The 57,671-nt window shown below is 41.9% G+C and carries 56 protein-coding genes, 2 tRNA genes, 2 pseudogenes and 1 riboswitch (2 of these 61 running past the window's edge); of the genes and pseudogenes, 19 read left to right on the top strand and 41 right to left on the bottom strand.

Features of this window, described 5'->3' with window-relative positions:
• A protein-coding gene (locus tag PSI14_RS06150; protein ID WP_273575022.1) for a Gfo/Idh/MocA family protein crosses the window boundary here: on the top strand, positions 1-502 show its 3' portion. Its footprint begins 497 nt before the window's first position; the window shows 502 of its 999 coding nt (coding positions 498-999); the start codon falls outside the window, past its left edge; its stop codon occupies positions 500-502.
• A 498-nt stretch (positions 503-1,000) separates the two neighbouring features.
• Here PSI14_RS06150 and PSI14_RS06145 read toward each other — a convergent pair whose 3' ends face one another.
• Complete coding sequence (locus PSI14_RS06145) at positions 1,001-1,465, bottom strand: GNAT family N-acetyltransferase (protein ID WP_273575020.1); 465 nt, start codon at positions 1,463-1,465, stop codon at positions 1,001-1,003.
• Positions 1,466-1,532: 67 nt separating this feature from the next.
• A pseudogene (locus PSI14_RS06140) lies at positions 1,533-1,738 on the bottom strand (LOG family protein); the annotation flags it as partial.
• Between the two features lie 196 nt (positions 1,739-1,934).
• On the opposite strand from PSI14_RS06140, the gene rhtA reads away from it, so the two are divergent.
• The 3 genes and pseudogenes from rhtA (at position 1,935) to PSI14_RS06130 (ending at position 3,416) form a co-directional block, all read left to right on the top strand.
• The gene (rhtA, locus tag PSI14_RS06135; RefSeq protein WP_273575018.1) at positions 1,935-2,825 is read left to right on the top strand and encodes a threonine/homoserine exporter RhtA; all 891 of its coding nucleotides are present in this window, start codon (positions 1,935-1,937) and stop codon (positions 2,823-2,825) included.
• A gap of 8 nt (positions 2,826-2,833) precedes the next feature.
• Positions 2,834-3,003, top strand: a pseudogene (locus PSI14_RS20140) (DNA starvation/stationary phase protection protein Dps); the annotation flags it as partial.
• A 191-nt stretch (positions 3,004-3,194) separates the two neighbouring features.
• Positions 3,195-3,416: an alkylphosphonate utilization protein gene (locus tag PSI14_RS06130; RefSeq protein WP_045969765.1), complete on the top strand. Its 222-nt coding sequence runs from the start codon at positions 3,195-3,197 to the stop codon at positions 3,414-3,416.
• Positions 3,417-3,470: 54 nt separating this feature from the next.
• Here PSI14_RS06130 and dinG read toward each other — a convergent pair whose 3' ends face one another.
• On the bottom strand, positions 3,471-5,606 hold the full coding sequence (dinG, locus tag PSI14_RS06125) for an ATP-dependent DNA helicase DinG (RefSeq protein WP_273575016.1): 2,136 nt from the start codon (positions 5,604-5,606) through the stop codon (positions 3,471-3,473).
• 288 nt (positions 5,607-5,894) lie between these two features.
• Between dinG and PSI14_RS06120 the strand changes: the two genes are divergently transcribed.
• Both PSI14_RS06120 and sseA read left to right on the top strand, forming a co-directional pair.
• Positions 5,895-6,050 (top strand): hypothetical protein, encoded by a 156-nt coding sequence (locus PSI14_RS06120; protein WP_273575014.1) that lies wholly within the window; start codon positions 5,895-5,897, stop codon positions 6,048-6,050.
• Positions 6,051-6,089: 39 nt separating this feature from the next.
• The gene (gene sseA, locus PSI14_RS06115; RefSeq protein ID WP_273575012.1) at positions 6,090-6,929 is read left to right on the top strand and encodes a 3-mercaptopyruvate sulfurtransferase; all 840 of its coding nucleotides are present in this window, start codon (positions 6,090-6,092) and stop codon (positions 6,927-6,929) included.
• Between the two features lie 127 nt (positions 6,930-7,056).
• Here the strand turns inward: sseA and PSI14_RS06110 are convergent, their stop codons facing one another.
• The 3 genes from PSI14_RS06110 to rhlE all read right to left on the bottom strand — a co-directional run bounded on the left by PSI14_RS06110 (position 7,057) and on the right by rhlE (position 10,037).
• Complete coding sequence (locus PSI14_RS06110; protein ID WP_273575010.1) at positions 7,057-7,311, bottom strand: GlsB/YeaQ/YmgE family stress response membrane protein; 255 nt, start codon at positions 7,309-7,311, stop codon at positions 7,057-7,059.
• Positions 7,312-7,586: 275 nt separating this feature from the next.
• Positions 7,587-8,570 carry a tRNA dihydrouridine(16) synthase DusC gene (gene dusC / locus PSI14_RS06105; RefSeq protein WP_273575008.1) on the bottom strand — a complete coding sequence of 328 codons (984 nt, stop codon included), beginning with the start codon at positions 8,568-8,570 and terminating at the stop codon, positions 7,587-7,589.
• A 3-nt stretch (positions 8,571-8,573) separates the two neighbouring features.
• Positions 8,574-10,037, bottom strand: coding sequence for an ATP-dependent RNA helicase RhlE (gene rhlE, locus PSI14_RS06100; RefSeq protein WP_273575007.1), 1,464 nt, complete (start codon positions 10,035-10,037; stop codon positions 8,574-8,576).
• Between the two features lie 383 nt (positions 10,038-10,420).
• Here rhlE and PSI14_RS06095 point away from each other — a divergent pair, with 383 nt between their 5' ends.
• The 5 genes from PSI14_RS06095 (at position 10,421) to PSI14_RS06075 (ending at position 16,339) form a co-directional block, all read left to right on the top strand.
• On the top strand, positions 10,421-11,113 hold the full coding sequence (locus tag PSI14_RS06095) for a transcriptional regulator (protein WP_273575006.1): 693 nt from the start codon (positions 10,421-10,423) through the stop codon (positions 11,111-11,113).
• Positions 11,114-11,261: 148 nt separating this feature from the next.
• Positions 11,262-12,302, top strand: a complete 1,041-nt coding sequence (gene hlyD, locus PSI14_RS06090) for a secretion protein HlyD (protein WP_273575004.1) — start codon at positions 11,262-11,264, stop codon at positions 12,300-12,302.
• A gap of 9 nt (positions 12,303-12,311) precedes the next feature.
• Complete coding sequence (locus PSI14_RS06085; RefSeq protein WP_273575002.1) at positions 12,312-14,048, top strand: ATP-binding cassette domain-containing protein; 1,737 nt, start codon at positions 12,312-12,314, stop codon at positions 14,046-14,048.
• Entirely contained in the window at positions 14,045-15,220 is a 1,176-nt protein-coding gene (locus PSI14_RS06080; RefSeq protein ID WP_273575000.1) for an ABC transporter permease, read from the top strand. Before PSI14_RS06085 ends, PSI14_RS06080 begins: the two co-directional genes overlap by 4 nt.
• Before the next feature lie 12 nt (positions 15,221-15,232).
• Positions 15,233-16,339 (top strand): ABC transporter permease, encoded by a 1,107-nt coding sequence (locus PSI14_RS06075; protein ID WP_273574998.1) that lies wholly within the window; start codon positions 15,233-15,235, stop codon positions 16,337-16,339.
• Between the two features lie 673 nt (positions 16,340-17,012).
• Here PSI14_RS06075 and PSI14_RS06070 read toward each other — a convergent pair.
• The 5 genes from PSI14_RS06070 to moaA all read right to left on the bottom strand — a co-directional run bounded on the left by PSI14_RS06070 (position 17,013) and on the right by moaA (position 20,149).
• On the bottom strand, positions 17,013-17,723 hold the full coding sequence (locus tag PSI14_RS06070; RefSeq protein ID WP_273574996.1) for a Bax inhibitor-1/YccA family protein: 711 nt from the start codon (positions 17,721-17,723) through the stop codon (positions 17,013-17,015).
• A gap of 222 nt (positions 17,724-17,945) precedes the next feature.
• Complete coding sequence (gene moaE, locus PSI14_RS06065) at positions 17,946-18,398, bottom strand: molybdopterin synthase catalytic subunit MoaE (RefSeq protein ID WP_273574995.1); 453 nt, start codon at positions 18,396-18,398, stop codon at positions 17,946-17,948.
• A 1-nt stretch (position 18,399) separates the two neighbouring features.
• Positions 18,400-18,645, bottom strand: coding sequence for a molybdopterin synthase sulfur carrier subunit (gene moaD / locus PSI14_RS06060; RefSeq protein ID WP_273574993.1), 246 nt, complete (start codon positions 18,643-18,645; stop codon positions 18,400-18,402).
• Positions 18,642-19,121 (bottom strand): cyclic pyranopterin monophosphate synthase MoaC, encoded by a 480-nt coding sequence (moaC, locus tag PSI14_RS06055; RefSeq protein WP_273574992.1) that lies wholly within the window; start codon positions 19,119-19,121, stop codon positions 18,642-18,644. The genes moaD and moaC overlap by 4 nt, the downstream gene beginning before the upstream one ends.
• A 47-nt stretch (positions 19,122-19,168) precedes the next feature.
• Entirely contained in the window at positions 19,169-20,149 is a 981-nt protein-coding gene (gene moaA, locus PSI14_RS06050) for a GTP 3',8-cyclase MoaA (protein ID WP_273574990.1), read from the bottom strand.
• Positions 20,139-20,295, bottom strand: a riboswitch (molybdenum cofactor riboswitch). Its footprint overlaps the gene before it by 11 nt.
• 279 nt (positions 20,296-20,574) lie before the next feature.
• Here moaA and yvcK point away from each other — a divergent pair.
• Positions 20,575-21,483, top strand: a complete 909-nt coding sequence (gene yvcK, locus PSI14_RS06045; protein ID WP_273574988.1) for a uridine diphosphate-N-acetylglucosamine-binding protein YvcK — start codon at positions 20,575-20,577, stop codon at positions 21,481-21,483.
• 11 nt (positions 21,484-21,494) lie between these two features.
• Here yvcK and uvrB read toward each other — a convergent pair whose 3' ends face one another.
• The 5 genes from uvrB to bioB all read right to left on the bottom strand — a co-directional run bounded on the left by uvrB (position 21,495) and on the right by bioB (position 27,819).
• Positions 21,495-23,522, bottom strand: coding sequence for an excinuclease ABC subunit UvrB (uvrB, locus tag PSI14_RS06040; protein ID WP_273574986.1), 2,028 nt, complete (start codon positions 23,520-23,522; stop codon positions 21,495-21,497).
• Between the two features lie 663 nt (positions 23,523-24,185).
• Positions 24,186-24,869 (bottom strand): dethiobiotin synthase, encoded by a 684-nt coding sequence (bioD, locus tag PSI14_RS06035; protein ID WP_273574985.1) that lies wholly within the window; start codon positions 24,867-24,869, stop codon positions 24,186-24,188.
• The gene (gene bioC, locus PSI14_RS06030; RefSeq protein ID WP_273574983.1) at positions 24,859-25,632 is read right to left on the bottom strand and encodes a malonyl-ACP O-methyltransferase BioC; all 774 of its coding nucleotides are present in this window, start codon (positions 25,630-25,632) and stop codon (positions 24,859-24,861) included. Before bioC ends, bioD begins: the two co-directional genes overlap by 11 nt.
• Complete coding sequence (bioF, locus tag PSI14_RS06025; protein ID WP_273575056.1) at positions 25,616-26,779, bottom strand: 8-amino-7-oxononanoate synthase; 1,164 nt, start codon at positions 26,777-26,779, stop codon at positions 25,616-25,618. Before bioF ends, bioC begins: the two co-directional genes overlap by 17 nt.
• Positions 26,779-27,819 (bottom strand): biotin synthase BioB, encoded by a 1,041-nt coding sequence (bioB, locus tag PSI14_RS06020; protein WP_273574982.1) that lies wholly within the window; start codon positions 27,817-27,819, stop codon positions 26,779-26,781. The genes bioF and bioB overlap by 1 nt, the downstream gene beginning before the upstream one ends.
• A gap of 95 nt (positions 27,820-27,914) precedes the next feature.
• Here bioB and bioA point away from each other — a divergent pair, with 95 nt between their 5' ends.
• Positions 27,915-29,183 carry an adenosylmethionine--8-amino-7-oxononanoate transaminase gene (gene bioA, locus PSI14_RS06015; RefSeq protein WP_273574980.1) on the top strand — a complete coding sequence of 423 codons (1,269 nt, stop codon included), beginning with the start codon at positions 27,915-27,917 and terminating at the stop codon, positions 29,181-29,183.
• 353 nt (positions 29,184-29,536) lie between these two features.
• Positions 29,537-30,118: a hypothetical protein gene (locus PSI14_RS06010; RefSeq protein ID WP_273574979.1), complete on the top strand. Its 582-nt coding sequence runs from the start codon at positions 29,537-29,539 to the stop codon at positions 30,116-30,118.
• Between the two features lie 140 nt (positions 30,119-30,258).
• Here PSI14_RS06010 and PSI14_RS06005 read toward each other — a convergent pair whose 3' ends face one another.
• A complete protein-coding gene (locus PSI14_RS06005; RefSeq protein WP_273574977.1) occupies positions 30,259-30,573 on the bottom strand; it encodes a hypothetical protein in 315 nt (104 codons plus the stop codon).
• A gap of 1,090 nt (positions 30,574-31,663) precedes the next feature.
• Positions 31,664-32,650 carry a 6-phosphogluconolactonase gene (pgl, locus tag PSI14_RS05995; protein ID WP_273574975.1) on the bottom strand — a complete coding sequence of 329 codons (987 nt, stop codon included), beginning with the start codon at positions 32,648-32,650 and terminating at the stop codon, positions 31,664-31,666.
• A gap of 149 nt (positions 32,651-32,799) precedes the next feature.
• Here pgl and PSI14_RS05990 point away from each other — a divergent pair, with 149 nt between their 5' ends.
• A complete protein-coding gene (locus tag PSI14_RS05990; RefSeq protein ID WP_273574974.1) occupies positions 32,800-33,615 on the top strand; it encodes a pyridoxal phosphatase in 816 nt (271 codons plus the stop codon).
• Positions 33,616-33,791: 176 nt separating this feature from the next.
• Here the strand turns inward: PSI14_RS05990 and modC are convergent, their stop codons facing one another.
• The 4 genes from modC to PSI14_RS05970 form a co-directional block, all read right to left on the bottom strand.
• Entirely contained in the window at positions 33,792-34,856 is a 1,065-nt protein-coding gene (modC, locus tag PSI14_RS05985; protein ID WP_273575055.1) for a molybdenum ABC transporter ATP-binding protein ModC, read from the bottom strand.
• On the bottom strand, positions 34,850-35,542 hold the full coding sequence (gene modB / locus PSI14_RS05980; protein ID WP_273575054.1) for a molybdate ABC transporter permease subunit: 693 nt from the start codon (positions 35,540-35,542) through the stop codon (positions 34,850-34,852). Before modB ends, modC begins: the two co-directional genes overlap by 7 nt.
• 17 nt (positions 35,543-35,559) lie before the next feature.
• The gene (modA, locus tag PSI14_RS05975; RefSeq protein ID WP_273574972.1) at positions 35,560-36,330 is read right to left on the bottom strand and encodes a molybdate ABC transporter substrate-binding protein; all 771 of its coding nucleotides are present in this window, start codon (positions 36,328-36,330) and stop codon (positions 35,560-35,562) included.
• Between the two features lie 428 nt (positions 36,331-36,758).
• Positions 36,759-36,914, bottom strand: a complete 156-nt coding sequence (locus PSI14_RS05970) for an AcrZ family multidrug efflux pump-associated protein (protein WP_273574971.1) — start codon at positions 36,912-36,914, stop codon at positions 36,759-36,761.
• Between the two features lie 175 nt (positions 36,915-37,089).
• On the opposite strand from PSI14_RS05970, the gene modE reads away from it, so the two are divergent.
• The 4 genes from modE (at position 37,090) to gpmA (ending at position 41,693) form a co-directional block, all read left to right on the top strand.
• Entirely contained in the window at positions 37,090-37,881 is a 792-nt protein-coding gene (gene modE, locus PSI14_RS05965; protein WP_273574969.1) for a molybdenum-dependent transcriptional regulator, read from the top strand.
• A 270-nt stretch (positions 37,882-38,151) separates the two neighbouring features.
• Positions 38,152-39,636, top strand: coding sequence for a molybdate ABC transporter ATP-binding protein ModF (modF, locus tag PSI14_RS05960; RefSeq protein ID WP_273574967.1), 1,485 nt, complete (start codon positions 38,152-38,154; stop codon positions 39,634-39,636).
• A gap of 211 nt (positions 39,637-39,847) precedes the next feature.
• Positions 39,848-40,705, top strand: a complete 858-nt coding sequence (locus PSI14_RS05955; RefSeq protein ID WP_273574965.1) for a CPBP family intramembrane glutamic endopeptidase — start codon at positions 39,848-39,850, stop codon at positions 40,703-40,705.
• 235 nt (positions 40,706-40,940) lie between these two features.
• Positions 40,941-41,693 carry a 2,3-diphosphoglycerate-dependent phosphoglycerate mutase gene (gene gpmA / locus PSI14_RS05950; protein ID WP_273574963.1) on the top strand — a complete coding sequence of 251 codons (753 nt, stop codon included), beginning with the start codon at positions 40,941-40,943 and terminating at the stop codon, positions 41,691-41,693.
• A gap of 75 nt (positions 41,694-41,768) precedes the next feature.
• Here the strand turns inward: gpmA and aroG are convergent, their stop codons facing one another.
• The 19 genes from aroG to sucA all read right to left on the bottom strand — a co-directional run.
• The gene (gene aroG, locus PSI14_RS05945) at positions 41,769-42,821 is read right to left on the bottom strand and encodes a 3-deoxy-7-phosphoheptulonate synthase AroG (RefSeq protein ID WP_273574961.1); all 1,053 of its coding nucleotides are present in this window, start codon (positions 42,819-42,821) and stop codon (positions 41,769-41,771) included.
• Between the two features lie 246 nt (positions 42,822-43,067).
• Complete coding sequence (gene pnuC / locus PSI14_RS05940) at positions 43,068-43,793, bottom strand: nicotinamide riboside transporter PnuC (RefSeq protein ID WP_273574959.1); 726 nt, start codon at positions 43,791-43,793, stop codon at positions 43,068-43,070.
• Positions 43,794-44,073: 280 nt separating this feature from the next.
• Positions 44,074-44,149: transfer RNA gene (locus PSI14_RS05935), tRNA-Lys, on the bottom strand.
• A gap of 31 nt (positions 44,150-44,180) precedes the next feature.
• Positions 44,181-44,256, bottom strand: a tRNA-Lys gene (locus PSI14_RS05930).
• Positions 44,257-44,411: 155 nt separating this feature from the next.
• Complete coding sequence (gene cpoB / locus PSI14_RS05925; RefSeq protein WP_273574958.1) at positions 44,412-45,188, bottom strand: cell division protein CpoB; 777 nt, start codon at positions 45,186-45,188, stop codon at positions 44,412-44,414.
• 9 nt (positions 45,189-45,197) lie between these two features.
• The gene (pal, locus tag PSI14_RS05920; protein ID WP_273556338.1) at positions 45,198-45,704 is read right to left on the bottom strand and encodes a peptidoglycan-associated lipoprotein Pal; all 507 of its coding nucleotides are present in this window, start codon (positions 45,702-45,704) and stop codon (positions 45,198-45,200) included.
• Positions 45,705-45,746: 42 nt separating this feature from the next.
• Positions 45,747-47,045 (bottom strand): Tol-Pal system beta propeller repeat protein TolB, encoded by a 1,299-nt coding sequence (gene tolB, locus PSI14_RS05915; RefSeq protein ID WP_273575053.1) that lies wholly within the window; start codon positions 47,043-47,045, stop codon positions 45,747-45,749.
• A 190-nt stretch (positions 47,046-47,235) separates the two neighbouring features.
• Positions 47,236-48,321, bottom strand: coding sequence for a cell envelope integrity protein TolA (tolA, locus tag PSI14_RS05910; protein ID WP_273574957.1), 1,086 nt, complete (start codon positions 48,319-48,321; stop codon positions 47,236-47,238).
• A gap of 35 nt (positions 48,322-48,356) precedes the next feature.
• A complete protein-coding gene (tolR, locus tag PSI14_RS05905; RefSeq protein WP_273574956.1) occupies positions 48,357-48,788 on the bottom strand; it encodes a colicin uptake protein TolR in 432 nt (143 codons plus the stop codon).
• A 24-nt stretch (positions 48,789-48,812) separates the two neighbouring features.
• Positions 48,813-49,502, bottom strand: coding sequence for a Tol-Pal system protein TolQ (tolQ, locus tag PSI14_RS05900; protein WP_273556341.1), 690 nt, complete (start codon positions 49,500-49,502; stop codon positions 48,813-48,815).
• Positions 49,499-49,903, bottom strand: coding sequence for a tol-pal system-associated acyl-CoA thioesterase (ybgC, locus tag PSI14_RS05895; protein ID WP_273574954.1), 405 nt, complete (start codon positions 49,901-49,903; stop codon positions 49,499-49,501). Before ybgC ends, tolQ begins: the two co-directional genes overlap by 4 nt.
• A gap of 113 nt (positions 49,904-50,016) precedes the next feature.
• On the bottom strand, positions 50,017-50,304 hold the full coding sequence (gene ybgE / locus PSI14_RS05890) for a cyd operon protein YbgE (RefSeq protein ID WP_273574953.1): 288 nt from the start codon (positions 50,302-50,304) through the stop codon (positions 50,017-50,019).
• The gene (gene cydX / locus PSI14_RS05885) at positions 50,304-50,420 is read right to left on the bottom strand and encodes a cytochrome bd-I oxidase subunit CydX (protein ID WP_273574951.1); all 117 of its coding nucleotides are present in this window, start codon (positions 50,418-50,420) and stop codon (positions 50,304-50,306) included. The genes ybgE and cydX overlap by 1 nt, the downstream gene beginning before the upstream one ends.
• An 11-nt stretch (positions 50,421-50,431) precedes the next feature.
• Entirely contained in the window at positions 50,432-51,571 is a 1,140-nt protein-coding gene (gene cydB, locus PSI14_RS05880) for a cytochrome d ubiquinol oxidase subunit II (protein WP_273574950.1), read from the bottom strand.
• A gap of 14 nt (positions 51,572-51,585) precedes the next feature.
• Positions 51,586-53,160, bottom strand: a complete 1,575-nt coding sequence (cydA, locus tag PSI14_RS05875; RefSeq protein ID WP_273574949.1) for a cytochrome ubiquinol oxidase subunit I — start codon at positions 53,158-53,160, stop codon at positions 51,586-51,588.
• Positions 53,161-53,806: 646 nt separating this feature from the next.
• Positions 53,807-54,676, bottom strand: coding sequence for a succinate--CoA ligase subunit alpha (gene sucD, locus PSI14_RS05870; protein WP_273555284.1), 870 nt, complete (start codon positions 54,674-54,676; stop codon positions 53,807-53,809).
• Positions 54,676-55,842 carry an ADP-forming succinate--CoA ligase subunit beta gene (gene sucC / locus PSI14_RS05865; protein ID WP_273555285.1) on the bottom strand — a complete coding sequence of 389 codons (1,167 nt, stop codon included), beginning with the start codon at positions 55,840-55,842 and terminating at the stop codon, positions 54,676-54,678. The genes sucD and sucC overlap by 1 nt, the downstream gene beginning before the upstream one ends.
• Positions 55,843-56,126: 284 nt before the next feature.
• Positions 56,127-57,350, bottom strand: a complete 1,224-nt coding sequence (odhB, locus tag PSI14_RS05860; RefSeq protein WP_273574948.1) for a 2-oxoglutarate dehydrogenase complex dihydrolipoyllysine-residue succinyltransferase — start codon at positions 57,348-57,350, stop codon at positions 56,127-56,129.
• A 13-nt stretch (positions 57,351-57,363) separates the two neighbouring features.
• Positions 57,364-57,671: the end of a 2-oxoglutarate dehydrogenase E1 component gene (gene sucA, locus PSI14_RS05855; protein ID WP_273574947.1), read on the bottom strand. 2,500 nt of this gene lie beyond the right edge of the window; the window shows 308 of its 2,808 coding nt (coding positions 2,501-2,808); its start codon lies off the right edge, out of view; the stop codon is at positions 57,364-57,366.

Here is a 57,671-nt window from a genome sequence, read left to right as displayed (position 1 = left end):
TAATTTACCGTGGCTTGTAAAACCAGAAATATCTGGTGGTGGCTTATTTGTTGATTTAGCTTGCCATACACTGGATATATTAGATTTTCTGCTTGGTAAAATTATTTCAGTTAAAGGCCATGCCAACTCACAAGCAAAAGCCTATCCTGCCGAAGATTGTGTTTCCATGTCATTTATGTTCGAGAACCATATCCAAGGTGTTGGAATTTGGAATTTTGTCGCCAGTTCTCGTGAAGACAAAGTCGAAATTATCGGGACAAAAGGAAAAATAATTTTTGCAACATTTGGCGATTCTCCTATTTCATACTATGACGAGAATAACCAACTACATCAATATCATTTCGAAAACCCGAAACATATTCAAATGCCGTTAATTCAGACAGTTATTAATGAAATACAAGGTAATGACAGTTGCCCATCCAATGGAGAATCAGCCGCTCGCACTAGCTGGGTTATTGATGAGGTACTAAAAGAATATCGTTCTGCTTCAAGTACTATTTAAGTTCTGTTGAAGGTAATTGACTGTATGATGCATTCACCTCAGATAAAGGCAATTAATTTTGTAATCCTTGATAACGATATTACTTATATTAGTTAATTAATAAATATGGAATGGGTACGTTGACGATTTAGTATATTTTTAATTAATGGAAATGAAAGATTCAAAATTCAGATATAATGCAATTAGTTAGATCAACATGATTTTGAAATCGAACCATCCCTAGTGATATCGATATTAAAGATATACCTGGTGCGACTATTCAAAAGTATTTTCTGAAAAATCGCGATGATTATGATAAATTTCAGGATGCGGTTGTTAAACATAGATACAAAAAATTTTAAATAGATATTATTTAAATGTTTAGCATGTTGGCTGGCCATTTTTTCATTTTTATAAATTATTGGTGAAATATAAGAGATTGGTATATACAATTCTAAGCCAGTTATTGCGATATTAACCATCAAGGGCTAACTTGATGGTTAATATATTCTTTTCAGGTCACAAAGCAATCGCCATGGTTCTACTTATTTCTTGATACCCTTCCCTTGTATAAAAGCGAATTGCATCAATATTCTTAGATAATACATTCAGTTCAAGATGTGAATAATGGTTTTCCTGTGCCCATCTTTTTATTCCAGCCAGTAACTTCTGACCGATTCCGAAATTTCTGGCATCTGGACTGACAACTAAATCGATAACATAGCCATAAGTTCTGGGGACAATACAGTTAAAAGGAGGTGTCTTTTGCTCCTGTGCAATGGAAAAACCTTTAATAGCACCATTCTCATCTTCCGCAACAAGCAAATGAAACTTATCATTATTGACACCGGAAACAATGAAATCTCTGTCTTGTTCAGTGGATTTCAATCTATCTGGCTGCAACACAGCCATTTCATCGAACAATATATTATAGAGAGATAAAATAGTCTCAATGTCCTGCATAGAAGCTGTTCTTATTACCATAATATTTTCCCGAGTTTTCCAATCAATTAATTACCGAAGGAACTGTGTAATCATTAAAGCGATCAAGTAAAGCCACAAAACCTTCTGCCAGTTCAATCATTTTGCTTTTGCGCTGATGCATGGTTTCTACAACATGAAGTTCAGATAGGTTCTTATGGGAACAGTCCCCATGCCCTTTACACTGGAGCCTTTAACCAGCTATTTCGAAAAATATATCGCACTTTCTTTATAAATTTCAGATATATCTAAGCTTGAACCACAATAAACTGCGATATTCTTTACATAATCATTTAGTTATAAAGAATTTTTCACCATAATCTCTTTCATTGCCAAACTCCATTATTGTTGTTTTAGTTTCTGATTATAAGATAACCTAACAAGCATACAGCTAATAATACAGTTGAGTTATATCTGTTTCACTGCGAAGATGACACCCTTTAAATAATATGTTGTAACTGAGGTTTTCTAAATGTCTCTTTCCAAACATCGGGCCGCTTCTTTTCCGTTGCTTCCTGTGATTTTATTATTACTGTCAATGACATCAATTCAAGCCGGAGCCTCACTGGCTAAAACAATATTCCCTGTCATTGGAGCGCCGGGTGTCACAGCCCTGAGACTTGCATTAGGAACGATTATTCTATTTCTGATTTTTAAACCGTGGCGTCTGAAATTTCAGCGATCTTCATTGATTCCTCTTTTTGCCTACGGCATTTCACTCGGGGCAATGAATTACCTGTTTTATATGTCATTATCTCGAATTCCTCTCGGTATTGCCGTTGCACTTGAGTTCACCGGGCCTTTGGCGGTCGCAATGTTTTCTTCTCGTCGCCCTTTGGATTTTCTCTGGATTGCTTTGGTCATTACCGGATTAGGCTTCCTGTTACCAATTGGAGATAGCGTCAATACCCTCGATCCCATCGGTATTTTATACGCACTGGGAGCCGGTGTTTTTTGGGCGCTTTATATTATCTTCGGGCAACGTGCTGGAGCGGGCTATGGTGCTGCGACTGTCTCTATTGGTTCACTGATAGCGGCCTTTATCTTCTTCCCAATCGGGTTAATACAGACTGGCCCTGAAGTACTGTTTAATGTTTCATTACTGCCTATTGCCCTGGGGATCGCCATTTTATCCACCGCATTTCCCTACACGCTGGAAATGATTGCCCTGACTCGCCTTCCAGCCAAAACATTCGGGACATTAATGAGCCTTGAACCTGCATTGGGAGCATTATCAGGTATTATTTTCCTTAATGAGCATTTGGCAATGATTCAATGGATTGCTCTTTTCTGCATTATTTGTGCTTCTATAGGTTCTACCCTGACCATTAAACAAAAAACCAAAATAGAAAGAGTAGAATAATTAATTTAAATGTACAGGATCATCTAAAGGCTCTGGCAGATCGCTATTTTGTCGTTGCCAATGATATCCGTCAGGCGATTATTGATGCGAAAAACGAAGATACTGCGGATATGTTCACTGCTGCAGCCCGTGATTTAGACAAATTTTATAGTTTATAGAAGCAAATATTGAGCAATAAAATAAAAATATTATTTTTCATTAAGTTAAGGCCACATCTGTGGCCTTTTTTACATCAATTATCATGATTAATGGAAAAAAACATTAAAAAACAGAAGCTATAACCTTAAAAACTACACTAACCTTTAAAAAAATCATTTTTCTCTCTATAATCTCTGTCTGATTTAAAAATAAATATGAGGACTCTATAAGATGGATATCGAAGTCAAAGATTCTAACGGCGCATTGTTGAATGATGGTGACTCAGTTCAGGTTATCAAAGATCTGAAAGTCAAAGGCACATCCAAGACGCTGAAACGTGGCACATTAATCAAAAACATCCGCCTGACCCATCGCGAAGATGAAATTGAGTGTAATGCTGACAAAATCAAAGGGTTAGTTCTAAAAACCTGTTTCCTGAAAAAAATAGGATAAATAACGGTTACAAACCCATTTTTGAATAAAAGATAAATAATATTAAATTTTATATTATTTATCTTTTTTCATTATCTCCAACTCTTTTCCCGATGGCACATTTGGTCGTTCAATTGGAAATATAGGCAAAGAATTCAATAAACGCGGCCCGTAACGTTTGGTCAATAATCGATTATCATAAATCACCACATCACCATAGCACTCATGGCTGCGAATTAGCCTTCCCACTTGTTGAATCAAATTAAAAGAAGCACTGGGTAAACTCTGCACTTCAAATGGGTAGCGTTTCAACGATTTCAGCCATTCGCTTTCAGTAATAATCACGGGATTGGTTACAGGGGGAAATGCGATTTTATGAATATGGACTTGTGAAAGATATTCACCTTTTAGATCCAATCCTTCTGCAAACGACTGCAATCCAATCAGCACACTGGCTTGTCCTTCATCAATACGCTTGCAATGTGTTTCTACCAATCGATAGCGGGGCTGATCACCTTGTACCAATAACATTAACCGCAAATCTGTGACAAAAGTAAGGAATCCTTCCATTGCTCGTTGGCTGCTAAAAAGCACCAACATTCCCCGATGCTTCTCTTCCATCACCTGAGAACGAAAATAACGCGACATCTCCTCAAGGTGCTGCATTTCATTTTGAATGGTCGGTTCCTGTGTCATTTGGGGAATAATCAAACGCCCTTGCCGGACATGTTCAAAAGGCGATGACAAAGTAACAAAACGATCGTCATGATTTTCGTGTAATCCAGTGAGTTCCTGAATGCGAGAGAAACTATTCAATGAACGCAACGTAGCCGATGTCACTACAACATGGGGAATGCTGCGCCATAATAGCTGGGTTAATTGCTCGCTGACCCGAATTCCCGAACAGTGAAAATAAAGATGTGATTGGTTTTTCTCATAGCGGCGCGTTAACCATTTTGATATCGGCGCATGGGAAGATTCTTCTTGTGAAGCCAAACGCCACAATTTTGCCATATTCTCAAAATAGCCCAGTGTTCGGCTGGTTTGCAAAATAGCACGATGCAATCGGACAATATCCTGTTTGGCAGTTTGATCGCTCAAATCATTTAAAATCGCTTCTGCTAAACCACGTAATCCATCAGTGAGTTTAAATAATTGCTGACAGCACAACAGTAAACTATCCGGTAATTTTCCCAGCTCAAATAGATACTCATCCGCTTCACCACGCTCAGGCAAGAGTGCCTGAGTCATCTCCGCCAACTCCTTAAAGTATTCACGAATTGTTTCACAATGAGTCTGTAATCGGGGGATATTTGCCAAAGCAGGCGGTTTCGTCGGCCGAAATTGAATCAGGTATTGCTCCACATGACGGATAAATAAATCTAACTGTCCATTAAGCTGAAATAACGTAATTTCTCCTCCAACTTCCAGTGAATCCCTTGCCACCTCAGGAATATGATGTCCCTCATCCAAAACCAGCAGCAGATTTTTTGCCTCCGGTAAAACAGATTCACTTTCTAACGCAGCCATAACCAAGGAGTGATTGGCAACGACAACATCGGCATCTTCAATTTCCCGACGAGCAAGAAAAAATGGACAACGATGGTAAAACTGACAATTTCGTGCCAAACAGTTCATTTTATCTGTACTGATTTTTGTCCACAGTGAATCCGATAATGCCAATGTATGGTGGTCACGTAAGCCATCCCATATAAATGTCGTATAATCGTTGCGTAATCGACGGCATAGTTCCCGTTCTTCACTATTAGCAATTTCTGTTTGGTCTTCGACCAAAAACATCAAGTCAATCTGCTCCCCCTCTGTAGCACAAATTGCCTCCAAATTACGTGGACAGACATAACGTGCACGACCAAAAGCGCCTGTGAATTTAAGATCAGGGATAATTTTACGCAGCAACGGCAAATCCTTGCTGTAAATTTGATCTTGCAGAGCTACATTAGCTGTACTCACTACCAACGGTTTCTGTTCTGCCCGACTGACGGCAATTCCCGGAATCAGGTATGACAACGTTTTTCCTACTCCCGTTGGGGCTTCTATTACTAAATGCCGCCCTTCTTCATTCGCCAACGTTTTTGCAACCTCTGCAATCATCTGACGTTGGGGTGCGCGTGGAATGAAACCATCAATATGGATAGATAATGACTTATACCACTGACTAATTTGATTTTTTGTTGAACTGGAAAGTGCCATGAGCTTTGTTACTTTAAAATGGGAGGGCTATTCTCCCATAGAGTTGCTCTCAAATCAGCCTTATATGGTCATTACTGGGAAGACGTTTCCAGCTTTTTGCTATTAGTGCAAAAATTTAGTGCGAAAATTAAGGCAAGAAAACCAGTGCGAGACAGTCAGTGCAAGAAAAGTGGTTATCGCTTGTCTGGCGTGTAGAAGCCGATATACTTTTGGCTTTCTATCTTTTAGCTTCTTATAGCTGTTACATCTTTCTTAAGACCTTTTATTAAAACTTTATTGGATACAAAAATGAAAAAAATCCTGCTCATTATCATCATATTATTTTCTATTGGCTCAATTGGTGGAGTCTTTCTGGCGGGGTTAAATATGTATACTCGGTCAACAACGCCCGCAGAAGAGCCACAACAGACTCAGCAGGAACATATTCCGACAGGTCAACATTAAATATATTGGCTTTTATCGTAACACCAGATGAGGAAGCGTATGAAGAATGAATATTTTGTCAGTCCACAATGGTTAAACGAGCATCTCCATGATGAGAATGTCGTTGTCGTTGATGCCAGTGCACCAATGCCCAATCAATCCATTGACTATCACCAACTCTGGTTAGAGAAGCATATTCCGGGTGCACAATTTTTTGATCTTGATAAAGTCGCCAATCTACAGACCAACCTGCCGCACATGCTGCCAGAACCGGAAACTTTCCGCCGAACTGTTAACAAAATGGGTATCAGCGAAAATCATTTGGTGGTGATTTACGATCAGGGAAATATGTTCTCTGCTCCACGGGCATGGTGGACATTCAAAATCTTTGGTGCACTCCATGTCCGTATTCTTGAAGGAGGATTACAAGGCTGGCAGCAAGCAGGTTATCGAACTGAGTCGGGAAAAGTTACCCGTTCATCCGAGGTTTTCAATATCCAGTTTACCCCTGAAAAAATCTGCTCTCAGACACAAATCCTTAATGTCATCCATAACAATGTGCCGGTACAATTTGTTGATGCCAGAGCGGAAGATCGTTTTCAGGCAAAAGTGCCAGAACCTCGTCCGGGTTTGAGAATGGGGCATCTCCCCAGTGCTAAAAATGTTCCATGGACGACCTTGATTAATAATGGAAGCTATAAATCAGTAGAAGAAATCGCGGCGATATTCCGTAAACAAGGCATTGATTTAAACCGACCTATTATTACCAGCTGTGGTTCTGGAATGACGGCTGCTGTTTTAGTCTTGGGGCTTGATATGATTGGCCACAAAGAAGCAGAATTATACGATGGTTCTTGGGCCGAATGGGGAGCCAATGATTCACTGCCATTAGAAAAATAAATATTGAAAAATAAATACTGAAAAATAGCTTATTGGAAATCATGAATAATAGCAAAGGGCATAAAAGTAATATGCCCTTTCTTGTTATTAATCATATGGATTTTGAATGTTAAGAAAAACTGCAAAGCTATCGGTTAGAAATTTTGTTATATACAAATAGGACAGCCATCGCGCCAATAACCGCAATAATTAAACTCCCCAAATTAAAACTGCTTATTTTTGCCACGCCAAATAATTTACTACTGATATACCCGCCGCCGATAGCCCCCACAATACCTAGAATCATCGTCGTAATGCCACTACTGTTGTTGTCCCCCGGCATAATCCACTTAGCAAGAAACCCAGCAAGTAGGCCGAAAATAATCCACGACAGGATACCCATATATACTCCTCCAAAAATTGTTTAGCCTCTTAGGGTACATGTTTAATTGTATTTCTATGTCTTAATTTAAGACACTAATGAAAAGAATTGCAAATTATAAGAAAAGGTATATAACAATAATTAGCAGTATTAATATAAATGGTTAACATGAAAAATAACATTCATCAATTCAATTTACATTTTCCCAATACACTAACTTGATAAGATTTATTTACAGTTTTTCCATCAATAAATATGCACAATAACCCAATAGATTGGCTATGACTATTTTCAATTTAACAAACCTGAAGTTCTGGCTCGATTTCATATAGCGGTAAAGATCTATTCACTGCGTAGGAAATAATATTGGCAATTTCAGCAGACTTTTTTAATGCCCTGATTTGCATAAATAATTCATCCGCTTCATCATACTCTTTACGTAAATATCCTAACCATTGCTTGATACGGGCAACATGATACAATCCCGTGTCTCCCTGCTTTTCCAGATAAGTATATTTTTGCAGTAGCTTAAGCACACCACCCCAAGGCATTCTTGGTTCGTTATATTTAATCATTCGGCTCAAATTTGGTATATGCAATGCACCACGACCTATCATTACAGCATCACATCCTGTAATTTTGATACATTCCTGAGCACTTTGCCGATCCCAGATTTCACCGTTGGCAATCACTGGAATGGAAAGACGACGCCGAATTTCGCCTATCGCCTCCCAATTAATACGTTCTGCTTTATAACCATCTTCTTTGGTTCGTCCATGTACAACCAGTTCAGTTGCCCCTGCTTGCTGGACTGCATCCGCAATCTCAAACTGGCGTGAATCAGAATTCCATCCCAGACGTACTTTTACCGTCACTGGCAAATGTGCAGGAACGGCTTCACGCATAGCTTTGGCTCCCTGATAGATGAGTTCGGGATCTTTCAGTAATGTAGCACCTCCACCACTGCCATTTACGGCCTTGGACGGACAGCCACAATTTAAATCAACACCCCATGAGCCCAACTCAACTGCCCTAACTGCGTTTGCGGCCAACCATTCGGGATACTGCCCCAGGAGCTGAATTCTAACCGGTGTTCCCGATGGGGTACGACTCTGATGATGTAATTCAGGACACAGCCGGTAAAAAGATTTTACCGGCTGTAAGCTGTCAACCACACGCAAGAATTCTGTGATACAAAGGTCGTAATCATTGACTTCACTCAACAATTCTCTAACCAGAGAATCCAAAACACCTTCCATCGGAGCCAGCAAAACGCGCATGGATTACTCTCCTGCTACCGAAGCACGTGGAGCTTTGGTTGCTGTGCGCTGATGGCGTTGACGCGATGGCGCACCTTGATTGTGACTGCGCGGACGATCGCCTCCTTGATTAGCATTAGCCTGATTTTGTTTGGAATGGCCTTGTTTGCCATTTTTACGTTGACCATTAGGCTGTTCGCTATATGGGTGATGATCGCGGAAGCCATTACCCTGAGAATTATTTTTACGAGAAGCATTCCCATGAGAAGCATTACTACGAGGAGAACTACCATGAGGAGAACTACCACGGCTACTGCGTCCATTTTGGATTGGCTCAGCTTTGATAGAAGGGTCAGGTTCATAACCCGAAATGGCAATACGTGGAATTTCTCGCTTCAATAAACGCTCAATATCTTTCAAGAGCTTATGTTCATCGACACACACCAACGATATTGCCTGCCCTGTAGCATCTGCACGACCAGTCCGGCCAATTCGATGAACATAATCTTCGGCAACGTTTGGCAATTCATAGTTGACGACATATGGCAACTGGTCAATATCAAGTCCACGGGCAGCGATATCTGTTGCGACCAACGCACGAATTTGCCCGGTCTTGAAGTCAGCCAATGCACGGGTTCTCGCCCCCTGACTCTTGTTACCGTGGATCGCGGCAGCCGTCACGCCATCCTTATTCAATTGTTCTGCCAACCGGTTTGCACCATGTTTGGTACGCGTAAATACCAACACCTGTTGCCAGTTCTGGCTGCCTATCATGTAAGAAAGCAACTCACCCTTGCGCTTTTTGTCTACAAAATGGATTGATTGATCAATCTGTTCAGAAGCCGAGTTACGCCGTGCAACTTCCACGCTTACTGGCTCTTTCAGCAATTTGCTGGCAAGGCTCTTGATTTCATCAGAGAACGTCGCAGAAAAGAGTAAGTTTTGGCGTTTCGCTGGCAGCTTATTTAACACACGACGAATGTCATGAATAAATCCCATGTCCAACATGCGATCCGCTTCATCCAGGATCAAAATTTCAATCTGAGAAAGATCCACGGCATTTTGATGCTCCAAATCCAACAAACGCCCCGGTGTTGCGACCAAAATATCCACGCCACCCCGTAACTTCATCATCTGTGGATTAATGCTGACGCCACCGAACACAACAAACGAACGTAATTTAAGATATTTGCTGTAATTACGTACATTTTCACCCACCTGAGCCGCTAGTTCTCGAGTCGGAGTTAAAATCAATGCCCTGACCGGACGGCGACCTTTTGCCTGAACCGGGGATTCACTTAAGAGTTGCAGGATAGGTAAAGTAAACCCTGCTGTTTTTCCCGTGCCTGTCTGGGCACTGGCCAGTAGATCTTTACCGGATAACACAACAGGGATGGCCTGCTGCTGAATAGGGGTAGGTTCCGCGTAACCTTGTTCTTCAACGGCACGCAAAATATCAGCCTTCAAGCCGAGTGACTCAAAATTCATAAATAAGAAATGCTCCAGACTTCACCATTCCTGATATCAATTCAGGGGCAGTTTTATGGGAAGAAAACAGACGCGATAAAACGCAAAGAAATTACACAAACTGCAATGCACCATAAGTAGCGCGGCATTATAACAGATATGTTTTTCTACGCAGACCTAAAGAAGCCAATAATTGAAGATAAAGTTGAATAATTGAGGATAAAGTTGATTGAAGCTCCTCAGTGACAGGTTAGTAACAGGAATTTAGCTTTTTTATTGGTGTCTATTAAAAAGACAATTTGTGTCAACTTTACATCGACCTACTTTAGTTTTAAAGTTAATCATACGATTGATATATTTTTTCGACATTCTTGAAAATTCTTTGCAACAGGAAATATCTTAACATGGCAGCGAAGACGGCTCAGACATTACGAGGCGAACAAGCCAGGCAGCAACTTCTAGAATCAGCAATAGAAATCTTTGGCAAATCAGGTCTGGATGGTGCTACTACCCGCAACATTGCCCAACACGCACAACAAAATATCGCAGCCATCGCATACTATTTTGGTTCCAAAGAAGGATTATACCTTGCAGTTGTACAACATATTGCCGATAAGCTAAAATCAGAGTTTTCCCCCCTCATTGAAACAATAGATCGTTTTTTTGCTGAAACACCGAAACCCTATCCTCAAGACCAAATATTGGAATTTATTCATCAGGGAATGGTTAGCTATAACCGACTGATTTTCGAGAAAAGTAGTATCAATATCAGCCGGATCATGTCCCATGAACAATTAACGCCAACAGAGGCCTACAGTGTCATACATGATCAGGGACTGGCTCCAATTTATTCCCGGCTGAATAAACTCATCGCCAATTATATCGGCGCTGATGAACGCCAGATTTCCACCCAAATCCACACCCATGCCTTATTGGGTGAGATTCTTTCTTTCCGTCTGGCTCGGGAAGCTTTATTACGCCAAACAGGATGGGATAATATTGGTGCCAAAGAATACGAATTAATCAATCAGGTTTTATCCCAACACATCAATTTATTACTTGATGGATTAAGAAAGCAGTCATTCAGTCAGCAATAAACTCAGTATTTAAGCATTAAAAACATAATCATTAAAAACATAAGCATTAAAACGTATATACCCAATAGCTTCTCAATTGGCGGTATAACCAACGAAACCATCGCTTGAAAGATAGAGGGTATAAATTGAACAAGGCATAAGGGATAGTATGAACAGTAAAAAGTTTGCTCTTGCCCTATTGGCGCTCATTGTTGTTATCGGTGCTATTGTTGGTATTTATTATTATCAGGAACAAAATGGCAGGGAGCTGACCTTGTATGGCAACGTTGATGTCAGGACGGTCAACCTTAGTTTTCGGGTTGTAGGCAAGCTGTCTGCTCTGCAAGTGGATGAAGGTGATGCCATTACTGTGGGCCAGACGCTGGGCCGCCTCGACGAGGCACCCTTTATCAATGCATTGAATCAAGCCAAAGCCGCTCGTGATGTCGCCAAGGCAAATCTTGCCAAAACCGAAGCAGGTTATCGTAGCGAAGAAATAGCCCAAGTACGTGCTGAAGTTGCTCAAAAAGAGTCAGCATTCCGTTTTGCGAATAACTTCCTGAAACGTCAGCAAGGATTGTGGCAAAGTAAAACCATCTCAGCCAATGATCTGGAAAATGCCAGAACCGGACGTAATCAAGCACTGGCCGCTTACCAAGCGGCAAAAGATAAATTGCATCAGTTCGAAACTGGTTATCGCATAGAAGAAATTGCGGCAGCAAAAGCTCAGCTTGCTCAAGCAGACGCGACCGTCGCACAGGCTGAACTCGATTTAAAAGATACCCAACTCACCTCACCATCAGCAGGTGTGATCCTGACCAGAGCCATTGAACCGGGCACAATGCTGGCAGCTGGCAATACTGTTTTCACCCTGTCACTCACCAATCCCGTTTGGATCAGGACATACATTGATGAACCCAACCTCAATCAGGCCATCGCTGGGCGGGAAATCCTGATTTATACCGATGGCCGGAAAAATCAGCCTTATCATGGCAAAATCGGTTTTGTTTCTCCAACCGCCGAATTTACCCCTAAAAATGTCGAGACACCTGATCTAAGAACAGACTTAGTTTATCGTATGCGGATCATTGTCCTTGATCCCGATAGCGGCCTGAAACAAGGAATGCCTGTCACCTTGCGTTTTGCCGATTCAAATTTTACTAAAGCTAATTTGCCTGAAGCAAAAAACTTTACTGAAACAAACAAGTAAGGCGATAACATGACCAGTTCAGCTTATACGATAAAACTGAACGGCGTGGAGAAAAATTTTCCAGGTTTGGAGATCCCAGCTGTATCTCATCTCCAGGCAGAAATTCAGGGCGGATCAGTGACGGGTCTTGTCGGTCCTGATGGCGCTGGAAAAACCACGCTGATAAGAATGTTAGCCGGATTATTGAAACCTGATAGCGGCAATATTGAAATCATGGGGCTTGATCCCATCAAGGACAGCGTTCAAGTACGTGCTGAACTTGGCTATATGCCACAGAAATTTGGCTTGTATGAAGATTTAACCGTAATGGAAAATCTGACTTTATATGCCGATCTCCGTGGTGTACTTGGCGAGAAACGCAACACAACATTTCAAAAATTACTGAACTTCACGGACTTAACCCACTTTACCGAACGATTGGCAGGAAAACTATCCGGTGGCATGAAACAAAAACTGGGGCTTGCTTGTACATTATTGGGCAGCCCGAAAATTTTGCTGCTGGATGAACCGGGCGTAGGCGTTGACCCCATCGCCCGTCGTGAGTTATGGCAAATGGTACATGAACTCGCTTCCGACGGAATGTTGATCCTGTGGAGTACTTCTTATTTAGATGAAGCCGAGTTATGTCGTGATGTTTTGCTCATGAATCGGGGAAAACTGCTCTATCGCGGTCAACCACAAGATTTAACGCAAGGTATTGCGGGCCGATCTTTTTTGCTTGATGTTAAACAAAGTGCCCGGCGCAAGATGCTGCAACATGCCCTCACCTTGCCACAAGTTACTGATGGTGTAATTCAGGGGAGATATGTTCGTCTGATCTTAAAAGAAGAGGCGGATAAAAGCGAATTACTCCAACAAATAAGGCTGCCTGAAGCCAGTATCTTTGATGCCGAACCACGTTTTGAAGATGCATTTATCGATTTATTGGGTGGCGGCCCCTCTCATCGTTCTGAATTGGCTGAAATCATGCCGCAAATCCCGCCAAATCCGACAGAAACCGTGATAGAAGCTTGTAGCCTGACTAAAAAATTTGGCGATTTTGCTGCCACTGATCATGTGGATTTTCAGGTGAAGCGGGGAGAAATTTTCGGCTTATTGGGACCGAATGGTGCAGGGAAATCAACTACCTTCAAAATGATGTGTGGTTTGATGATCCCCACGTCAGGCAAAGCACTGGTTCTGGATATGGATTTAAAAATCGGTTCAGGCAAGGCTCGCCAACGTCTTGGTTATATGGCTCAGAAGTTTTCACTTTATGGCAACTTAACTGTTGAGCAGAATCTTAAGTTTTTTTCTGGTGTTTACGGCCTGAAAGGTCACCATCAAAAAGAAAAGATGTCTGGCATGATCCGTGCTTTCAATCTCGAGCCAATTTTATATCAAAAGACTGATAGCCTTCCGCTCGGATTTAAGCAACGACTAGCCCTTTCCTGCGCATTAATGCATGAGCCTGACATTCTGTTTTTGGATGAACCCACTTCAGGCGTTGACCCACTTACTCGCCGGGAATTCTGGCTGCATATCAATGGCATGGTGGATAAAGGGGTAACAGTGATGGTAACAACCCATTTTATGGATGAGGCAGAATATTGTGACCGTATCGGGCTGGTATTCCGAGGCAAGTTGATTGCAGCAGGGACACCTGATGAGCTGAAACAGCTAGTCGCCACGGATGAACTCCCTAATCCCTCCATGGAGGATGCTTTTATCGATCTCGTGGTGAATTACGATAAGGAGCCACAATGAGTCATCATGAACATGTCACATCTGAACTTGCAACCTCCCCAAAAGCAGTGGGTTTCTCATGGCGCCGGTTGAAAGCACTCTGTATCAAGGAGACTAAACAGATTATCCGTGATCCCAGCAGTGCTTTGATTGCAGTGGTTATTCCTTTGATGTTGCTGTTTATTTTTGGTTATGGCATTAACCTTGATTCCAGCAAACTTCGTCTCGGCATTTTAATGGAACAACAGAGCGAAGATGCCCGTGAATTAGTGAATGTATTTACAGGTTCGCCCTATATTGATGCCACTATCAGCGACAACCGCCAGCTCCTCATCAAAAAAATGCAGGAAAACCAAATCCGCGGCATTATCGTCATCCCAGTCAATTTTGATGCCCAGCTTGCCCGCGCAGACAGCCACGCCCCTATTCAGGTTATTACCGATGGCAGTGAACCCAACACAGCCAATTTTGTTCAGGGTTATACCAAAGGCATCTGGCAAATCTGGCTACAACAACGAGGACAAAATCGTGGTGTATCGACCACTCCTTTGATTGATACAGACATTCGCTATTGGTTTAACCCTGCTGCCATTAGCCGGCATTTTCTTATTCCCGGTGCCATTTCAATTATCATGACGGTGGTAGGCGCAATTCTAACCTCACTCGTGGTCGCCCGTGAATGGGAGCGCGGAACGATGGAAGCACTACTTTCAACCCAAGTCACCCGAACTGAATTATTGCTTGCCAAATTATTGCCCTACCAAATTCTGGGTTCTTTTGTCATGGTACTTTGCATGATATTCACAGTTTTTGTGCTGGATGTTCCCTATCGTGGTTCGCTTTGGATATTGGCGCTGGTCTCCAGCCTTTATCTCGCCACTGCCTTGGGTATGGGTTTACTGATTTCGACCCTGACTCGCAATCAGTTCAATGCGGCGATGATTTCTCTGAATGCGGCTTTTTTACCTGCCATTATGTTGTCTGGTTTTGTTTTCGAAATAGACAGTATGCCTGTGCTTATTCAGGCTTCGACTTATGTTATACCTGCTCGTTACTTTGTCAGCAGCCTACAGACACTCTTTCTGGCTGGAAATATTGGCACTGTGTTGATTACAAATCTGCTTTTGCTGATTGCCAGCTCCATCGTCTTCATTGGTCTGACCGCGTGGAAAACCCGTCGGCATCTGGATTAAAAAGGAAAGAGCATGTTTTACCGTCTGTATACACTTATCATGAAAGAGTTGCAGTCTCTTCTGAGAGAGCCGCAAACACGGAATATTCTGATTCTGACAGTGATTATACAAATGATCCTGTTTCCGTGGGCAGCAACATTGGAGGTCAAAAACGCCGCCATTGCCATTTATAATGAAGACAAAGGACAGGCATCAATTGAATTGACTCAACGGCTGGCAAAATCGAAAGCATTTCCTGATGTTATCTTGCTAACCAGCTCGCAAGAAATTCGTCCTACACTGGATAACCGTAAGGCACTACTGCTGGTGCGTTTTCCTCAAAATTTCAGCGCGAATATTGCCCACCAGAAGCCAACTTCAATTCAAGTTTTGCTGGATGGACGTAATTCAAACAGTGCTCAAATTGCTGCCAATTATATTCAACAAATTGTGATGGATTACCAGAAACAGCTATTGGGAAATCCCCCCAACTTTAATAACAGTGAGTTAATCATCCGTAACTGGTACAACGCCAATTTGGATTATAAGTGGTTTGTCGTGCCATCGCTGGTTGCCATGATTACCACTATTGGTGTTCTGATCGTAACGGCATTGTCAGTCGCACGTGAACGTGAACAAGGAACGCTGGATCAATTATTGGTTTCTCCGCTGGCAACATGGCAAATTTTCCTTGGCAAAGCTATTCCGGCGCTGGTTGTCGCAACTATACAAGCCAGCCTTGTTTTGCTGATTGGAACGCTGTTCTATCAAATTCCTTTCGCTGGCTCATTATTGTTATTTTATGGCTGCATGTTGATCTATGGATTATCTCTGGTTGGCTTCGGCTTGCTAATTTCTGCGGTTTGTTCCACTCAACAACAGGCATTTATCGGTGTATTTGTGTTTATGATGCCCGCTATTTTACTTTCTGGGTATATCTCTCCGGTTGAAAATATGCCCGTCTGGTTACAGAACATAACGTGGATTAACCCAATCCAGCATTTTACTGATATCACCAAGCAGATTTATTTGAAAGGGGCGGATCTATCCGTTATTTGGCCGAATTTATGGCCTTTATTAGTGATTACTGCAACAACTGGTGGGATTGCTTATCGGCTATTCCGCAGTAAGATTGCATGATAATAGCTCAAAATATAAGACCTCAATAATAGGAGAGAGCGAATATTGGTAGATACTGGCTCTCTTCCTCAATTTTTTCTTTTTTCAGAAGATATTTGATTCAGGAAATATCTGAGACCGATAATTGTGTAATATCATGTTGCATCAATCGATAACCACAGGTTGCCGCCAAGAATACGACGATGCCAGCGCTCAGAGTGACAAAAAAACCTGACTGAACCCCCATTTCATCTACTACCCATCCAGCAACAACGTGTATATTGCATTGTGATTGATGGCGATACAGTTGTGGTAAGTTTTATGTCAGCGATTCTTGCATAGCAATCACATGAATACTCACGTGACAACCGCAACGGATAAGATTAAATTCATATAATATATATATATTTAAAACTCAACATTTCATTGAATTTATTCATTTATAATAGAAGTGAAAATGTGAAAATGGAATTCAAGAGATAAAGTATTATTAAGCTCGGATGATTTCGTTGTTTTTATAATAACTTCTGAAAGTTATCAATTAGTGGACAAATATACTAATAATATAAAGATACTTTATAATGAACATATAGACTTTACTTACCACTCACCACAATGAGTTATTTATTATTTCCAACTAAAAACCCTGCCAAGCAGGGTTTTTATATGAACAGATAATTTGCTATATCAGCGATTAACGACGATCACCCAGAATACGCAGCAACATCAAGAACAAGTTAATGAAGTCAAGATACAGAGTCAACGCGCCAATAATAGAATATTTACGCAAATTCTCTTTATCATTCACATCCAGTTCTTCACCCATTTCTTTCAGTTTTTGGGTATCGTATGCAGTCAAGCCCGCAAAAATTACAACACCAATATAGGTGATTACCCACATCAATGCTGGGCTTTTCAACCAGATGTTTATCAGGGAAGCCAGAAGGATACCGATTAGCCCCATAAACAGGAAGCTACCCAGACCGCTCAAGCTACGTTTAGTGGTATAACCATAAATGCTCAGTGCACAAAACATTCCCGCTGAAATGAAGAACGTGCTGGCAATAGAACTCTCCGTATACTTAATCAAAACACAGGAAAGTGTCAATCCCGTTAGTATGGAATACAGCATAAACAACCCTGTTGCCAATGCTCCACTCATTTTATGAACCAAACCAGACAGAACAAACACCAGTGCAACCTGTGCGATAACCAAGCCAAAAAAAACAACTTTGTTTGATAAAATGGTGAGTAAAATTTCAGGAGTATTTACCACATACCACGCAACAAATGCTGTTAACAACAGGCCACAAGTCATCCAACCGTAGACTTGCGCCATGTAAGTTTGTACACCAGAACCAGCTTTCTGGACAATCGAATCATTAGAACGTTGATATCGATCCATGATGATTACCTTTTCATGATAATGATTAAAGATTAAGACTGTTTAAAAAAACAACCCACTCAAAAACTATACATTAGCATAGAATATTAGCAAAACCATCCGCCAATGAATGACCATTGATACTTTATTTATCTGTCCAATTTTCGAGATAACTCACAATATGAGCCACCAGACTGATTTCAGCATCTTATTATTATCAGTAATTATTGCCAATAATTTATTTTACCAGCGATTTGCCGCATCCTGATCACGCTGCCTCGTCTCGACCCAGCGCTCTCTTTCTGCAAGAAATTCTTTCTTCCAGAATGGTGCCTTGGTTTTCAGATAATCCATAATGAATTCAGCCGCCATAAACGCTATATTGCGATGAGAACTGGTAACACCAACAAATACAATCTCATCCCCTGGATAAAGTTCACCAATGCGGTGGATAATACTGACTCGTTGCAAAGGCCAGCGTTGGCGCGCTTCATCAACAATTTTCTGCAACATCTTTTCTGTCATGCCCGAATAATGTTCCAGTGTTAGCGCCTTAACATTATCTCCTAAGTTATGGTTGCGAACTTTACCCGTAAAGGTTACAACAGCACCATCTTCATCACACTGCGAGAGCCATTGATATTCTTCACCAACATTGAATGTCCCCCGTTGAACACTAATCCGCGTATTTCCCATTTCATCCCCCCGTCACAGGAGGGAAAAACGCCACTTCATCACCATCATTTAAGGCATGTTCGGCATGAACAAAAGATTGATTCACGGCAGACAGCAATTTGCCTTCTTCTAATGCCAGCGCCCATCTTTCACCTTTTTCAATCAGTGCATGACGAAGGTGCGCTACAGTTGGGTAATTATTCGGTAATTCAAGGCAGTCTGTTCCCACCAGTTCACGGACTTGAGCGAAAAATAGTACCTTTATCATGCTTCCACCTTAAAATCCCCTGATTTGCCACCGCTTTTTTCCAATAAACGTACAGGCCCGATGACCATGTCTTTTTGCACGGCTTTACACATGTCATAAATCGTCAAAGCGGCTACCGATGCCGCTGTCAAAGCCTCCATCTCCACACCTGTTTTTCCGGTCAAACGGCAACAAGATTCGATTCTGACACGGTTGTGTTCTGTTTGTGCTTCCAGTTGAACCTCTACTTTATTCAGTAACAGCGGATGGCAAAGCGGAATCAATTCCCACGTCCGCTTTGCCGCTTGAATACCTGCAATACGGGCAGTAGCAAAAACATCTCCTTTATGGTGATCACCAGCAATAATCATGGCTAAAGTTTCAGCCTGCATTTCAACAAATGCTTCTGCCCGTGCTTCACGCACAGTTTCCAATTTGGCAGAAATATCCACCATATGAGCTTCACCCGCAGTATTGATATGGGTTAATTGAGACATTCTTTGCTCCTAAAAAATTGCGCCTGAAAATGAATCTTGCAGTTAGGTTAACCACCAATAAAAGAAAGATTCTGGGTGATACCACTGTCACCCTGATGTAAAAAGTGAGTCTCACGCTTATGACGCAACCCACCTTGAATGCGTAGTTTCAAAGCATCGAGTGATGCATCATCGGACAATAAATCACGCAATGGAATGCCCTGTTCACCAAACAAGCACAAATGAAGATTGCCAATCGCGGATACTCTCAGGCGATTGCAGCTTTGGCAAAAATCTTTTTCATACGGCATGATAAGGCCAATTTCCCCCTGATAATCAGGATGATGGAAAACTTGAGCCGGCCCGTCACTACGCTCACGCTGCTGCTGTTGCCAACCCTGTTGCAATAGTTGGCGGCGAATCACTTTCCCAGAAACATGATGACGATGAAAAATGTCACTACCTTCCCCTGTTTCCATCAGTTCAATAAAACGCAACTGGATAGAGCGATATTTAATCCAATCAAGAAAGGCTGACAGGTTGATATCATTTACATTTTTCATCAGCACTGCGTTAACTTTCACTGTGTTGAATCCCACCTCAAAAGCCGCGTCAATGCCACGCATAATCTGGAAAAACTTATCCTGCCCAGTAATGGCGTAAAATTGTCGGGGATCCAAACTATCAACACTGACGTTAATAGCTGTCAGGCCAGCCGATTTCCATTGGGATACATCCCGCTCCATACGGTAGCCGTTAGTTGTGACAGCAATTTTTTTAATTTGCGGATTTTCATGAACTGCTGCGATAATGTCGCAAAAATCACGGCGCATGGTGGGTTCTCCCCCCGTTAAGCGGATTTTTTCTGTGCCAAGTTCAGCAAATGCCCGGCTAACGCGACGAATTTCTGGCAGGGAAAGAAATGATTTATGGCCATAAGGCCGGTATCCATCAGGTAGACAATATGTGCAACGAAAGTTACACACATCGGTAATAGATAATCTCAAGTAATAGAACTTGCGCAAGAATGCATCAACAAGTTGTTCCACAATAACACCTTCCAAGTACGGGAGATGCCGGCATTTCTACCTTGCATCTTGGTGACTCAGGAGCCACGGCCAGAGCATCATATCAATGTGGTATCCATTTGATAGAACAGCGACTTAGACACAGAGGCTAGGAGTTAATATCAGTTAAATTTTTATATGAATAATTACGCGAGTAACGATGTGCTCGCCAAAGATTCTAACTCTTAAGATAACAAAAAGCTAATGCCCAATCCGATATATACCTTATTATACAACGAGTTAACCATTCACAATGACACCAGGTTATTACGGTATTTCTAAGCTGCCGCACGAAAATATCAAGCAAAAAACGGCACAAAATTACATCAGTTTCTGAAAGCATCATATTTTATGATAAATTAGATAAGATTTATTAAATTCTACGTTTAGTCAGTAACAGGAATCCTATGCGAAATCGCACATTAGCTGATTTGGATCGCGTTGTCGCCCTCGGCGGCGGCCATGGACTTGGACGCGTTATGTCTTCCCTTTCTTCCCTCGGAACCCGCCTGACAGGAGTTGTAACGACAACTGATAATGGTGGCTCAACCGGTAGAATACGACGCTCAGAAGGCGGAATAGCGTGGGGAGATATGCGTAATTGCCTCAATCAGTTAATCACGGAACCCACTATTGCTTCGACTATGTTTGAATATCGATTCAGCGGCAATGGCGAATTATCCGGGCATAATTTGGGCAATTTGATGTTGAAAGCACTGGATCATTTAAGTGTCCGCCCTCTTGAAGCGATTAACTTGATCCGTAACCTATTGAAAGTCAATGCAAAGTTGATTCCCATGTCGGAACAATCGGTTGATTTAATGGCAATTGATGATCAAGGCAATACCGTGCATGGCGAAGTGAATGTCGATCAGCTCAATTGTATACCACAAGAGCTATCGCTTTACCCTCGCGTCAACGCCACTAAAGAAGCATTGGATGCCATTGAGCAAGCAGATTTAATTCTGATCGGCCCCGGTAGTTTTTTCACCAGCCTAATGCCATTGTTGTTATTAGAAGATTTAACACAATCCCTGCGACGCAGTAACGCTAATATGATTTATATCGGTAACTTAGGGAAAGAACTTAGCCATGCCGCGACTAAGTTATCGTTAGAAGATAAAATCGAAACCATGGAGAGTAAGATTGGCCGTAAGATGATTAATGCGCTTATTGTCGGCCCATGTACCGATATCAGTCCTTTCAGTGATCGGATCGTGACACAACAAGTTTTAGAAGCACAGGATATCCCTTACCGCCATGATCGTGAATTATTGCGCCAGGCAATTGAACACACCCTGCAAAAATTGGGTTAAATCGGCGACCATCAGGAATTAGCGATAAATTGTGCTCGCAATTCCTGAACCTGATCACGAATGCTGGCCGCTTTTTCAAACTCAAGATCCCGTGCATGTTGGTACATTTTTTCTTCCAACTCACGGATTTTACTCTCTAGCTCTTTGGCTGATAAATTGTGGTAATCATCCGTGCCCAAGGCAACTTTACTTTTTCCTTTGGTTCTTCCTTTACCATGAACGGGTTGACCAATTTTCAGGATATCACCGATTTTTTTGTTCAACCCTTGCGGTACAATACCGTGCTCTGTATTAAATGCCTGTTGTTTAGCACGACGGCGCTCTGTTTCCTCAATAGCCTTCGCCATTGAATTCGTGATTTTGTCGCCATATAAAATGGCTTTACCATACAGGTTACGTGCTGCACGGCCGATAGTCTGGATTAGAGATCGCTCTGAACGAAGGAAGCCCTCTTTGTCTGCATCTAAAATTGCCACGAGGGAAACTTCCGGCATATCCAAACCTTCACGCAATAAGTTAATGCCAACCAAAACATCAAATTCACCGAGACGAAGATCACGGATAATTTCTACCCGTTCAACGGTATCAATGTCGGAATGAAGATAACGTACTCGCTCACCATGCTCTTCCAAGTATTCTGTCAAGTCTTCCGCCATCCGTTTGGTTAAGGTCGTTACCAACACTCGCTCATTTTTTGCCGCACGAATTCGGATTTCAGACAGTAAATCATCCACTTGAGTTGCTACAGGACGAACTTCAACTTCTGGGTCAATTAGCCCCGTCGGACGCACAACTTGTTCAACAACGTCATTGCCAGATTTTTCTAATTCATAGTGACCAGGAGTGGCTGAAACATAAATGCTCTGTGGTGCCAATGCCTCAAATTCCTCAAACCGCAATGGACGGTTATCCAGCGCTGACGGCAAACGGAAACCATATTCCACTAATGTTTCCTTACGGGAGCGATCCCCTCGGTACATTCCACCAATCTGTGGAATGGTCACGTGAGATTCGTCCACCACCAGCAAACCGTTTGCCGGGAGATAGTCAAACAGCGTTGGAGGTGGTTCACCAGCGGAACGACCAGATAGATAACGGGAGTAATTTTCAATGCCGGAGCAGTAACCCAATTCATTCATCATTTCGAGATCGAATTGTGTTCGCTGGGTGATGCGCTGTTCTTCCAATAACTTGTCTGATGCCAACAGAACCTTGCGCCGTTGCACCAACTCAGTTTTGATCTCTTCCATCGCCTGAAGAATACGTTCACGCGGTGTAACATAGTGAGTTTTGGGATAGATGGTATAACGCGGGATATTGTACTGTACCTGTCCCGTCAGCGGATCAAACAAGGAAAGGCGCTCAACTTCATCATCGAATAATTCCACACGCAATGCATGTTCATTCGATTCTGCCGGGAAAATATCAATCACTTCACCACGTACCCGAAATGTTCCGCGCTGGAATGCTTGATCATTACGGGCATATTGCAGTTCTGCCAAGCGACGTAAGATAGCACGCTGGTCAATTAACATACCATCAGTTAAGTGAAGCATCATTTTCAAATAGCTATCAGGATCACCTAAACCGTAAATTGCAGAGACAGAAGCCACCACAACAACATCACGGCGTTCCAGCAAGGCTTTTGTAGCAGACAAACGCATCTGCTCAATATGTTCATTTACTGAAGCGTCTTTTTCAATAAAGGTATCGGAACTGGGCACATAGGCTTCTGGCTGGTAATAATCGTAATAGGATACAAAATACTCCACAGCATTCTCAGGAAAGAACTCTTTCATTTCGCTATAAAGCTGTGCTGCCAATGTTTTATTGGGAGCAAGGATCATGGTGGGACGATTTAAGTTTGCGATAACATTCGCAATCGTAAAAGTTTTACCTGACCCCGTAACCCCCAAAAGCGTCTGATGGGCTAATCCATCTTCCAGCCCTTCCTGTAATTGTCTGATGGCCGATGGCTGATCGCCTCCCGGCTTAAAATCAGAATGTAACTTGAATACCTTGCTCGTTTCTTTGCTCATTTTCCCCACGCCATCCGTACACTGACAAAACCCTTTTATGATACTGGATAAAAAACCAGCTTCAAGTAAGTTGATAAAATAATATTATTTTTGTTTGAAGAAAGATCTGGAAAGATTCCTTGGAAACAAGCCACTGCTTATTTATATATTCATAAAATGTGATATTCACACTATGATATTAACCTTTAATTAACATTAATGATGGCTATTTTTAGCCTCAAATAATGGGCTTGATTTTTCTTATTTTTGTATTAGCAATAGAAATCGCAAAGCTCTGAATAGCAGAGGAGAACCAAAAAAGATTGATTTTATTTAACCAGTTGATTTTTTTCATAAAAAAAATACAAGTCGAGAATAGCAGCAAATCTTGCGCAAACCGCGTATTACCTTGCACGAGGATGATTTTCTAAAACTAATACACAAAGTTATCCACAACAATAGTGGATAACCCAGCAAAACCTATCAAGCATCGGCGATTGCGGGGTTATTCTTGTTTATAAATTTTTTCAATGGCGAAATATTTTATGCTGTTTTAGAATTGATTTTCGCTATTTGTTGTTCAAAAACATCTCAATCATTGTTGAAATAAAATACTTTTTATGTAAAAAAAATCGACTGAACAACCATTCTCGACACCAATTTTAACTAACTCAAAGTAAATAATTAGTTAACCAATGAATCAATAGTAATGTATTTACCTATATTACTTTTATCATCTGATTCACTCAAATGAGGAATAATCCCCAATAAAGGTGCAGGGATCATGCGCTTTAGTGTCTCCAAATATGCCGCCTGATGTTTGCCTGCCGGCTCAATTTCATTAGCAACCCAACCTGCCAGTTTCAATCCAGCATACTGAATAGCTTTCGCGGTTAATACTGCATGGTTAATACAACCTAATTTGACACCGACAGTCAAAATTACCGGTAAATTCTCTTGAATCACCCAATCAGCAAAAGTCGTATTGTCCGATAGTGGTGTATACCATCCCCCCGCCCCCTCAATCAAAACCCAATCAGATTTCTTTTCCAATGCTCCCAAACCCTTTGATAAAACAGAAAAATCTATTGGTTGATTAAGTTCTGCGCTTACAATGTGAGGCGATGTAGGTTCAACAAATACCAGAGGATTTACTTCCTGATAAGTTAATGACACTGCACTATTACGTTGTAAAGCCAGTGCATCACCATTACGTATCCCCTCAGCTGTCATCCCACTCCCTGATGCCACAGGCTTGTAACCCGCAGTCTGATATCCTTTTTTATTGGCAGCTTGCAGCAAAGCACAACTAACAACTGTTTTACCTACTTCAGTATCGGTTCCTGTAAGAAAATATTTATTTGTCACAATAAATGACTCCAAAAGCAATTTGATAGCTTAATGGGTAATTCCCATTATTCCGTGGATATGCTTCAGCAAGAATATTGAGACGTTTTCTCGTCATTAATCCCTGTTGGCGACCATGATGAAGATGTGTTGCGCCGATCCCTTTTAGAGAATTCAGCAAGGGCAACAATTGTGGGTAATGCTGGTGATATTCCCGGTTAATGACTTTATGTCGATAGGGCTGACATGCTTGCATGATTGCCCTTAATGGCAGAAATTGATTGATATGCGGATAATCATCCACGCGCTCCCACGCTGCTTCCAATTCATTCAGCGAACCCTGCGCTAGCGTGGAAAATACGATAAGGCCACCGGGACGGGTAACACGATAAAATTCCCGCAATGCACATGGCAAATCATTGCACCATTGTACCGCCAGATTACTGAAACAGAGGTCTGCACTGTTATCCGCCAATCCCAAATGTTCAATGTCCCCTTGCAGATAGTAATCGGCGACTTGCTGTCTCTTGGCATGGCTCAACATGCCGGAAGCCAGATCCAGTGCAATAACTTGTTTACCCTGCTGTTTCCAGCGAGCACTAAAAAAACCTGTTCCACACCCTGCATCCAATACCCGTATACCGATATTTTCCGCTTGTGCCAGCTCCATCAAATACTCACCTGTTTGCTGCTGCAATTTAGCCACAGTGTCATACTTGGAAGCCGCGCGTCCAAAAGCACCTGCAATTGCTTGTTTGTCAACAGATTTAACAACCAGATCCATGCAGCGCCTCCAGTAATGTATCAATATCGTGCTGTGTATGATTTGCTGTCAGCGTAATGCGTAATCGTGCACCATCAGGGGGAACCGTTGGTGGAAGTATCGCTTTGACCCACACTTTTTTTTGCCTGAGCACATGAGATAGTGCGGTACAGCGTTCATTGTCACCAACGATTAATGGCTGGATGGCTGTTTCTGAATTCATCAATACAAAAGGTAGCTGCTGCGCTTCACGGCGAAAGTAACGAATATTATTTTGCAATCGCTGGCGCAACTCATCTCCTGCTCTGATTTGTTGTACTGCTTCGGAAAGTGCCACTGCCTGCGCAGGTGGCATTGAGGTACTGTAAATCAGGTGTCTGGCATATTGGAGCAAGTATTCTGCGGTTTGCTCATCACATAAAACTGCGGCTCCACTCAATCCAAATGCCTTACCAAAGGTGATGATCAAAATCTCCGGCTTAACATTTTGCACCCAGCAACTACCACGTCCTTCATCACCATGAATACCGATGCCATGAGCATCATCCACCATCAACCAACTCGCTGTAGATTTCGCTTGCTGTACAATAGATTCAAGCGGAGCACAATCTCCATCCATGCTGAAAACACCTTCCGTTACTACCAGCGTTTTGCCAGCACACGCTTTCGCCAAGCGTTGTTGTAAATGTTGTTGTAAAGATCCCATGTTATTGTGCAGAAAACGCCGACATTGTGCCGGAGAGTGCATTGCGGCTTCCATCAACGATGCATGGCTCAGGCGATCAGCAATAATGCAATCTTCTTTTTCCATCAAAGCCGCAATCACGCCTTGATTAGCGGCATAGCCAGAAATAAACAGTAAGGCGCGCGAGTATCCCAACCACTCAGCCAATTGTTGTTCCAGAATATTATGTGCAACGGTGTAACCCGTAACATGTCCTGAGCCTCCACTGCCCACACCATATTGTTGGGCACCTTGCTGCCAGGCAGCAATAATCTGGGGATGTCGGCTTAATCCAAGATAATCGTTACTGGAGAAATTAAGATACTGGCCGTTTGAAGTGCATAGTAAACGCCCATCAGATCCCTGATGGACTTGCCTATTACGCCATAGCGAAGTGCCCCGACGTTCGGCTAAACGTCGGGAGAGAGAATCTGACCAGTTCATCATATTGCCGCATTATAGAATTGTTCGTTATCCGCATTATGAATAATGGCTTCAGTCAAGTGCTCCTGCTGTTGATTATCACCAAATGCCGTTCTTGTCTGTTGAGGATTGATGCCTAAACGACGGAACAGTTGCAGATCTTTATCTTCTTCTGGATTTGGTGTGGTCAGCAATTTGCAGCCGTAGAAAATGGAATTGGCCCCTGCCATAAAACACATGGCCTGAGTTTGTTCATTCATCTGTTCACGTCCTGCGGATAAACGGACATGAGATTTTGGCATCATGATTCGCGCCACGGCAATAGTTCGAATAAAGTCAAAAGGATCGACATCTTCATTGTCTTCCAGTGGCGTCCCTTTTACTTTCACCAACATATTGATCGGTACACTTTCCGGCGGTTTAGGTAAATTCGCCAACTGCACCAATAACGCTGCACGATCACGAATTTCCTCTCCCAAACCAACGATACCGCCCGAGCAAACTTTAATGCCCGCATCCCGGACATTATCCAACGTGTTCAGTCTGTCCTGATAACTGCGCGTGGTGATGATATTGCCGTAAAATTCTGGCGAGGTGTCTAAGTTATGGTTGTAATAGTCCAGGCCAGCCTCTGCCAAGCGTTGTGCCTGAGATTGATTCAGCATTCCCAGCGTCATGCAGGTTTCCATTCCCAGCTCTTTAACTTCTTTGACCATTTTTTCCAAATACGGCATATCACGTTCATGCGGGTTTTTCCAAGCTGCCCCCATACAAAAACGGGTTGAACCCGCATTTTTAGCTTTGTGTGCTGACTCAATGACTTTTTCCACTTCCATCAACCGCTCTTTTTCCAAGCCAGTTTTGTAGCGGGAACTTTGTGGGCAATATTTACAGTCTTCTGGGCAAGCCCCTGTCTTTATCGAAAGCAGTGTACTGACTTGTACTTGTTGTGGATCAAAATGCTCGCGATGTACCTGTTGTGCCTGAAATAATAATTCAAAAAAAGGTTTATCAAACAAGCCCTGTGCCTGCTTGATTGTCCATTGTTGACGCTCGCTCACAATAACATCTCCGATGTAAAAAATGTTGTCAGTTTAAATAACGCCGTTATCATGTCAACCAAAATGAACTCAAAAAGGTTTACAACAAAGTTATTATGACTCCTTCTGATCTTGAATTTGACCAGCGCCATATTTGGCATCCGTATACCTCAATGACTAATCCACTTCCTACCTATCCCGTCGCATCAGCCACAGGTGTGGAGCTGGTTTTATCAGATGGGCGAAAATTGATTGATGGCATGTCTTCATGGTGGGCTGCTATCCACGGTTATAATCATCCTGTTATCAATCAGGCGGTAAAGGCACAGATCGATAAGATGTCTCATGTTATGTTTGGCGGCATAACCCACCTTCCTGCTGTTGAACTGTGCAGACAATTAGTCGCAATGACACCTGATTCTCTGGAATGTGTTTTTTTGGCTGATTCAGGATCGGTTGCAGTAGAAGTCGCCCTAAAAATGGCATTGCAATATTGGCAAGCCAAAGGGAAAAAACGCCATCGCTTTCTGACACTGCGTCATGGTTATCATGGTGATACTTTCGGAGCTATGTCTGTCTGCGATCCAGATAATTCCATGCATAATTTGTACAAAGGCTATCTCCCCAATCACCTGTTTGCCGATGCTCCGCAATGTCAGTTTGGTAATGAGTGGCAACCGGAAGATATTGATTCTTTGAGGCGATTATTGTTGCAATACCATGATGAAATTGCCGCTGTCATTTTAGAACCTATTGTTCAGGGTGCGGGCGGAATGAGGATTTATCACGCTGAATATCTACGTCAGGTTCGCCAACTTTGTAACGAATACCAGATTTTGTTGATTGCAGACGAAATTGCTACCGGATTTGGTCGAACTGGCAAGCTATTTGCCTGTGAACATGCACAGATTGAACCGGATATATTATGCTTAGGCAAAGCATTGACGGGGGGATATATGACATTATCCGCAACACTGACTACCCGTCATGTTGCTGAAACTATTAGCCAAGGTGAAGCAGGCTGTTTTATGCATGGCCCAACTTTTATGGGAAATCCTCTGGCTTGTGCTGTTGCCAATGCCAGCCTGAAATTACTCTCAGATAGCCCGTGGCAACAACGTATTCAATCAATTGAAACTCAATTAAAAGCTGAATTATTCCCCCTCAAGCCACACAATTCGGTCAAAGATATTAGGGTCTTGGGGGCTATAGGAGTTGTTGAAATGAAACAGCCCGTTGATATCGCCTCATTGCAATGTCATTTCGTTAAACATGGTGTATGGATCAGGCCATTTGGGCGATTAATTTATTTGATGCCTCCTTATATTATTCAACCAGAACAGCTATCGAGACTGACAACTGCTATTGCTGGTGCAATAAATTAAAGAACAATATATCTATACCCTTCGTCTTTCAAATTGCCTCTTTGTTGGCTGCACTTACTCACCCCGGTCACATATTTATTCATGTGGCCACATGAACAAAAAACCAGTAAAAAAATCGATTTAAATATAAGTTAAAAAAACAGCAAAAATAGTATCCAATGCTATTTTACGACATTAACCAATATTTAATAATCATATCTCTAATAAAAAATAAAAGACTATTAACTTATACTCAAAAAACACTCTCTGACAAATATTAATTACCAAAATAATGGCTCTTATATCACCATAAAATAAATTCTCTGATATATTCATCATGCAATCAAATTTATTTAAACAACAAGGAAAATATCATGAATACAGAAAATTTATTCACACCTTCCAATGAAGAAAATCAAGATGTATTTGAGCTATCTCAAAATAGGTATGAACAAGAAATCGCACATTATGAAGCTCTGGTAAAAGAAAAACCTGAACTCGCTCATCTGTTTTCAGATAATGTTAAACCAGACTCATTAACCATCCCTGTTTTGAATCAAACAGAGTTTGTTAGTGGGTATTTTAACATTAATACATATCACCAATATGGCAGCTTTCCCTTTATCCAAATATCATCTCACTCCACTACCATTGGACATGCACCCAATGTAGGAAGAAAGACTAACTTCAATGGCTATATTCAAGGCGGATATAATACTCCACTCTTGAATTTTAATAACATTCATCTTGGTGGAGTAGTAAAATATCCTCACTCCATTGTAAATACACCATTAAACATTCAACTCTATATTTATCCAAGAAATATCATCTTGCGTCTTCTTAAAGGAAACGTTTATTTGGGTGATTTATATTCCGTACAACAAAATCACATATTAATTACATATCCTATTGTTCTATCTGGTATTGGAACTTTTAACTTGATTCCATATCAATAAATTAAATTATTATTTTATAACCAAGATATTATTGAATCTAATCACTAAATAAATTTTTATAATAGTGATACACTCTGCTATGAAAATCCCTCACCCCTTGCTCTGCAAGGGGTGAGAAAGTGATCGAGCATTTTAAATGCTTATTTAACAGCATTATCGTTTAAGTAATGCCTTGAATTGTCTGGACGGTGGATGTATTTAATTCTGGAATGACCGTTACGAGCCGTTTTTCTGTACATACTATCAATTAGGCTATCAATGAGCTGAGGAAGCATCTCTTTATTGAAAGATCCACAACCTGCATGATATAAAACTCCACCGCAATTCGGTTCAAATATAAATAAGCTGTTGTTATTCCAAACTATAACTCCCATATGATTATCAATTGATTTGTAATTTCTATAATGATAACTTGGGGAATTACTACGATTATTATCATTATCAATACGCACCATAGATAACATACCATAACCATTTAATTCTTCTATATCTATATTTTTTGACGACCTAAAATAATTATTCTGACAATTTGACTGTTGTTTTTCCGTAATTTATTTATACATACTATCAGACCTTGAATATGATAATTTGAATTTAATCATATATTCTTCTGCAAGGCTGAATGACTTCTTTGGACATAACTTCGCTACATTTTGTTTATATACTAAATGTGATAAAAGACAAAAGCTAATGCCAAAACATAACCCCTTTGAAATATAATTATTAGGTCGATAGTATTTTTGATCAAAGCGGAAAAACTCACTTGTATAAGGATCACCTACATTTATTTGGTTCATATATTCATTCACAACAATTAACTTTAATATATCCTTCGCCTTTCAAATTGGGTATATACAAAAAATCTTATGTAACACATTGAATTATGGCGTCTAAATCCATGACATATTGAAGGAATTTTATAATCCTTATGACTTGCAACATTAGCCCAAGATCATTATCGTCACAATTAGAATTACAAATCTTTATAAAATAAGTTTTCGAAATAGCAAATCACTTGGAGAGAGCTCAGTCCGATTTTTGCGATCTAATTAATCACGACAAATCACAATACAGGCTGAATCATGCCTAGCATAGCACCAATACCCAAATATGAATGCCAACAAATGAGAAAGCTTATCCATAAAACCCATGATAAGCACTAAACCCACCGATTGAATAAATTACATTATATGGATTGGTGGGACTCAAAAGCTTGCCAACTGGCAAGCTGCCTTAATGTGCAAACTATTATATTAATCTTAGACAACTACTGCATCTATCATTGTTCGCAGCCACATAGCTAGCTATGTGGCTGCAAGCTCTCTTACTGATTTGGTAATAACTTTCTGATAAAAAAATAAATTTATATTTATAAGACAATGAATAATACTTATCATAACATTATTTTAATTTCATTAGAAAATGAAAATAATAAATGGCGTTTTTAGAAGAGAAAAAAGTTTTGTGGAAAATATATTTTATTTAATATTTTAATAAATAACCCATTAAAAAATGTTGCCGCGCCCAAAATAGCGCGGCTCAGGTTTACAGTGCCAATACTGTAATCCACATCGGGCCTTTACCAACCGGATAACGTGCCAGTTGAGTCAATTCCCCGGAATATTTATCAATACTTGACACTGAAATATGATCCGATTTCTGCCCTGACGCAATCAAGAAATGACCACTGTGATCAATGGCAAAACCACGAGGCTGGGTTTCTGTCGGATAATGTCCCGCTAATGTCAGATGATAGCCATCTTCTGAAATACGGAAATGGCTGATCAGGCTCTCTGAACGTTCACTGGTATAAAGGTGTCGGCCATCAGGTGTAATGTGAATATCTGCCGACCAACGAACATTGGAAAAATCTGTTGGTAGCGAATCAATTGATTGCACAATACGGTATTTTTCCCATTTATGCAGAACATCAACCGTTGAATCCAATTCATTAATGCAGTAAATCGCCTGTTTTTTCGGATGAAATGCCATATGGCGTGGGCCTGCATCCGCTGCTGTGGTAATTGCATCTGCTCGGTTTTCTGTCAAATACCCCTGCTCGTCCAAATTGAAAATACGAATATGATCTTCTTTCAGGCATGGAACCAGTAATTGACGATTTTCACAATCAATATTGGCAGAGTGTGGTGCTTGTAGGCCTTCTACAATTTGGCTCGGTGCTTTGACGATTCCATTTTCATCAATAGGATGGACACTTAAGTTATTGAAGCTGTAAGAAGCAGAAAATAAAAAGCGTCCTGTTCTGTCAGTGGATATATGGGTCGGACTACCCGGTAATGGTGAAATGGCCTGCTGTTCAAGGCACCCGTCTTCGTCAATGGCATAAGTCACGATACTGAATTGAGGACGAATTCCCACATATAAGTGTTTGCCATCAGGATTAACGACCATTGGCTGTACTTCACCTGGCACGTTCACGGTCTGGAGAAGCGAAAGTTCCCCTGCCACATTAAGCGACCATACGTGAATTTGTCGGCTGTTTGGGCTGGCTGTATAAACCACCTGTTTCATGTTTTCTCCTTAATGCTTCATTACCATTTCATTGATCTATAAAGATTCTTGAAAAGTTTTGTCTGCTAAACTGCTCATATGACAGTTTAATTATGTTCAACTACTGTATATTGTTTTGTTTATATCATAGACAACCCAGAGGCCAACTCATGTCATATCGCGTTATCGCGCTGGATCTAGATGGAACACTACTCGATCCACAAAAACATATTTTGCCAGAATCACTGGCAGCCCTAAATGAAGCCCGTCAATCAGGTATTAAAGTTCTGATTGTGACTGGACGCCATCATGTCGCCATCCATCCTTTCTATCAAGCGCTGCAACTTGATACTCCTGCCATTTGTTGTAATGGAACTTATTCATATGATTATCATGAAAAGAAAGTCTTGGCTTCTAATCCACTCTCCATTCAAGAAGCCTCTCAAGCACTTTCCTATCTGCAAAATACGGAAATTCAGCATCTGCTGTATGTTGATGATGCCATTTTATATCAATTTCCTCACACCGTAGCTCGAACCCTTGCATGGTCGGATTCTCTGCCTGAACACCAACGCCCTAATATTCAGCAAACAGGAAGCTTTCGAGATGCGATCCACAATGTGAATTTCATTTGGAAATTCGCCACCAGCTCACCCAATTTAGTAAAACTACGTGAGATTAGTGAACAAATTGAGGAAAATGTTGGCCTTGAGTGTGAATGGTCATGGTTTGATCAGATAGATATAGCTAAAAAAGGTAATAGCAAAGGCATGCGGTTACAGCAATGGGTGGAGTCGCAAGGCATGAGCATGAAAGATGTGATTGCTTTTGGTGATAATTATAACGATCTCAGTATGCTGGAAAGTGCTGGATTGGGGGTCGCTATGGGGAATAGCGTCGATGCTGTCAAAGAGCGGGCAGATATTATCACACGGGATAACACCCAACCCGGCATCGCTGAAGTCCTTCGAAAATACGTTCTGTAATTACCTTTGGCATTAATGGGGGTGTGAATCAGTCATGAGATGAGATGGCTCACTGCTGCACTCCCTAACATACATAACTCCCTATATGCATAATCGCCTATAAATATAGTTTCATGTTTATATAGATCTCTATTGATATAGCTCTCTATTGATATGGCTTTCTGCATATTCATAATTCATAAGTGACGATTTAAGGAAATACTCTTTATCTGTGCGTACAGCCACTGCCCTGTCCGCAGATTAAGCTCTTCCCGTGCCCAAGATGTAATTCTCGCCCATAGGCTATGTTCACTCAGTGCCAATTTGACATCAACCTGACCATCTTCTTCATAAAACTCAATGACTTTTACTTGTAAAGTATTACGGATGCTACTGGCTTTTGGAGGCTCCAAAACTAAAGAAACGTCTGATGCATCAATGCGGATATGCAAATCAGTTCCCGGAGAGGTATTAGTTTGTGGTAGCCAAAGAATTTTGTCAGCCACTGCTACTGCGGTCATTTGATAACGCTGATGGTGTTCCATAACCGATACTTTCAGTATGCTGCCAAGGCTCTCTTTTTGCAGCCACGGACGCAGTGCACTGCTCGACCAAACGTCTTCCAAAGTCCCTGTCGCCCTGATTTTTCCTTTGTCCATGACAATGACATTATCTGCCAAGCGTAAAATTTCATCCAAACTATGGCTGACATACAGGATCGGGATTTTGACATCTTCGGACAATTTTTCGAGATAGGGTAATAACTCACGCTTACGTGGTAAATCTAATGATGCCAATGGCTCATCCATCAGCAAGATTTCAGGTGCAGTCAGCAATGCACGACCAATCGCTACCCGTTGTTTTTCTCCACCAGATAATGTGATGGGAAAACGTGACAGTAAATGTTCAATCCCCAATAAACCAATGATGCTGTCAAACTGCGGTTTCATCTCTGGTGCCATACCGTATTGTAGGTTTCCCTTCACACGATAATGTGGGAAAAGGCGTGCATCCTGAAAAACATAACCAATTCGGCGCTTTTCTGGTGGCAGAAAGATATTTTGTTCTGTATCCACTAAAGTGGAGCCGTTTAAAACAATGCGACCTTTTTGTGGGCGACTCAATCCCGCAATGACGTTGATCAATGAGGTTTTTCCTGCCCCTGAAAGCCCAAATATGGCGGTAATGCTTTCTGTTGGCAACGTAGTATCAACCTGCATGTGCAGCTCTCCCAAATGCTGCTCAAAATCCAGTTCTAACATGCTGCCCCCAAACGTTTTCTCCCCCAACGTGTCAGCCATTCGGAAAGCATTAATGAAATCAGTGCCAATGCTATTGCAATGATGCACAGACGGCCTGCGGCTGTTTCCGCACCAGGCGTTTCTATCAAGGTATACATAGCAAGGGGAATAGTGCGGGTTTCCCCCGGTATATTCGAAACAAAGGTAATGGTTGCCCCAAATTCCCCCAACGATCGGGCGAATGCCAATACCGCACCAACAATGATACCGGGTAATGACAGCGGCAGGGTTATAGTGAAAAAGACTTTAAGCGAACTCGCCCCCAAAGTTCGAGCAGCCTGTTCCAAGCGCCGATCTATGCTCTCCAGCGATAACCGAATGGCTCTGACCATCAGCGGAAAAGCCACTACAGCCGAAGCTAACGCAGCTCCTGTCCAATTAAATACAAAACTGACACCAAACCAGTCATAAAGGAATTCACCAATTACTCCACGGCGTCCCATGCTGATAAGTAACAGATATCCCACCACCACTGGCGGTAATACCAGTGGCAAATGGATAATGCTGTCAAACAGGGACTTCCCAAAAAACTGGCAACGAGCCAGCATCCATGCCATTAAGATCCCGCATGGTAAACTGAATAACACAGCAATCCCTGAAATTTTTAAACTCAGTAAAATTGCCTGCCATTCATATTCACTTAACATCTCCAAAAGATCAGTTCCTACAGTGGACTAAAACCGTAGCGTTTAAAAATTGCTGCGGTTTCAGGAGTTTTAAGATAATCATAAAAATTACGAACAGCCTGTTTTTCATGGCCTTTGATTATTGCAACCGGATATTCCACCGGTTTATGGCTTTCAGGTGGGAAAACACCCACAACTTTCACCTTATTGCTGGCAACGGCATCAGAGCCATAAACAATACCCAGCGGGGCTTCCGCTCGTTCCACCAGCGCCATACCACTACGTACATTGTTAGTACGTGCCATCAGTGGATTGACCGTATCCCATGCATTCAAATATTGCAGCGATTCTTTGGCATAAATGCCAACTGGCACATGATCAGGATCGCCAACCGCTAAACGCCCTCCCGCCAGCAAAGTTTTCCATTTTGTTTCTCGGTTGATATCAATTTTGTCTAATTTGCTCTCTTTGAGAGCAATCAGGACAAGCTGGTTACCCAATAAGGTATGACGGGTATTCTCAGCAATTAATTGTTTATCAGTAGCATAATTCATCCATTGTTGATCGGCAGAAATAAAAATATCCGCAGGTGCTCCCTGCTCTATCTGACGTGCCAGCGTCGAAGATGAAGCATAGGAGACAACGATATCGCCCTGTTTCTCTTTTTTGTACTGTGCCGCAATATCAGCAAGTGCATTAGTTAATGAAGCCGCCGCAAAAACCGTCACTTTATCTGCCGCCCAGGCGTTTCCAATAAGCGCAAAAGAGATCACAGCCCCTGTCAGCAACTGATAAACTTTCTTTTTCATTTTACATTCACCTAAGATAATCAATATGGTGCGTTGTATATAACAAGATACAACGTTAAATGAAAATGCTATTCCTAGATTAATCGGCAAGTTGTGAGCCAGTTTTAGCTTTTATATTAATTCAATGTAAAGGTTGCAGTGCAAGGCGTAAAAATATCAGTAATAACCAGCAGCAATAATGACAATCAACGCTTCAATTTCGCTGATTTTGCCTTGTTTTGTATCTCAATTCTGGTGGCGGTGATTTGGCTGGGGAAAGAGATGAGCCAAATGGATCTAATGCTGTAGGGACAAAGGGTAGATTCTTGCCGGGATAGTATAATGAAAAAACAAACCCTGTTGTTTCAAACGGGGTTTGTCAGCGGTCTGGTTCCGGAATGTACAGGCCTATGAAGGAGAAACCAGATAGAAATAGAATTAGACCAAAACTACTGTTCAATACCTTTTGTTTCACTACCTTTTGTTTCACTTTTGGAAATAATATTAAACAATCCTCCCAACGCGTAAATCAACGCCAAAATAGCAGCCATTACTACGGGAACCATAATCAGTGAAAATCCCATACTTTTAAGCAATTCAAACATGCTAACCTCATTCCTGAATGACTAACAAATTAACTGTGTCATATCTGATTCTGATATGACACAGACGTTAATCTAGCTATTCTAGACAATAAAAAAGTAACAGTAACCGACGAAACGTGCGATTCTTATGGTTCTGTTGTAAAAACTCTCAAATATTTGCCCGAAATGAATCACTATGCAAGCCCAAATATTGTTAACACTGAAATTGCAACAACGTCTGTTCGCTGATCCCCGACGAATAGAGTTGCTTAAACAGATTAAAATCACGGGTTCTATCAGTCAGGGAGCAAAACAGGCTGGAATCAGCTATAAAAGTGCCTGGGATGCCATCAATGAAATGAATCAGCTCGCAGATGAAGTATTGGTGGAACGCGCCACAGGTGGAAAAGGCGGCGGCGGTGCTCAACTTACGCATTATGGTGAGCGCCTGTTGCAGCTTTATGATCTGTTGGAAAAAATTCAACAAAAAGCGTTTGATGCCCTGAAAGAGGATTCTCTACCCTTGGACAGCTTACTCGCCGCTATATCTCGCTTTTCGCTACAAACCAGTGCCCGAAATCAATTCTTCGGTACGATTATTGAACGTAACCACGAGAATATTCAACAAAATGTGCGTGTTCTGCTGGCTGATGGTAAAACATCAATCTCTGCGGCTTTAACAGAACAAAGTGCAAATCGACTGAATTTAGTAAAAGGGAAAGAAGTTCTGGTGTTGATTAAAGCTCCGTGGATAACCTTAACTAAAGATCATGCCCCTGCTGCTTCATTCGATAATGCCCTACCCTACCAAATTAGCCATATTGAAGCAGGAGTAGAATTCAGTGAAATTATTCTGACACTTGATGGCAGTGAATCCCTTTGCGTGACGTTATCTAATCAAGAAGTGTCGCGTTTACAGCTCCAGCCCCATGATTCTGTCACTGCTCTTTTCAATGCTGATAAAGTGATTATTGCCACTCTGTGCTAAGTGCTAAGTTCCTATACTATCCCATACTAACGGTGCTCCCCCCTGTAAACCTGCTTGTCAGGGGGATGCCCTGGTTTCCCCGCTTCTTCCTCATATTCTTCTTATGTTCTGCAATTGTTCTGCAATATGGCGTCCCGCTAAAACTATTCCCAATCGATTTCAAAAATTATTAACCTTCAATGAATAACAGACAGCTACGCATTGACATTGAACATTATTCCGCTTATTTCTGATGACCCTTTAGTTGATGTTGCTTAAAAAGGAAGAAGAATGTCTGAATTGCAAATAACGCAAGGTAGTTTCCGTTTAAGTGACACCCGTACCCTACGGCTACCGTCACTGAAAATTATTTCTGAGGAAAATTGGGCTTTTGTTGGCGCAAATGGTAGTGGAAAATCTTCGTTAGCCCGTGCTCTGTCGGATGAGTTAATTCAACTGGCAGGTGAACGTCATTGTTCGTTTCATACACCAATACGTCTATCATTTGAACAATTGCAAAAACTGATTGATGAAGAATGGCAACGCAATAACACAGATTTACTCAGTGAAGGAGAAGAGGATACCGGACGCACGGCCGCAGACATCATTCAACTTCATCATAAAGACAATGAATTGTGCCTTGAATTAAGCGAGTATTTTGGTATTAAGGATTTGCTCTCGCGACGATTCAAGTATCTCTCAACGGGGGAAGTTCGTAAGGTTCTGCTGTGTCAGGCATTGATGGTAAATCCTGACCTGCTTATCCTTGATGAACCTTTTGATGGACTGGATGCTTATGCACGAGATCAACTTGCCCAGTTATTGAACTCTCTGGCTGCAAAAAGCCTTACTTTAGTTTTGGTTTTGACCCGATTTCATGAAATTCCTGATTTTGTCGAACAAATCGGTGTACTGGCAGATTGCCACCTGACGTTGACCGGGAAAAAAGAGCATATTTTGGCAGAATCTCTCGTGGCACAGTTGGCGCACAGTGAGGAACTGAAAAATATTTATCTTCCCGAAACAGATGAATACCGGGCTGACGAGCAACTCCCGACAGATCAATCATTGGTGTCAATGCATAATGTTATTGTTCAATACAATGACAAACCTATTTTGCACGGCTTAAGTTGGCAAGTGAATCCTAATGAACACTGGCAGGTCATCGGTGAAAATGGTGCTGGAAAATCGACACTCCTTAATCTGATTACAGGCGATCATCCCCAAGGTTATAGCAATGAATTAATATTATTTGGCCGTCAACGGGGAAGTGGAGAAACGATTTGGGACATTAAACGTCACATTGGTTATGTCAGTAATAGTGTTCATCTTGAGTATCGTGTCAGTACCAGCGTTCGAAATGTCATCCTTTCAGGTTTCTTCGATTCAATCGGACTTTATCAGGCTGTTTCAGATCGTCAGCAACAGTTAGCTGATGAATGGCTGAACTTATTGGGATTATCTGCTTCAACAGCAATTAGCCCTTTTCATAGTTTGTCATGGGGGCAACAACGGCTCGTTTTAATTGCCCGCGCTCTAGTGAAACATCCCGCATTATTGATTCTGGATGAACCTTTGCAGGGGCTTGATCCCTTAAACCGCCAGTTAGTTCTGCGTTTCATTGATATTATGATTTCTAATGGCGATACGCAGCTTCTGTTTGTTTCCCATCATCAGGAAGATGCGCCGAAGTGTATTACTCATCGCCTGCGATTTATTCCTGATGGTAATATTTATCGATATGAAACTGAGAGTGTTTCTCTGGAATCGCTGTAGTCTCCTTTCCTCGCCCTCTACATTGCTGTGATTCCTCTCTTGATAGAGGGGAATCCGGTGTTATCGCTCTACTCAATCACTCTTTTTAAAATCAAGTAATATTTTTTTGATATTTTTTATTATTATTTTTGAATTTTTTAACCATTACTATAAAATCACCGCCTATTTTTAGACTATTCCATTGGTTTTTTTAAAGATAATAGGGAATTATATGGCTTGGGCATTACTTGCCGCTTCATTGGCTCTTTTAGATAGTCGCCAGAAAATTGCTTTTTTCATTGCACTCTTCGCTATCATTGCTGGGATCAGCACTAACATACTTACTTATCCTGCTATCATCACGCTGACAGTGATGACTCTATTAGGCGCGGCACACATTTATTGTAAAAAAAATAGCGACTGTAAAAAAAACAGCAAAAAATATTTTGTCCTCAAAATTATTATCGAGTTGTTATTGCTTACTGGCGGTATTTTGCTGTTTATGCATTACATTCCAGGATTTCATAACCTCAAATATCTGGACAAAGTACAGGCTGGCCCGCTCAGCGCACCTTTTTCAATGTATTTCAACTTTGATAAGGCACTGCTGCCATTTGTCCTAATATTTTGTATGCCTACTCTGTTCACCCGAAAACCTTTGGTTGAGGCACCTCCTCATGGATGGGCACTGTTGATCGCAACCATCCCGGCATTATTATGGCTTGCAACAGCATTAGGCGGATTATCGGTTGAACTTCATTTACCTAATTGGTTCCCTGCTTTTGTCATCGCTAATATTTTCTTTGTCTCTTTGGCTGAAGAAGCGCTGTTTCGTGGCTATATTCAGCAGAAGTTAAGTCAATGGATGAACCCTTACTTAGCTCTTGTCATTACCTCTCTGATTTTTGGCTTAGCCCATTTTGCTGGTGGTGGTTTACTGATGATTTTCGCCACACTGGCAGGGTTAATTTATGGTGTGACATGGATGTGGAGTGGTCGTTTATGGGTGGCTGTTGCTTTCCATTTTTCACTCAATCTGATGCACCTGCTGTTTTTCACCTACCCAATAAAATCAGTAGTCATACACTAAACTAAATTTTATTTGATCTGAATTGTCACCCTCTATTACCGGGATACAGTTCAGATCAAACACGGCCTTCCATTCCTTTCTCCTCATCAAATATGTGATCGCCGTAATTATCAACAAACATGATTTAAAACAGGTGATACGAGACTATTGTTTGCCGTTTTGGTCTATCGCGCCATATAATGCCCGCAGCGATCTTTTCATTTCGTATTAAAAAGTACTGATAGGAGTTTAAGCTATGGCTGTAACTAAACTGGTTCTTGTAAGGCACGGAGAAAGTGAGTGGAACAAAGAGAACCGTTTTACTGGCTGGACTGACGTTGAATTGTCTGACAAAGGCCGCATTGAAGCACAACAAGCTGGTCAACTGCTGAAAGAAGAAGGCTTCACTTTTGATTTTGCCTACACTTCCGTTTTAAAACGTGCCATTCACACTTTGTGGAATATTCTGGACCAGGTCGATCAGCAATGGCTGCCTGTTGAAAAAAGCTGGAAACTGAATGAACGTCACTACGGCGCATTACAAGGTCTGGACAAAGCAGAAACCGCAGCTAAATACGGTGATGATCAAGTTAAATTGTGGCGCCGTGGCTTCGCGATTACTCCTCCTGATTTGACCCAAGATGATGAGCGTTATCCAGGCCACGATCCTCGTTACGCAAATCTGAAACCTGAAGAACTCCCAGTAACTGAAAGCCTTGCAAAGACTATTGAGCGTGTTATTCCTTATTGGGAAGACGTTATCAAGCCACGCGTAGAAAAAGGTGAAAAAGTTATCATCGCTGCTCATGGTAACTCTCTGCGTGCATTGGTGAAGTATCTGGATAATATGAGCGAAGAAGCAATTCTTGAGCTGAATATTCCAACTGCTGTACCACTGGTTTACGAGTTTGATGAGAACATGAAACCTATCAAACACTATTACCTGGGCAACGCTGATGAAATCGCAGCAAAAGCGGCAGCAGTTGCAAATCAGGGTAAAGCGAAGTAATCCTCAAAGATCACGCAAAAGAAATGTTAAAAGCCGGATTGATTTCCGGCTTTTTTATGATGTTCTTACAATAAATTAGCTTCTGCGGCTCTTGATAGCCTGAGATAACTGACGCAGTAAGGTTTCTGTATCTTCCCAACCAATACAAGCATCTGTCACACTCTGGCCATAAACCAAAGGCTTATGACTCTCCAGATTTTGATTCCCTTCAACTAAGTGGCTTTCAACCATAACACCAATGATCGCATTTTCGCCGCCTGCAATCTGACCACAGACATCCACACCTACATCCATTTGTCTTTTAAACTGTTTCGCACTATTTGCATGGCTAAAGTCAATCATCACGCGAGGAGCCAAGCCAGCTTTTCCTAGCTCTTCTTTAACCTCACTGACATGTTTGGCGCTATAATTAGGTTCTTTGCCGCCACGCAGAATAATATGGCAATCGTGGTTACCTGTCGTATTAACAATCGCAGAGTGACCCCACTTCGTGACAGACAAGAAACAGTGTGATGAGCTGGCTGAATTGATGGCATCAATGGCGACTTTAATTGTTCCATCCGTGCCATTTTTGAATCCAACCGGACAAGACAGCCCTGATGCTAATTCGCGATGAACCTGAGATTCTGTTGTACGTGCTCCTATCGCGCCCCAGCTCATGAGATCTGCTAAATATTGGGGGCTAATCATATCAAGGAACTCGCCAGCAGCAGGCAGCCCCATATTATTAATATCAAGCAATAGATTACGAGCAGTACGTAATCCATCATTGATATCAAAACTGCAATCCATGTTTGGATCGTTAATCAGTCCTTTCCAGCCTATGGTTGTGCGGGGCTTTTCAAAGTAAACCCGCATGATGATTTCCAAATCATCTTTCAGTTCTTCACGTAATTTATTCAAGCGCCCTGCATATTCTAATGCCGCTTGCGGATCATGAATTGAACATGGGCCAATCACTACCAATAGACGATCATCTTCACCAATTAAAATATTATGAATAGATTCACGTGCCTTGTGAACAGTAATAGCACTGTCTTCTGTCGCAGGAAATTTTTCGAGTAATGCAACTGGTGGCAGTAATTCCGTTATTTTTCTTATTCTTATATCGTCATTCTGGTAATTCATTGTCCTTTCACCTAATGTGTTCACAGTTATTTGAAATAATTTTGTGATCTCAATCTAACTGTTAGGCGTTGTGCTGTAAATAATCTTTGTGAGTAAAAATAGGGTACTTTTTTGATAGAAAAAGTCATTGAACGTAAAAATGATGTTAATTCAAATAAATAGACTGACAAGAAAAAAATACTTTGCAGCAAAGATACCAAATAACAGGCCATAGATAAGTTAATTACCTATGGCCGATGATCAGTTTTAATTTATATTTTCTTTTGCTTGTTGTTCGTTATGTTTAGCTGCTTTGATCCAGAGGCGAGCACCATTTAGTGCGATACCTGTCAAAATAATATATTGCAACGACATCGCCAGAACACCTTGATAATAATAAATCACTACGCTAATAACATTGATGATGACCCAAATCAGCCAATTTTCTATATGCTTACGAGTCATCAGAATCATAGCCACTATGGATAATACCGTCATCACTGAATCCCAGAATGGGAAAGCATCTGGCTGTAGCTCAGGCATAGTGATATTAGACTCCATTCCCTGTAGAACAAGCACTACCACTTTTGCCATATAACCAAATATTTGATTGATATTGAATGTCATGATCAATATGGCAAGAATTGAAATCGCGGCAACAATAGCCATCTGCTTAGGATTAAGCCAACGAATTTTAAGCTCTACTTGTTTTTGCTCATTCATCCGGCTCCATGCATACCAGCCATAAATATTGGCCGCGAAGAAAAAGATTTGCAGAATGAGGCTGGCGTAGAGTTGAATTTGGAAGAAGATAACAGCGAACAGTGAAACATTAATTAGCCCAAATAGGTAATTAATGATTTTCTCCTGACTGGCGAGCCAAATACATAACAACCCTGCTATCGTACCAATCGCTTCAATATATGAAAGGTTATAACCGTCTGTTCCTAATGGTATATGTACTAATATGTTATTGATATTGAAAAAATCCATGCTTTCTTATCCTTACCATAAATAATGTTTAGTATATCTATATAACAAACGTGAAATTACGAGACAAATAGGTTATTTTGCTCTTTTTGGTTTTACATACTAAACACGATAGCCAATTTAAATAAAAAAGTCTTTAAGTATTTTAAAGTTTTTAGGCCGATGCTGCTGCATCGTTGTCTCGCTTCGCTCGGCTCGAACCTGTGACCAATTGGTTAAAAGTCAAAATTCTACTGGCTGAGCTAACAACCAATCTAGGGAGTGCATAAATGGAAAATTTAGATGGTGGGTCGTGCAGGATTCGAACCTGCGACCAATTGATTAAAAGTCAACTGCTCTACCGACTGAGCTAACGACCCATCTAAGGAGTGCATGAATTGAGGATTTAAATGGTGGGTCGTGCAGGATTCGAACCTGCGACCAATTGATTAAAAGTCAACTGCTCTACCGACTGAGCTAACGACCCATCTAAATCTGTTTGGCAGTTATCCTTGCCAACGGCGGCATATATTACTGATTTCTCAGCAGGGCGCAACATTTATTTTAGAAAAACCGTTTAAATGTCTATTAATCAGACAAATATCCCCAAAAGACCGATATTTGATCTTTCAGGGATAATTATTACATCCCAGGAAGCTTTTTCTCGGCCATTTTTGCTGCATTAGTACCTGGATATTGCTTAACCACCTGCTGATAAACAGCTTTCGCTTTAGCCTTTTGTCCCTTTTCCTGCATGATCAAACCAACTTTATACAGGGAGTCACTGCTTTTTGACGATTTAGGATAATCTTTCACAACAGTGGCAAAATAATAAGCTGCATCGTCTTTTTTGCCTTTGTTGTAATTCAATTGTCCTAACCAATAATTAGCATTCGATGAATACTTAGACTTAGGATAGATTTTGACAAAGTTTTGAAATGCCAAAATCGCTTTATCATATTCTTTGGTGTTGATAGCCAAAGAAATGGCAGCATCGTAATCACCCTTTTCACTTCCCGTACTCGCAGATGTGGCGGATTGCCTATTATCACCTTGTGCCGAAGGCGCAGCATTACGATTTTCCGAGTCTGAACTTTCTGCACTTGATGGATTAGTGATTTTATCTAACTGCAAATAAAGATCTTTTTGACGCTCAACGATCTGATTTAATTGATACTGATTCTCCTGAATTTGACCACGGAGCATATCAATATCGCGTTGTGAATCAGAAAGCTGTTGCTGGAGTTGGGTTAATAATTGACTGTGAGCGTCAGAAATACGCTCTAACTGGGAGAGGCGCTCATCGGTGGAGCCTGAGCCGACATTACTGATTGGCGCTCGGGCAGTAGCGACCCAAGGAGCCGCTACGCCAACCAATAACGACAGACCCAACATATAACGTCTGAAGTTACTGTTCATGCATTACTCTTAGTATACGATTACAGCGCGACGGTTTTTAGAGTACGCTGCTTCGTCATGGCCAAGTACAGCCGGTTTTTCTTTACCGTAAGAAACGATAGCGAGCTGATCAGCAGAAACGCCTTTGCCTTGCAGATACATTTTCACTGCGTTCGCACGACGCTCACCCAGAGCGATATTGTACTCTGGAGTACCGCGCTCGTCTGCGTGACCTTCGATAGTCACTTTAACAGATGGGTTAGTACGCAGGAATGCAGCGTGTGCATCCAACATCTGAGCAAATTCGCTATTGATATCATACTTATCGAAACCGAAGTATACGATGCTTTTGTTCTGCAGCTCTTGCATCTGCTGACGTGCTAATTCTTCAGCAGACAGACCTGTTGATTTAGAAGAATTATCAACAGTGCCTACACCAGACTGATCATTGTTGCCATTTTTGTTAGTACTACACGCTGCTACGGCCATGATTGGTAAAGCTAACATCAGCCCTTTTAGCACTTTGTTCAGTTGCATCTCTTTGATCCTTTTATAGTTTGCCATACATATTATTATGCATCACAGATACGGCGACCAGGCAGGAGATTTCACCTGTCCATTGGTAGCCGGAAGACGCGCTTTGAAACGCCCATCAGTCGAAACTAGCTGCAATACAGTTCCCCACCCTTGAGTGGAGCTATAAATCACCATAGTGCCATTAGGTGCGATACTCGGCGTTTCATCTAGAAACGTATCCGTCAAAATTTGGACAGATCCCGTTGCCAGATCTTGTTTGGCGATATGCTGACTGCCACTTGCCGAGCTAACCATCACGACAAAACTACCGTCAGGGCTAACATCTGCATCTTGGTTCTGTGATCCTTCCCAAGTGAGGCGTTGTGGAGCACCGCCATTAATATCAATTTTGTACAACTGCGGACGACCGCCCTGATCTGAGGTATAAACCAATGTCTGGTTATCCGGCATCCAACTTGGCTCAGTATTATTACTGCGGCCATCGGTGACCTGACGGATTTGACCAGAAGCTAAATCCATCACGTAAAGATTCAAACTACCTGTTTTAGATAATGCAAAAGCAAGTTTAGTCCCATCAGGAGAAAATGCAGGTGCCCCGTTATGGCGAGGGAATGAAGCTACCTGACGTACAGCACTTGTTGCCAAAGTCTGAATAATCAACGCAGAGCGACCACCTTCAAATGTCACATAGGCAAGTTTGGAAGCATCTGGAGACCATGCAGGTGACATTAGTGGTTCCGGTGAGCGATGTACTCGAGTTTGGTTATAACCATCATAATCAGAAACATACAGCTCATATGGGAATTTACCCTCATTGCTGTTTTTGACGACATAAGCTATACGGGTACGAAATGCACCTTTAATACCTGTCAGTTTTTCAAAAACCTGATCACTGACTGTGTGTGCTGCAAAGCGCAACCATTTTCTCTCAATTGTGAACTGATTTTGTTCCAATACAGTTCCCGGTGCACCAGCAACATCAACAAGCTGATAAGAAACAAGAAATTTACCATCTGCACTTGGCTGAATATGCCCGACAACCACAGAGTCAATTCCAAGCGCAGACCAAGCAGCAGGTGTTACCTCTGAGGCAATCGTCGGTTGTTGCGGCATACGATTTGGATCAATCGGATTAAATTTCCCACTGTTTCTTAAATCCGCAGCAATAATTGAACTAATATTTTCAGGGGCATCTCCTGCACCAGACCATTTAAATGGGACAATCCCAATAGGACGAGCAGAATCAACACCTTGTGTAATTTCAATACGAACTTCTGCATGAGCAAGCGCAGCCCACATCATTAGAAAGCCCAATATTATTCTAAACTTCTGTTTAAACATTTGTTCAAAAGTTTGCTTCATCATTTCTCCCTTATCGCGATCTTTTATATGCCCGCAATAATCCGCCGGATTCTAACAAACGCCAACAAACAAAACTAGATACCTAAATAAAATCTAATAATTTTGTTTGTACATATAAATAATTCGAAGATTTACCTAACAAATAACACGTTCACACTAAATATTTACTTTACTGTGGCTTAAAGTCTAGAGTGAAATTCGTGAAATGTTCATAAATCTCTGCACTTGGTGGGCGTGGCATCTTCTTTGTCTGATGAGCTGCTGCAAGCGCTGCTCTACACAAAGCTGGATCACCAGCCCCTGCTTTAATATCAATCAATAATCCATCTGGTGCCAGTTTTATATTTAAATCACAAGTACGGCCGATATACAGAGCCGGATCACGAAAATTATGTTGGATCGCAGCCTGAATTTGCCCCTTGTAATTACTGATATCGGAATCAGAAGGGCCACTTTTCTTAGCACTACCTTTTCCTGCAGCAGCAGCTCCACCCGGCTTAGGTGCATTGGAGGTTAATTCACCTAATAAATCATCAATTGCTTGAACCTGTTTCGCTGCTTTCGCTTTAGCCTTAGCTTCTGATTTCGCCTTAGCCTCTTCTTCTGCTTTAGCTTTAGCTTCCGACTCAGTTTTTGCTCTAGCTTCTGCTTCCGCTTTAGCTTTTGCCTCAGCCGCCGCCTTACGTTTTACCGCCTCTTCAGCTTCTTTCTTTGCCTGAACTTCCGCTTTCTGTCGAGCCTCAGCCTGTTCTTTTAAGATCCTTTCTTTTTCTGCCAGTGCTTTTGCAGCCGCTTCTTCTGCCTGTTTTTGCTCTTCACGGGCTTTAGCCGCCGCGGCATCAGCTTGTTTCTGCTCTTCAAGCGCTTTGGCAGCTACTGCTTCGGACTGTTTTTTCTGCGCTTCAGCCGTCTGCTGTGCTTTAATTCGCTCTTCTTCAGCTACTTTCAAACGTTCTTGTTCTTCCGCCTGCTTTGCACGCAATTCAGCAGCCTGCTGTTCAGCCTTTTTCTTCCGCTGTTGTTCCGCTAATTTTGCATTGGCTTGTTGCTGTTGCTGCTGATTATATTGTTGAACTACGGCATTCGGATCAACCATCACAGCATCAATGACAGTACCGTCTTTTCCACCGCCACCCATTTCCGTTTTTTGCACCAGAGAACCCCAAATCAGAAAACCGATCAGGATAATGTGCAATATTACAGAAATGATAATGGCGCGATTCAGCCTATTGTTTTGTTCGCTTGTCTTTCCCACGCTCGACATCCAGAAACTTTAAGTGACAGCCGCTATCAGGCCCCGATAGGTTGAGTCATTAAACCCACCGATTTTACACCCGCCTGACGAAGCATATTCAACGCTTTGATAATTTCATCATAAGGAACTTCCTTAGAACCACCAATCAGGAAAATTGTTTTCGGATTAGCTTTAATCAAAGTTTGAGCTTCTGCAACGATTTGCTGTTCAGGTAACAATTCCAAACGTTCCTGGTTAACAACCATGTTGTATTGCCCTACCCCAGAAACTTCCACAATGACCGGTGGATTATCAGTGCTGGAAACTGTTTTTGAATCCACCGCTTCAGGTAAATCGACTTCTACGCTTTGCGTGATAATCGGTGCTGTTGCCATGAAAATAAGCAGCAATACCAGCAACACGTCCAGCAAGGGGACGATATTGATCTCGGATTTTAGCTCACGTCTGCGACTACGAGTGCGCGCCATTCGCTGATTTCCCCTTACGATTTATTACGACTTGTTGGTATTGGAAGCAAAAGCCTGACGGTGCAGAATAGCCAAGAATTCTTCCATAAAATTATCGTACATTTGTTCTAGCTTGTTAACACGCTGGTTCAGACGGTTATAAGCCATCACCGCAGGAATGGCTGCAAATAAACCGATAGCTGTTGCAATCAGGGCTTCGGCAATGCCGGGCGCAACCATTTGCAGAGTTGCCTGTTTAACGGCACCCAAAGCAATAAAGGCATGCATGATCCCCCACACCGTGCCAAACAAACCAATGTAAGGACTGATAGAACCCACTGTTCCCAAAAACGGAATGTGATTTTCCAATGTTTCCAGTTCACGATTGAGTGAAATGCGCATCGCGCGGGAAGCGCCTGTGATAACAGCTTCTGGTGCATGATTATTTGCCTGATGTAAACGAGCAAATTCTTTAAACCCAGAATGGAATATCTGCTCAGTACCACTTAACGAATCACGGCGCGACTGACTTTCTTTATAAAGACGAGATAATTCAATACCAGACCAAAACTTATCTTCAAATGCTTCTGCCTCACGGCTTGCAGCATTAAGGATCTTTGTTCGTTGAATAATGATTGCCCAAGAGACGATAGAGAAGCCAATCAAAATCAACATGATCAGCTGCACTAATAAACCTGCCTTAAGGAATAAATCAAGGATGTTCATGTCAGTCACTGCTTAAACTCCGCGACAATAGACTTTGGAAGCGCAATAGGCTTCATTTGAGATGAATTCACACAGACAACCAAGCATTCTGCGCTGCTGATAATTACGCCATTGCAATCAACTATTCGTTGAATAAATGTCAGAGAAGCGCCACGGATATTCGTAACCTCGCTTTCCACAACCAGCTGATCGTCCAATTTTGCTGGTTTCCGATAGTCAATCGTCATACGACTAACAACAAAGCCAACTTGTTTATCTAACATATACTGCTGGTGGAAGCCTTTTTCACGCAACATCTCTGTACGAGCTCTTTCGTAAAAGACCAAATATCGAGCGTGATAAACCACACCACTAGCATCTGTGTCTTCGTAGTAAACACGGATAGGCCAACGGAATAACATATTACTCATATAATCCTAATTAGGCGAATTGACGCTGTCACTATACTTAAGACAATAGCGCTTTGGAATGACTTGTTAGTAAAAAAATTTATGGGCTGATAGCCGATAAAATTGTAATTAGTTTACTTAAAGAAATGATATAAGCCAAAAAGAAGAAAGAAAAATGCAGGTAATGGATGAAAAAACAAACGCCAGATAATACGCTTAGGATGAAAACCGACACCAAAAGTGACGCCAGAACAAACTGCCCAAATCAATAAAATACCTTGCCATATTTGTAGGGAACTGGTATTCGCAGCAAAACGGGCAGGATCCCAAAACACACATGCAGCAAGTGTTAAGGCCATGATGAGGATAAGAGCCCTCAACAGGCTCTTATCCATAAGCTGGTAGCATTTATCTGCCAACATTATTTTTTGTCACTCTCAGACGCTTTTCGTGATTCGCTATGCTCAAGTGCCAAGGCAGCAATGATAGCGAAACTACAAGCCAAGAGCGTTCCGAGAATCCAAGCAAAATACCACATGCCTATGCTCCTTAGTACAGTGAGTGTTTGTTGTTTTCAATATAGTTCTTATCCAAACGCCCGAATGTTTTGTAATAACACCAAATGGTGTAAGACAACACAATAGGAATGAAGATAAGCGCAACAACGAACATAATTTGCAACGTCCACTGACTGGATGTTGCATCCCACATGGTCAGACTGACATTCGGATCAAGGCTTGATGGCATCACAAACGGGAACATAGCAATACCTGAAGTCAGAATAATGCAAGTTACCGTCAATGATGAGAACAGGAATGCCCAAGCACCTTTATCCATCCAAGTAGCCAACATAGTCAGCAGAGGGAGAAGTACCCCCAACACAGGTATAGCCCACAGAATCGGATAATTGTTGAAGTTGGTCAACCATGCACCTGCCTGCTGAACCACTTCCTTATGCAACGGATTCGATGCTGCATTAACATCTAATCCTCCCGTTACAACATAACCATCAATACCATAAATCAACCATATACCTGCCAACAGAAATGCAACTGCTGTTATCGCGGCACAAACATGAGTTGCGGTACGGGAGCGAAGGTGTAACTCACCGGTTGTGCGCATTTGCAAGTAAGTTGCACCTTGCGTCACAATCATCATCAGGCTAATCACACCAGCCAGTAATCCATAAGGATTCAGTAGCCCAAAGAATGAACCTTCATAGGAGACGCGCAGGTCGGAATTAATAGCCAGCGGTACGCCTTGCAGCAAATTACCGAATGCAACCCCGATAACCAATGCAGGTACAAAGCTACCGATAACCAGTCCCCAATCCCACATATTTCGCCATTTGCTGCTTTCTAGTTTTGAACGGTAATCAAAACCAACCGGACGGAAAAATAATGCAGCCAAGACTAGAATCATTGCCACATAAAAACCAGAGAAAGCAGCAGCATATACCGTTGGCCATGCTGCAAAAAGAGCACCACCAGCGGTAATTAACCAAACTTGGTTACCATCCCAGTGCGGGGCAACTGAGTTAATCATGATGCGGCGTTCGGTATCATTTTTACCAATGATTTTCAGCAGGATACCTACTCCCATATCGAAACCATCAGTCACTGTGAAACCGATAAATAACACACCAATCAGCAGCCACCATATAAATCGTAATACATCATAATCAAGCATAAGTGGACCCCTGCTTACTCAATATTATTATTCGCTGAAGAAATTGTTTTTTGTTCAAAATGGTAACGTCCGGTCTTAAGGCTACTTGGGCCAAGACGGGCAAATTTGAACATCAAGAACATCTCTGCAATCAAGAATAAAGTGTACAGACCACAAATCAGCACCATTGAGAAAATCAGATCGCCTACACTGCGCGTTGAAGCCGCAACAGCAGTCGGCAACACTTCACCAATCGCCCATGGCTGACGACCATATTCTGCGACAAACCAACCAGCTTCAATGGCAATCCACGGCAATGGAATACTGAACAATGTGGCACGCAACAACCATTTATGTTGACCGATACGGTTGCGGAGAACGCTCAGGAACGACAAACCGATAATCAGCAGCATAACAAAGCCAGCTGCCACCATGATGCGGAATGCAAAGTAGAGCGGTGCTACGCGTGGAATAGAATCTTTCGCTGCAGCTTTAATTTGCTCTTCTGTTGCATCAGTTACACTTTGGGTATAACGCTGCACGAGCATGCCATAACCAAGATCTTTTTTACTTTCGTTGAATGCACTGCGAACATTTGGATCAATATTGCCTGAACGCAGTTCTTCCAGTAATTCATAGGCCTTGATACCGTTACGGATACGTTGTTCATGCTGGCTCATCAGGTCACGCAGACCAACGACAGGCGTATCTGTGGAACGGGTAGCAATCAAACCTAAAATGTAAGGAATTTGGATGGAATATTTATTTTCCATTTTGTCCTGATCAGGAATACCAATCAGTGTGAATGAGGCTGGAGGCGGCTGAGTTTCCCACTCTGCTTCAATGGCTGCCAATTTGGTTTTCTGCACGTCCCCCATTTCATATCCAGATTCATCACCCAGAACAATGACAGACAATATCGCAGCCATACCAAAACTTGCTGCAATCGCAAAAGAACGTTTGGCAAATGCTAAATCGCGCCCTTTAAGCAGATAGTAAGAGCTGATGCCCAATACAAAAATGGCACCCGTCACATAACCGGCTGCAACGGTGTGAACAAATTTCACCTGAGCAACTGGGTTAAGTACCAGTTCGCTGAAGCTCACCATTTCCATTCGCATGGTTTCGAAGTTAAAGTCAGACGCAATCGGGTTTTGCATCCAACCATTCGCAATCAGAATCCACAATGCAGAGAAGTTAGAGCCTAATGCAACCAGCCAAGTAACCGCCAAGTGTTGTTTCTTACTCAATCGATCCCAGCCGAAGAAAAACAGACCAACGAACGTGGATTCGAGGAAGAATGCCATCAGACCTTCGATGGCCAGAGGAGCACCGAAAATATCACCAACATAATGTGAGAAATATGACCAGTTGGTTCCGAACTGGAACTCCATGGTCAAGCCCGTTGCGACACCCAGAGCAAAGTTAATACCAAATAACTTACCCCAGAATTTTGTCATATCTTTATAGATTTGTTTGCCAGAAAGGACATATACCGTTTCCATGATCGCAAGCAAAAACGCCATACCTAGCGTTAATGGTACAAACAGAAAATGGTACATGGCAGTTAAGGCAAACTGTAATCGTGACAGTTCGACAATATCAAACATCTTGACTCCTTGCTCCCAGCAGGAAGACACCGACTTGCGGCAACCCGACTTCGTAAAACGAAAGCCTCGTAACTACCAGCAATAAATGCCTCAGACATAATAATAAATTATTAACAAAATGAAAAATTCATAGCTACCACAATAATATTACGCCTATATTCACATACAATAAATAGATTTTACGTGACTCAGCTTAGAATTCCTGAATATAGGTCAACAAAGCCATAAACTCTCAGGCTAATATCTATATATACTAGATCAATTTAATCAAGTTTAGTGAATTAAAAACAGAGTAATAAATTGATTTTAGTCAATTTTTTCCTTGTTTTGTTAAGCTTTACATTTATTATTTCATAATGGTTTACTACGTGTTAATAAATTGTTATCCGCAATGGGTCTTAATTTATTTTTTGCTGTAAAAAGCATTAGAAAATTAACCTTTTATTTTCATTCTTTAAAAAATATATTTTTTCAATATTTCGGATTTAATTAATAAAATAAATAGATTTATCTAAAATCCAGTTCAATTAAATTTAAAAGCACTCCATCTTATAAATGAACTAACCTACTGTTAATATTATAAATAACAAATAAAAGGCCACCCTAAGGCAGCCTTTTTCTATAAAAATAGTTTATTTTGAGCTTCTTATGCCAGTAACGCTTTTACAGCATCGCCAATGTCGGCAAGACTACGAACAGTCTTCACACCTGCAGCTTCCAGTGCAGCAAATTTCTCATCTGCTGTACCTTTACCACCCGCGATAATCGCTCCAGCATGACCCATGCGCTTACCTTTAGGTGCAGTCACACCTGCAATATAAGCAACAACAGGTTTAGTCACATGTTCTTTAATGTAAGCAGCAGCTTCTTCTTCAGCTGTACCACCAATTTCACCAATCATGACAATTGCTTCTGTCTGTGGATCTTCTTGGAACAGTTTCAGAATATCAATGAAGTTTGAGCCTGGAATCGGGTCACCACCGATACCAACACAGGTAGATTGCCCTAATCCAGCATCAGTGGTCTGTTTAACGGCTTCATAAGTCAATGTGCCTGAACGGGAGACAATGCCCACTTTACCCGATTTGTGAATGTGACCAGGCATGATGCCAATCTTACATTCATCAGGTGTAATGACTCCCGGACAGTTAGGACCAATCATACGAACACCCGCTTGATCCAGTTTTACCTTAACTGTCAGCATATCAAGTGTCGGGATACCTTCCGTAATAGTGATGATCAGTTTAATGCCTGCTTCAATCGCTTCCAGAATGGAATCTTTACAGAATGGTGCCGGAACGTAGATAACAGAAGCCGTCGCGCCAGTTGCTTCAACGGCTTCACGTACGGTATTAAATACAGGCAGTCCCAAATGTTCAGTGCCACCTTTACCCGGTGTTACACCGCCAACCATTTGAGTACCGTAGGCAATCGCCTGTTCGGAGTGAAAAGTACCTTGGCTGCCAGTAAAACCCTGACAAATCACTTTGGTGTTTTTATCGATTAAAATAGACATTATTTATTCCCCGCTGCTGCTACTGCCTGTTTAGCTGCGTCTGTCAAACTGGTAGCTGCAATGATGTTCAAACCACTGTCTGCCAGTTTTTTAGCGCCCAGTTCAGCATTGTTGCCTTCCAGACGAACGACTACTGGTACGTTAACTCCAACTTCTTCCACCGCACCAATAATGCCGTCAGCAATCAAGTCACAGCGGACGATACCACCAAAGATATTGACCAAAACAGCTTTGACATTTTCATCTGACAAGATGATTTTAAATGCTTCAGTAACACGTTCTTTTGTTGCACCACCACCTACATCAAGGAAGTTTGCCGGTGCACCACCGTGCAGTTTGACAATGTCCATAGTTCCCATTGCCAGACCTGCACCATTCACCATACAACCAATGTTGCCATCCAGCGCAACATAGTTCAGCTCCCATTGTGCAGCTTGGGCTTCACGAGGATCTTCCTGTGAAGGATCGTGCATTTCACGCATTTCGGCCTGACGGAACATCGCATTACCATCAGCGCCCAATTTACCATCCAAACAAACCAGATCACCTTGAGTTGTAATCACCAGAGGGTTGATTTCGACCATTGCCAAATCACGCTCTAAGAACAATTTTGCCAATCCTAAGAAAATCTTGGTGAATTGACCAACTTGCTTACCAGTCAAACCGAGTTTGAACGCCAATTCACGGCCTTGATACGGCATAGGGCCAGACAGTGGGTCGATAATTGCTTTATGAATCAGCTCGGGCGTTTCTTCCGCCACTTTTTCTATTTCGACGCCACCTTCAGTAGAGGCCATGAACACTACACGACGTGTACCGCGGTCAACAACAGCACCGAGATACAGCTCCTTGGCAATATCGGTCGCTCCTTCCACCAAAATCTGATGAACAGGTTGCCCCTGTGCATCTGTCTGGTAAGTTACCAGTCGTTTACCCAGCCATTGTTCAGCAAAAGCACGGATATCTTCCTTGCTGTTGACGACTTTTACGCCACCAGCCTTACCGCGTCCACCTGCATGAACCTGACATTTAACGACCCAAGGGCCTGAACCAATCTTGGATGCTGCTTCTTCTGCTTCGCGCGGAGTGGTACAAGCATAACCAGCTGGTGCTGGTAAACCATACCGTGCAAAAAGTTGTTTTGCCTGATACTCGTGTAAATTCATGATGTTCTATCCATAATTTGATCTAAGAAAGGTAAATTACCTTCTAACCCCTTCATCTTTCGAATTGTCTCTTTGTTGGCTGCATTCATTCATCTCTGTCACATAGTGAACTATGCTCCTGGGATTCCATCACTTACCGCCGCGATAAAACTCGAAATCTATCGGGTATATATTCGTTGCTCTGGATATGACCAGCCCAAAGGGCTGGCCTGCATATACATTTTTACATCAACATCGTACTACTTCAGACTTAGCGGAGTTAACACCCTCCGCCGATAGTGATGCTATACATCCAGCAACAAACGTGTTGGATCTTCCAGCATTTCTTTGATGGTCACCAGGAAGCCAACTGACTCACGACCGTCAATCAAACGGTGGTCATAGGACAACGCCAGATACATCATTGGGAGGATCTCAACCTGACCATTGACTGCCATTGGACGATCCTTAATGGCATGCATACCAAGGATCGCGCTTTGTGGTGGGTTAATGATCGGGGTGGACATCAGGGAGCCGAAAACACCGCCGTTAGTAATAGTAAAATTACCACCAGTGAGTTCTTCAACAGTCAGTTTGCCGTCGCGGCCTTTAATCGCCAGCTCTTTGATGTTTTTCTCAATGTCAGCCATGCTCAATGCATCTGCATCACGCAATACTGGTGTAACCAGACCACGTGGTGTAGATACAGCAATACTGATATCAAAATAGTTGTGGTAAACCACATCAGTGCCGTCAATAGAAGCGTTCACTTCTGGGTAGCGTTTCAATGCCTCAACAACTGCTTTCACATAGAAAGACATGAAGCCCAGACGCATACCATGACGTTTCTCAAATACATCGCCATATTGCTTGCGCAATTCCTGAATTGGCTTCATGTTGACTTCATTGAAAGTCGTCAACATCGCAGTATTGTTTTTCGCTTCAAGCAGACGTTCTGCAACACGTTTGCGCAGACGGGTCATTGGGACGCGTTTTTCACTGCGATGCGGCAATAAGGATGATTGTTCAGCAGACGCAGCAGGTTTATCACTCTCTTTTTTATTCGCATTTTTATTCGCAGCGATATATTTTTCTACATCTTCACGAACAATGCGGCCGCCAACACCACTGCCTTTAATTGCAGCCGGATCTAAATCATGTTCTGCAATCAGACGACGAACCGCTGGGCTTAATGCATCGTTGCTTTCTTCTTCCAAAGACGCAGTCTGACGTTGTGCTGGTGTTGCCTCTGTTTTTTCTTTTACATCAGCTGGGATGCCAGTGCTGTTACCCAGACGAATACGACCCAGCAGTTGTCTGGACAGTACAGTGGCACCCTCTTCTTCCAAAATAGCTTCCAAGACACCCGCTTCACTTGCAGGTACTTCCAGAACAACTTTATCGGTTTCAATTTCAACCAGCACTTCATCACGTTCTATGGTGTCACCTGGTTTTTTATGCCATGTGGCAACAGTGGCATCTGCAACAGATTCAGGAAGGTCTGGAACCAGAATTTCTACGCTACTCATTTTCTATCCTTATTTATTCAACGTTCAGTGCGTCATTAACCAGTGCTTGCTGTTGCTGCTGGTGAACAGACGTATATCCCACAGCCGGGGAAGCAGATGCTGGACGACCTGCATAACGTAAAGAAGCCCCAAATGGGATTGCTTCACGGAAATTATGTTGACTGCAATACCAAGCCCCTTGGTTCAATGGCTCTTCCTGACACCAGACAAAGTCATGAACATGAGCATACTGCTCAACCTGAGCTTGCAAATGCTGACGTGGGAATGGATACAACTGTTCAATACGCACGATAGCGACATCGGCCTGTTCATTCTTACGAC

The sequence above is a fragment of the Xenorhabdus anantnagensis genome, assembly GCF_028598555.1.
GTDB classification, from domain to species: domain Bacteria; phylum Pseudomonadota; class Gammaproteobacteria; order Enterobacterales; family Enterobacteriaceae; genus Xenorhabdus; species Xenorhabdus anantnagensis.
This window is presented reverse-complemented; position numbering and strand designations above follow the sequence as displayed.

Bases quoted from the DNA above. Each gene is read 5' to 3' on its own strand.
- sucD (WP_273555284.1), bottom strand. From the start codon at position 54,676: ATGTCTATTTTAATCGATAAAAACACCAAAGTGATTTGTCAGGGTTTT.
- cydX (WP_273574951.1), bottom strand. From the start codon at position 50,420: ATGTGGTATTTTGCTTGGATTCTCGGAACGCTCTTGGCTTGTAGTTTC.
- PSI14_RS05990 (WP_273574974.1), top strand. From the start codon at position 32,800: ATGTCATATCGCGTTATCGCGCTGGATCTAGATGGAACACTACTCGAT.
- cydA (WP_273574949.1), bottom strand. From the start codon at position 53,160: ATGTTTGATATTGTCGAACTGTCACGATTACAGTTTGCCTTAACTGCC.
- sseA (WP_273575012.1), top strand. From the start codon at position 6,090: ATGAAGAATGAATATTTTGTCAGTCCACAATGGTTAAACGAGCATCTC.
- rhlE (WP_273575007.1), bottom strand. From the start codon at position 10,037: ATGAATTTTGAGTCACTCGGCTTGAAGGCTGATATTTTGCGTGCCGTT.
- modB (WP_273575054.1), bottom strand. From the start codon at position 35,542: ATGTTAAGTGAATATGAATGGCAGGCAATTTTACTGAGTTTAAAAATT.
- sucC (WP_273555285.1), bottom strand. From the start codon at position 55,842: ATGAATTTACACGAGTATCAGGCAAAACAACTTTTTGCACGGTATGGT.
- bioF (WP_273575056.1), bottom strand. From the start codon at position 26,779: ATGAACTGGTCAGATTCTCTCTCCCGACGTTTAGCCGAACGTCGGGGC.
- PSI14_RS05970 (WP_273574971.1), bottom strand. From the start codon at position 36,914: ATGTTTGAATTGCTTAAAAGTATGGGATTTTCACTGATTATGGTTCCC.
- cydB (WP_273574950.1), bottom strand. From the start codon at position 51,571: ATGCTTGATTATGATGTATTACGATTTATATGGTGGCTGCTGATTGGT.
- PSI14_RS05955 (WP_273574965.1), top strand. From the start codon at position 39,848: ATGGCTTGGGCATTACTTGCCGCTTCATTGGCTCTTTTAGATAGTCGC.
- gpmA (WP_273574963.1), top strand. From the start codon at position 40,941: ATGGCTGTAACTAAACTGGTTCTTGTAAGGCACGGAGAAAGTGAGTGG.
- yvcK (WP_273574988.1), top strand. From the start codon at position 20,575: ATGCGAAATCGCACATTAGCTGATTTGGATCGCGTTGTCGCCCTCGGC.
- hlyD (WP_273575004.1), top strand. From the start codon at position 11,262: ATGAACAGTAAAAAGTTTGCTCTTGCCCTATTGGCGCTCATTGTTGTT.
- dinG (WP_273575016.1), bottom strand. From the start codon at position 5,606: ATGGCACTTTCCAGTTCAACAAAAAATCAAATTAGTCAGTGGTATAAG.
- bioA (WP_273574980.1), top strand. From the start codon at position 27,915: ATGACTCCTTCTGATCTTGAATTTGACCAGCGCCATATTTGGCATCCG.
- moaC (WP_273574992.1), bottom strand. From the start codon at position 19,121: ATGTCTCAATTAACCCATATCAATACTGCGGGTGAAGCTCATATGGTG.
- PSI14_RS06075 (WP_273574998.1), top strand. From the start codon at position 15,233: ATGTTTTACCGTCTGTATACACTTATCATGAAAGAGTTGCAGTCTCTT.
- tolB (WP_273575053.1), bottom strand. From the start codon at position 47,045: ATGTTTAAACAGAAGTTTAGAATAATATTGGGCTTTCTAATGATGTGG.
- modA (WP_273574972.1), bottom strand. From the start codon at position 36,330: ATGAAAAAGAAAGTTTATCAGTTGCTGACAGGGGCTGTGATCTCTTTT.
- modF (WP_273574967.1), top strand. From the start codon at position 38,152: ATGTCTGAATTGCAAATAACGCAAGGTAGTTTCCGTTTAAGTGACACC.
- PSI14_RS06005 (WP_273574977.1), bottom strand. From the start codon at position 30,573: ATGGTGCGTATTGATAATGATAATAATCGTAGTAATTCCCCAAGTTAT.
- modE (WP_273574969.1), top strand. From the start codon at position 37,090: ATGCAAGCCCAAATATTGTTAACACTGAAATTGCAACAACGTCTGTTC.
- moaE (WP_273574995.1), bottom strand. From the start codon at position 18,398: ATGGGAAATACGCGGATTAGTGTTCAACGGGGGACATTCAATGTTGGT.
- dusC (WP_273575008.1), bottom strand. From the start codon at position 8,570: ATGCGCGTTTTGCTGGCTCCGATGGAAGGTGTTTTGGATTCTCTGGTT.
- PSI14_RS06095 (WP_273575006.1), top strand. From the start codon at position 10,421: ATGGCAGCGAAGACGGCTCAGACATTACGAGGCGAACAAGCCAGGCAG.
- pal (WP_273556338.1), bottom strand. From the start codon at position 45,704: ATGCAACTGAACAAAGTGCTAAAAGGGCTGATGTTAGCTTTACCAATC.
- pnuC (WP_273574959.1), bottom strand. From the start codon at position 43,793: ATGGATTTTTTCAATATCAATAACATATTAGTACATATACCATTAGGA.
- bioC (WP_273574983.1), bottom strand. From the start codon at position 25,632: ATGGATCTGGTTGTTAAATCTGTTGACAAACAAGCAATTGCAGGTGCT.
- PSI14_RS06130 (WP_045969765.1), top strand. From the start codon at position 3,195: ATGGATATCGAAGTCAAAGATTCTAACGGCGCATTGTTGAATGATGGT.
- rhtA (WP_273575018.1), top strand. From the start codon at position 1,935: ATGTCTCTTTCCAAACATCGGGCCGCTTCTTTTCCGTTGCTTCCTGTG.
- PSI14_RS06120 (WP_273575014.1), top strand. From the start codon at position 5,895: ATGAAAAAAATCCTGCTCATTATCATCATATTATTTTCTATTGGCTCA.
- PSI14_RS06080 (WP_273575000.1), top strand. From the start codon at position 14,045: ATGAGTCATCATGAACATGTCACATCTGAACTTGCAACCTCCCCAAAA.
- modC (WP_273575055.1), bottom strand. From the start codon at position 34,856: ATGTTAGAACTGGATTTTGAGCAGCATTTGGGAGAGCTGCACATGCAG.
- tolR (WP_273574956.1), bottom strand. From the start codon at position 48,788: ATGGCGCGCACTCGTAGTCGCAGACGTGAGCTAAAATCCGAGATCAAT.
- cpoB (WP_273574958.1), bottom strand. From the start codon at position 45,188: ATGAACAGTAACTTCAGACGTTATATGTTGGGTCTGTCGTTATTGGTT.
- pgl (WP_273574975.1), bottom strand. From the start codon at position 32,650: ATGAAACAGGTGGTTTATACAGCCAGCCCAAACAGCCGACAAATTCAC.
- ybgE (WP_273574953.1), bottom strand. From the start codon at position 50,304: ATGTTGGCAGATAAATGCTACCAGCTTATGGATAAGAGCCTGTTGAGG.
- PSI14_RS06145 (WP_273575020.1), bottom strand. From the start codon at position 1,465: ATGGTAATAAGAACAGCTTCTATGCAGGACATTGAGACTATTTTATCT.
- PSI14_RS06085 (WP_273575002.1), top strand. From the start codon at position 12,312: ATGACCAGTTCAGCTTATACGATAAAACTGAACGGCGTGGAGAAAAAT.
- odhB (WP_273574948.1), bottom strand. From the start codon at position 57,350: ATGAGTAGCGTAGAAATTCTGGTTCCAGACCTTCCTGAATCTGTTGCA.
- uvrB (WP_273574986.1), bottom strand. From the start codon at position 23,522: ATGAGCAAAGAAACGAGCAAGGTATTCAAGTTACATTCTGATTTTAAG.
- PSI14_RS06070 (WP_273574996.1), bottom strand. From the start codon at position 17,723: ATGGATCGATATCAACGTTCTAATGATTCGATTGTCCAGAAAGCTGGT.
- aroG (WP_273574961.1), bottom strand. From the start codon at position 42,821: ATGAATTACCAGAATGACGATATAAGAATAAGAAAAATAACGGAATTA.
- ybgC (WP_273574954.1), bottom strand. From the start codon at position 49,903: ATGAGTAATATGTTATTCCGTTGGCCTATCCGTGTTTACTACGAAGAC.
- PSI14_RS06110 (WP_273575010.1), bottom strand. From the start codon at position 7,311: ATGGGTATCCTGTCGTGGATTATTTTCGGCCTACTTGCTGGGTTTCTT.
- PSI14_RS06010 (WP_273574979.1), top strand. From the start codon at position 29,537: ATGAATACAGAAAATTTATTCACACCTTCCAATGAAGAAAATCAAGAT.
- moaD (WP_273574993.1), bottom strand. From the start codon at position 18,645: ATGATAAAGGTACTATTTTTCGCTCAAGTCCGTGAACTGGTGGGAACA.